The organism is Halomonas terrestris (genome assembly GCF_049166755.1).
In the GTDB taxonomy this organism is placed as follows: domain Bacteria; phylum Pseudomonadota; class Gammaproteobacteria; order Pseudomonadales; family Halomonadaceae; genus Halomonas.
This window is the reverse complement of sequence record NZ_JBMHFZ010000004.1, coordinates 1-56,611: the sequence shown is the minus strand read 5'-3', so window position 1 is coordinate 56,611 and position 56,611 is coordinate 1. Positions and strand designations below refer to the sequence as shown.

Annotated in this window: 49 protein-coding genes and 2 tRNA genes (1 of these 51 cut by a window edge); 34 read left to right on the top strand and 17 right to left on the bottom strand. The window is 67.9% G+C overall.

From position 1 onward, the window contains the following. The 4 genes in view from ACOMD9_RS05770 to ACOMD9_RS05755 are tightly spaced (at most 33 nt apart) and all read right to left on the bottom strand, a layout consistent with a single transcriptional unit that may run on beyond the window. Nucleotides 1–538, bottom strand: partial view of a response regulator transcription factor gene (locus ACOMD9_RS05770; protein ID WP_421412728.1) — the 5' portion only. Its footprint begins 122 nt before the window's first position; 538 of the gene's 660 nt are visible here — the first part of the coding sequence; its start codon is at nt 536–538; the stop codon falls past the left edge of the window. A 17-nt stretch (nt 539–555) separates the two neighbouring features. Beyond that, the gene (locus ACOMD9_RS05765) at nt 556–2,136 is read right to left on the bottom strand and encodes a PAS domain-containing sensor histidine kinase (RefSeq protein ID WP_421412726.1); all 1,581 of its coding nucleotides are present in this window, start codon (nt 2,134–2,136) and stop codon (nt 556–558) included. After that, nucleotides 2,136–2,798, bottom strand: a complete 663-nt coding sequence (locus ACOMD9_RS05760) for a 2OG-Fe(II) oxygenase (protein ID WP_421412968.1) — start codon at nt 2,796–2,798, stop codon at nt 2,136–2,138. Before ACOMD9_RS05760 ends, ACOMD9_RS05765 begins: the two co-directional genes overlap by 1 nt. A gap of 33 nt (nt 2,799–2,831) precedes the next feature. After that, entirely contained in the window at nt 2,832–3,476 is a 645-nt protein-coding gene (locus ACOMD9_RS05755; RefSeq protein ID WP_421412724.1) for a CoA pyrophosphatase, read from the bottom strand. A 104-nt stretch (nt 3,477–3,580) separates the two neighbouring features. Here ACOMD9_RS05755 and ACOMD9_RS05750 point away from each other — a divergent pair, with 104 nt between their 5' ends. The 13 genes from ACOMD9_RS05750 to ACOMD9_RS05690 all read left to right on the top strand — a co-directional run bounded on the left by ACOMD9_RS05750 (nt 3,581) and on the right by ACOMD9_RS05690 (nt 17,661). Further along, nucleotides 3,581–4,138, top strand: a complete 558-nt coding sequence (locus ACOMD9_RS05750; protein ID WP_421412722.1) for an NUDIX hydrolase — start codon at nt 3,581–3,583, stop codon at nt 4,136–4,138. Nucleotides 4,139–4,181: 43 nt separating this feature from the next. After that, the gene (locus ACOMD9_RS05745; protein WP_421412720.1) at nt 4,182–5,135 is read left to right on the top strand and encodes a sugar-binding transcriptional regulator; all 954 of its coding nucleotides are present in this window, start codon (nt 4,182–4,184) and stop codon (nt 5,133–5,135) included. Nucleotides 5,136–5,286: 151 nt separating this feature from the next. Further along, the gene (locus ACOMD9_RS05740; RefSeq protein WP_421412719.1) at nt 5,287–6,609 is read left to right on the top strand and encodes an ABC transporter substrate-binding protein; all 1,323 of its coding nucleotides are present in this window, start codon (nt 5,287–5,289) and stop codon (nt 6,607–6,609) included. Nucleotides 6,610–6,677: 68 nt separating this feature from the next. Continuing rightward, nucleotides 6,678–7,565 carry a carbohydrate ABC transporter permease gene (locus ACOMD9_RS05735; RefSeq protein ID WP_421412717.1) on the top strand — a complete coding sequence of 296 codons (888 nt, stop codon included), beginning with the start codon at nt 6,678–6,680 and terminating at the stop codon, nt 7,563–7,565. 74 nt (nt 7,566–7,639) lie between these two features. Continuing rightward, entirely contained in the window at nt 7,640–8,500 is an 861-nt protein-coding gene (locus ACOMD9_RS05730; protein ID WP_421412966.1) for a carbohydrate ABC transporter permease, read from the top strand. A 184-nt stretch (nt 8,501–8,684) separates the two neighbouring features. Continuing rightward, a complete protein-coding gene (locus tag ACOMD9_RS05725) occupies nt 8,685–9,830 on the top strand; it encodes an ABC transporter ATP-binding protein (protein ID WP_421412716.1) in 1,146 nt (381 codons plus the stop codon). A gap of 10 nt (nt 9,831–9,840) precedes the next feature. Further along, a complete protein-coding gene (locus ACOMD9_RS05720; RefSeq protein ID WP_421412715.1) occupies nt 9,841–10,518 on the top strand; it encodes an HAD family hydrolase in 678 nt (225 codons plus the stop codon). Between the two features lie 38 nt (nt 10,519–10,556). Next, the gene (locus ACOMD9_RS05715) at nt 10,557–11,345 is read left to right on the top strand and encodes an L-iditol 2-dehydrogenase (RefSeq protein WP_421412714.1); all 789 of its coding nucleotides are present in this window, start codon (nt 10,557–10,559) and stop codon (nt 11,343–11,345) included. Nucleotides 11,346–11,420: 75 nt separating this feature from the next. After that, nucleotides 11,421–12,059, top strand: a complete 639-nt coding sequence (locus tag ACOMD9_RS05710; RefSeq protein ID WP_421412713.1) for a nucleoside triphosphate hydrolase — start codon at nt 11,421–11,423, stop codon at nt 12,057–12,059. A gap of 50 nt (nt 12,060–12,109) precedes the next feature. Beyond that, on the top strand, nt 12,110–13,597 hold the full coding sequence (locus tag ACOMD9_RS05705) for a mannitol dehydrogenase family protein (RefSeq protein ID WP_421412712.1): 1,488 nt from the start codon (nt 12,110–12,112) through the stop codon (nt 13,595–13,597). Next, a complete protein-coding gene (gene xylB / locus ACOMD9_RS05700) occupies nt 13,597–15,087 on the top strand; it encodes a xylulokinase (RefSeq protein ID WP_421412711.1) in 1,491 nt (496 codons plus the stop codon). The genes ACOMD9_RS05705 and xylB overlap by 1 nt, the downstream gene beginning before the upstream one ends. 42 nt (nt 15,088–15,129) lie before the next feature. Continuing rightward, on the top strand, nt 15,130–16,083 hold the full coding sequence (tal, locus tag ACOMD9_RS05695; RefSeq protein ID WP_421412710.1) for a transaldolase: 954 nt from the start codon (nt 15,130–15,132) through the stop codon (nt 16,081–16,083). Between the two features lie 105 nt (nt 16,084–16,188). Next, entirely contained in the window at nt 16,189–17,661 is a 1,473-nt protein-coding gene (locus ACOMD9_RS05690; RefSeq protein WP_421412709.1) for a mannitol dehydrogenase family protein, read from the top strand. A gap of 111 nt (nt 17,662–17,772) precedes the next feature. On the opposite strand, the gene ACOMD9_RS05685 is transcribed toward ACOMD9_RS05690, so the two are convergent. Continuing rightward, a complete protein-coding gene (locus tag ACOMD9_RS05685; RefSeq protein WP_421412708.1) occupies nt 17,773–18,084 on the bottom strand; it encodes a YqfO family protein in 312 nt (103 codons plus the stop codon). Nucleotides 18,085–18,306: 222 nt separating this feature from the next. Here ACOMD9_RS05685 and ACOMD9_RS05680 point away from each other — a divergent pair, with 222 nt between their 5' ends. Beyond that, nucleotides 18,307–18,813, top strand: a complete 507-nt coding sequence (locus tag ACOMD9_RS05680; RefSeq protein ID WP_465249803.1) for a fasciclin domain-containing protein — start codon at nt 18,307–18,309, stop codon at nt 18,811–18,813. Between the two features lie 93 nt (nt 18,814–18,906). Here ACOMD9_RS05680 and ACOMD9_RS05675 read toward each other — a convergent pair whose 3' ends face one another. Beyond that, nucleotides 18,907–21,723: an AMP-binding protein gene (locus ACOMD9_RS05675; RefSeq protein WP_421412707.1), complete on the bottom strand. Its 2,817-nt coding sequence runs from the start codon at nt 21,721–21,723 to the stop codon at nt 18,907–18,909. 187 nt (nt 21,724–21,910) lie between these two features. Here ACOMD9_RS05675 and ACOMD9_RS05670 point away from each other — a divergent pair, with 187 nt between their 5' ends. Next, on the top strand, nt 21,911–22,750 hold the full coding sequence (locus ACOMD9_RS05670; protein ID WP_421412706.1) for a fructosamine kinase family protein: 840 nt from the start codon (nt 21,911–21,913) through the stop codon (nt 22,748–22,750). Here the strand turns inward: ACOMD9_RS05670 and ACOMD9_RS05665 are convergent, their stop codons facing one another. Continuing rightward, nucleotides 22,751–23,677, bottom strand: coding sequence for an alpha/beta fold hydrolase (locus tag ACOMD9_RS05665; protein WP_421412705.1), 927 nt, complete (start codon nt 23,675–23,677; stop codon nt 22,751–22,753). It abuts the gene before it with no gap. 262 nt (nt 23,678–23,939) lie between these two features. Here ACOMD9_RS05665 and ACOMD9_RS05660 point away from each other — a divergent pair, with 262 nt between their 5' ends. From ACOMD9_RS05660 to ACOMD9_RS05645, 4 genes are all read left to right on the top strand, one after another. Beyond that, the gene (locus ACOMD9_RS05660; protein ID WP_421412704.1) at nt 23,940–25,166 is read left to right on the top strand and encodes an efflux RND transporter periplasmic adaptor subunit; all 1,227 of its coding nucleotides are present in this window, start codon (nt 23,940–23,942) and stop codon (nt 25,164–25,166) included. Beyond that, the gene (locus ACOMD9_RS05655) at nt 25,163–28,309 is read left to right on the top strand and encodes an efflux RND transporter permease subunit (protein WP_421412703.1); all 3,147 of its coding nucleotides are present in this window, start codon (nt 25,163–25,165) and stop codon (nt 28,307–28,309) included. Before ACOMD9_RS05660 ends, ACOMD9_RS05655 begins: the two co-directional genes overlap by 4 nt. Then, nucleotides 28,302–29,711, top strand: a complete 1,410-nt coding sequence (locus ACOMD9_RS05650; protein ID WP_421412702.1) for an efflux transporter outer membrane subunit — start codon at nt 28,302–28,304, stop codon at nt 29,709–29,711. The genes ACOMD9_RS05655 and ACOMD9_RS05650 overlap by 8 nt, the downstream gene beginning before the upstream one ends. Before the next feature lie 122 nt (nt 29,712–29,833). Next, nucleotides 29,834–30,589 (top strand): enoyl-CoA hydratase-related protein, encoded by a 756-nt coding sequence (locus ACOMD9_RS05645; RefSeq protein ID WP_421412701.1) that lies wholly within the window; start codon nt 29,834–29,836, stop codon nt 30,587–30,589. Between the two features lie 37 nt (nt 30,590–30,626). Here the strand turns inward: ACOMD9_RS05645 and ACOMD9_RS05640 are convergent, their stop codons facing one another. Next, nucleotides 30,627–31,256, bottom strand: coding sequence for a TetR family transcriptional regulator (locus ACOMD9_RS05640; RefSeq protein WP_421412699.1), 630 nt, complete (start codon nt 31,254–31,256; stop codon nt 30,627–30,629). Nucleotides 31,257–31,416: 160 nt separating this feature from the next. Between ACOMD9_RS05640 and ACOMD9_RS05635 the strand changes: the two genes are divergently transcribed. Beyond that, nucleotides 31,417–32,448, top strand: a complete 1,032-nt coding sequence (locus ACOMD9_RS05635; RefSeq protein WP_421412698.1) for a succinylglutamate desuccinylase/aspartoacylase family protein — start codon at nt 31,417–31,419, stop codon at nt 32,446–32,448. A 24-nt stretch (nt 32,449–32,472) separates the two neighbouring features. Here the strand turns inward: ACOMD9_RS05635 and dusA are convergent, their stop codons facing one another. The 5 genes from dusA to ACOMD9_RS05610 form a co-directional block, all read right to left on the bottom strand. Beyond that, complete coding sequence (dusA, locus tag ACOMD9_RS05630) at nt 32,473–33,468, bottom strand: tRNA dihydrouridine(20/20a) synthase DusA (RefSeq protein WP_421412697.1); 996 nt, start codon at nt 33,466–33,468, stop codon at nt 32,473–32,475. 110 nt (nt 33,469–33,578) lie between these two features. Further along, complete coding sequence (locus ACOMD9_RS05625) at nt 33,579–34,859, bottom strand: Y-family DNA polymerase (RefSeq protein ID WP_421412695.1); 1,281 nt, start codon at nt 34,857–34,859, stop codon at nt 33,579–33,581. After that, nucleotides 34,856–35,296 carry a LexA family protein gene (locus ACOMD9_RS05620; protein WP_421412694.1) on the bottom strand — a complete coding sequence of 147 codons (441 nt, stop codon included), beginning with the start codon at nt 35,294–35,296 and terminating at the stop codon, nt 34,856–34,858. The genes ACOMD9_RS05625 and ACOMD9_RS05620 overlap by 4 nt, the downstream gene beginning before the upstream one ends. Before the next feature lie 432 nt (nt 35,297–35,728). Then, nucleotides 35,729–35,932: a cold-shock protein gene (locus tag ACOMD9_RS05615; protein ID WP_310705824.1), complete on the bottom strand. Its 204-nt coding sequence runs from the start codon at nt 35,930–35,932 to the stop codon at nt 35,729–35,731. Between the two features lie 291 nt (nt 35,933–36,223). Next, the gene (locus ACOMD9_RS05610) at nt 36,224–36,874 is read right to left on the bottom strand and encodes a peroxiredoxin (protein ID WP_421412692.1); all 651 of its coding nucleotides are present in this window, start codon (nt 36,872–36,874) and stop codon (nt 36,224–36,226) included. A 263-nt stretch (nt 36,875–37,137) separates the two neighbouring features. Between ACOMD9_RS05610 and ACOMD9_RS05605 the strand changes: the two genes are divergently transcribed. Together ACOMD9_RS05605 and ACOMD9_RS05600 are read left to right on the top strand one after the other, a co-directional pair. Beyond that, on the top strand, nt 37,138–37,461 hold the full coding sequence (locus tag ACOMD9_RS05605) for a TraR/DksA family transcriptional regulator (RefSeq protein ID WP_421412691.1): 324 nt from the start codon (nt 37,138–37,140) through the stop codon (nt 37,459–37,461). Between the two features lie 168 nt (nt 37,462–37,629). Next, the gene (locus ACOMD9_RS05600) at nt 37,630–38,217 is read left to right on the top strand and encodes a hypothetical protein (protein WP_421412689.1); all 588 of its coding nucleotides are present in this window, start codon (nt 37,630–37,632) and stop codon (nt 38,215–38,217) included. An 11-nt stretch (nt 38,218–38,228) separates the two neighbouring features. Here ACOMD9_RS05600 and ACOMD9_RS05595 read toward each other — a convergent pair whose 3' ends face one another. Then, complete coding sequence (locus tag ACOMD9_RS05595; protein WP_421412688.1) at nt 38,229–38,819, bottom strand: helix-turn-helix domain-containing protein; 591 nt, start codon at nt 38,817–38,819, stop codon at nt 38,229–38,231. A gap of 129 nt (nt 38,820–38,948) precedes the next feature. Next, a complete protein-coding gene (locus ACOMD9_RS05590; RefSeq protein ID WP_421412686.1) occupies nt 38,949–39,689 on the bottom strand; it encodes an SDR family NAD(P)-dependent oxidoreductase in 741 nt (246 codons plus the stop codon). Between the two features lie 174 nt (nt 39,690–39,863). Here ACOMD9_RS05590 and gltX point away from each other — a divergent pair, with 174 nt between their 5' ends. The 3 genes from gltX to ACOMD9_RS05575 all read left to right on the top strand — a co-directional run bounded on the left by gltX (nt 39,864) and on the right by ACOMD9_RS05575 (nt 41,744). Then, on the top strand, nt 39,864–41,345 hold the full coding sequence (gltX, locus tag ACOMD9_RS05585; RefSeq protein WP_421412685.1) for a glutamate--tRNA ligase: 1,482 nt from the start codon (nt 39,864–39,866) through the stop codon (nt 41,343–41,345). A gap of 222 nt (nt 41,346–41,567) precedes the next feature. Then, a tRNA-Ala gene (locus ACOMD9_RS05580) sits at nt 41,568–41,643 on the top strand. Nucleotides 41,644–41,668: 25 nt separating this feature from the next. Then, nucleotides 41,669–41,744, top strand: a tRNA-Glu gene (locus tag ACOMD9_RS05575). A 529-nt stretch (nt 41,745–42,273) separates the two neighbouring features. Here the strand turns inward: ACOMD9_RS05575 and ACOMD9_RS05570 are convergent. Next, on the bottom strand, nt 42,274–43,164 hold the full coding sequence (locus tag ACOMD9_RS05570) for an NAD(P)-dependent oxidoreductase (protein WP_421412684.1): 891 nt from the start codon (nt 43,162–43,164) through the stop codon (nt 42,274–42,276). Nucleotides 43,165–43,297: 133 nt separating this feature from the next. Further along, entirely contained in the window at nt 43,298–44,584 is a 1,287-nt protein-coding gene (gltA, locus tag ACOMD9_RS05565; protein WP_421412683.1) for a citrate synthase, read from the bottom strand. A 436-nt stretch (nt 44,585–45,020) separates the two neighbouring features. Between gltA and sdhC the strand changes: the two genes are divergently transcribed. From sdhC to sucD, 9 genes are all read left to right on the top strand, one after another. Beyond that, on the top strand, nt 45,021–45,398 hold the full coding sequence (sdhC, locus tag ACOMD9_RS05560; RefSeq protein ID WP_421412682.1) for a succinate dehydrogenase, cytochrome b556 subunit: 378 nt from the start codon (nt 45,021–45,023) through the stop codon (nt 45,396–45,398). After that, nucleotides 45,392–45,739: a succinate dehydrogenase, hydrophobic membrane anchor protein gene (gene sdhD, locus ACOMD9_RS05555; RefSeq protein WP_421412681.1), complete on the top strand. Its 348-nt coding sequence runs from the start codon at nt 45,392–45,394 to the stop codon at nt 45,737–45,739. The genes sdhC and sdhD overlap by 7 nt, the downstream gene beginning before the upstream one ends. Before the next feature lie 3 nt (nt 45,740–45,742). Next, nucleotides 45,743–47,515, top strand: coding sequence for a succinate dehydrogenase flavoprotein subunit (gene sdhA / locus ACOMD9_RS05550; RefSeq protein ID WP_421412679.1), 1,773 nt, complete (start codon nt 45,743–45,745; stop codon nt 47,513–47,515). Nucleotides 47,516–47,527: 12 nt separating this feature from the next. Then, a complete protein-coding gene (locus tag ACOMD9_RS05545; protein WP_421412678.1) occupies nt 47,528–48,238 on the top strand; it encodes a succinate dehydrogenase iron-sulfur subunit in 711 nt (236 codons plus the stop codon). Nucleotides 48,239–48,490: 252 nt separating this feature from the next. Continuing rightward, the gene (locus ACOMD9_RS05540) at nt 48,491–51,319 is read left to right on the top strand and encodes a 2-oxoglutarate dehydrogenase E1 component (RefSeq protein WP_421412677.1); all 2,829 of its coding nucleotides are present in this window, start codon (nt 48,491–48,493) and stop codon (nt 51,317–51,319) included. Between the two features lie 41 nt (nt 51,320–51,360). Then, entirely contained in the window at nt 51,361–52,899 is a 1,539-nt protein-coding gene (gene odhB, locus ACOMD9_RS05535; RefSeq protein WP_421412676.1) for a 2-oxoglutarate dehydrogenase complex dihydrolipoyllysine-residue succinyltransferase, read from the top strand. Nucleotides 52,900–52,949: 50 nt separating this feature from the next. Continuing rightward, nucleotides 52,950–54,389: a dihydrolipoyl dehydrogenase gene (lpdA, locus tag ACOMD9_RS05530; protein WP_421412675.1), complete on the top strand. Its 1,440-nt coding sequence runs from the start codon at nt 52,950–52,952 to the stop codon at nt 54,387–54,389. A 139-nt stretch (nt 54,390–54,528) separates the two neighbouring features. Then, entirely contained in the window at nt 54,529–55,695 is a 1,167-nt protein-coding gene (gene sucC, locus ACOMD9_RS05525) for an ADP-forming succinate--CoA ligase subunit beta (protein WP_421412674.1), read from the top strand. Beyond that, a complete protein-coding gene (gene sucD / locus ACOMD9_RS05520) occupies nt 55,695–56,567 on the top strand; it encodes a succinate--CoA ligase subunit alpha (RefSeq protein ID WP_421412672.1) in 873 nt (290 codons plus the stop codon). Before sucC ends, sucD begins: the two co-directional genes overlap by 1 nt. Nucleotides 56,568–56,611 lie beyond the last annotated feature (44 nt).

Here is a 56,611-nt window from a genome sequence, read left to right as displayed (position 1 = left end):
CGGTCTTGGCGCTCACGCCGAGGTGGTCGGCGATCTCGCGGCTGGTCATGCCCTCCGCCACGTGCACCAGGATCCGCTGCTCCTTGGGCCGCAGGGTGGCGTATCGCGCCTGCAGGGCCTCGAGGCGCGAACGGGCCCGGCGTTCCCGCTGGTGCTCGGCCAGCGCCTGCTGCACGCAGTCGATCAGCTGCTGGTGGTTGAAGGGCTTCTCGATGAAGTCGAAGGCGCCGGCCTTGAGCGCGGCCACGGCCATGGGCACGTCGCCATGGCCGGTCATGAAGATCACCGGAACGCTGTCGCCACGCTCGTTCAGCTGCTGCTGTACCTGCAGGCCGCTCAGCCCCGGCATGCGCACGTCGAGCAGCACGGCGTCATGGGCCTCCGGATCGGCGGCGAGAAAGGCCTCGCCATCGGCGTAGGCGCGGGTGGCGAGGCCCACCGAGTCGAGCAGCCAGGCCAGCGACTCCCGGAGTGCCTCGTCATCGTCCACGATGGCGAGGCAGGGGGGGGCGTCGAGGGGGCGGTCGATGTCGTTCACCGGGGGCTCCTGGGCAATCACTGCGGGCGGGCCGTGGCCAGCGGCCCGGGCTCGGCAAGCAGTGTACCGGTAAAGGTGGCACCGTCGGAACCGTCGCCCGGGGCCAGCGCCAGGCGCCCCCCCATGGCTTCCATCAGCGAGTGGCTGATGGCCAGCCCCATGCCCAGGCCGTCGGGTCGGCTGGAGTGGAAGGGGGCGAAGATGCGTTCGGCCTCGTCCGCCGCGACGCCGGGACCCTGGTCGCTGACCGTGAAGGTGACCTCGCGGCGGCCGGAGCGCCGGGCACGGAGCGTTACCCGATCGGCGCCGGGCTGCTCGCGGCTCGCCTCCAGGGCGTTGAGCAGCAGGTTCACCACGACCTGCTCGAGTGCCACGGGGTCGGCCTGCACCCGAGGCAGGGCGGCGGGAAGCTCATGCGCCAGCGCCACGCCGGCCTGCCGATACTGCCACTCACAGAGCCGACAGGCCGCCTCCACGACCTCCCGCAGAACCACGGGCCTCGGCCGCGTCTGGCCCTTGCGCACGAAGGTGCGGATATGGCGCAGGCGCTCGGCCAGTCGCTGGATCTGCTCGCTGATACGCGACAATGGCAGTTCCAGGTCGCCGGCGGGGCGCTGCGGATTCGCCTGCAGCTGCATGAGGGCGCCGCTGGCATAGTTGGCGATGGCCCCCAGAGGCTGGTTGAGCTCGTGGGCGATGTTGGAGGCCAGCTCGCCCGTGGTGGCCAGTCGGTTGGCGTGGGCGATCTGCTCCTGGTGGCGTCGGGCCTGGGCCTCGGCGGCCTTGCGCAGGCCGATGTCGCGATTGAGCAGCGAGAGGTGGTCCGGTTCGGCACCGGGGCCGCGGTGAGCCAGCACCACGCTGAGCACCGGCACCGGGCCGCGTGGGCCGAGCATCTCGAGCTCACCGCTCCAGGAGCCGTAGCGGGCCACGGCGGGCAGTACGATCTCGCGCAGCACCTCGAGTGATTCCGGCGTATAGGCGTGTTCGAGGCGTGCATCGTCGCCCTCCCGGGGCGGTTGCGCGGGGCGCGAGAGCAGGCGCCGGGCGGCCTCGTTGGAGTAGAAGAGCCGCTCCTCGCCGTCGACGAAGAGCACGTAGTCGGTGGTCGATTCGACCACCCGGGCGAGGCGCTCGCGGTTGGCCTCGGCGCGGATGCGCCGGCCCACGTCGCGGGAGACGCAGAGGATATCGAGCAACTCCCCGGTGACCGGGTCGCGCCGGGTGCGGCTGGTGGTCTCGAACCAGACATAGTGGCCGTCCCTGGCGCGGAAGCGGTAGGTCTGCTGGTAGAAGCCGTCGTGGTAGTAGACCCGCGGCGACTTGTTGAGCAGGTCGCTCAGGTCCGCCGGGTGGAAGAGGTCGTAGGCGGAGACGCCGATCAGCGCTTCGGGCTCATAGCCGAGCAGCTCGCGGGCGGCCCGCGAGGCATAGAGGAAGGTGCCGTCGCGGGCATGGCGCGAGATCAGGTCGGTGGTGCTGTCCGCCAGCCACTGGTAGTGGCGCTTCTCGTCCCGGAGAGCCGCGTTGCGGGCCTCCAGCTCGGCGCAGCGGGCCTCGAGCGCGGCCAGCCGGCGGGTGTCGTCGCCACCAGCCATCAGCGCGCCGGGTCCACTCGGCCACCCAGTGAGGCGTTGCGCCGGAACCAGCCGGCGATGCTGGCTCGGGGCAGGCGGGTGGGCAGCACCTCGTGGGGCACGGTTTCGGAGAGGAAGCAGGCGAAGGTGCCCGCGGTGGGGCGCACCCGCGCCACCTCTCGCTCGGGATCCATGGCATCGAAGAGCACCATCTCGCCGCCGCCATCGGCGGGCCACCCCGGGTTGAGGTAGCTCACGGTGGAGATGATCCGGTTGGCGCGGCCCCGAAAGCTGTCCAGATGCTTCCGGTAGAAGGCGCCGGGCGGGTAAAGGGCGAAGTGCGCCTCGTACTCGAAGAGCCCCAGGAAGAGGGCCTGGTTGAGTTCGTTCTGCAGTTCGCCCATGGCCTCGAGGTAGCGGCGCTGGGCCAGGCTCTCGCGGTCGAGCCAGCGGATGGCGTCGCCGCGGATGTCGCGGCGCAGGGCATGCGCCCGGCCACGGCCTATGCCGGCGACGTCCAGGGCATCGTGGTCGGCGAGGCCGATCAGCTCCCGGTGGAGCTCGATGCACAACTCGCCATCGATGACGTCCTCGCCGACGTACCAGCCCTGTTCCACCAGGGCGTCGACCAGGCGGGGCAGGGCAGCCGTGTCCAGGGCGGGGTTTGCGAGTCGTGGAATCAGTGGTGTATCCCCATGCGGCAGCGGAGATGGGTGTCAGGGCGTCCGGACCAGGCCGTCCCGGGTCCGCAGCAGTCGCTCGGGAAAATAGCACAGTCGACTGTCGGCTGGCTCGCGGTGCAGGCTGATCTCCCGGCCGAAGCCCTCGGCCAGCAGTTCCACCAGCATCATCGCCGAGAGCCCCCAGATGACCTGGCCACCCACATGGTAGTTGGGCACATAGTGCAGCACGCCATCGTGTGGGATGACGTCGGTGTGGTGGCGACGGTCCTCGAGGAACAGCGACAGTGGCACCTCGAAGATGGCATCCAGCTCGCCGAGGTCGGGAACCAGCGGCAGGTCCGGTGGAATCAGGCCCACATAGGGGGTGACGCGGATGCCGTGCAGCGAGAGGACGTCCGATAGCCGGCCGAGCAACTCGACTCGCTCGCGGGGCAGGGCGATCTCCTCGTGGGACTCCCGCAGTGCCGTGGCCAGCAGGTCCGGGTCGTGCGCCTCGCGCTTTCCTCCGGGAAAGGCCACCTGCCCGCTGTGGGTAGTGAGGTGATCGGCGCGGCGAGTGAACAGCAGGGTCGGCTCGGGGCGGTCGATGATCGGCATCAGTACCGCGGCCTCGGGCAGGTCGAGCTTCAAACGCCGGGGGCGGTGGGCTTGCAGCCGTTCGCGAAGATTCTCTAACATGGGGTTTCCATCGGGTTTGATCCCTTCTACCCGGCCGCCGTCGCCGGCGTCAAGCCCGGAGTCGGGCGGCTACCGGGCCGCTCGCCAGCCTGCCAGGGAGCGCCATGAACTTCTGCAGCCACTGCGGCCATACCGTGCGTTTCGCCATTCCGGACGGGGATGACCGTCCGCGCTACCTGTGCGACGACTGCGGTACCATCCACTACCAGAATCCCCGTATCGTTGCCGGCACCCTGCCGGTGAGTGGCTCGCGGGTGCTGCTGTGTCGTCGCGCCATCGCGCCGCGCAAGGGCTTCTGGACCCTGCCGGCGGGTTTCATGGAGAACGCCGAGACCACCGTCGAGGCGGCCGCCCGGGAGACCCTGGAGGAGGCCTGCGCCGAGGTCAGCATTCATGGACTCTATACCCTGATCAACCTGCCGCACATCAACCAGGTCTACATGATCTTCCGGGCGGACCTGGCGGGTGGCTTCGACGCCGGTCCGGAGAGCCTCGAGGTGGCACTGTTCGAGGAGCACGAGATCCCCTGGGACGAGCTCGCCTTTCCCACCATCGAGCGCACCCTGCGCCACTTCTACGCCGACCGCGGCGAGGCGCATTTCCCGCTGCATATCAGCGACATCACCGCTGCGGACCGCGAGCGCTACTTCGGTTCGGCATGATGGGGGCTCGGTCTGAGGGGATGGTCTGCATAAGGAAACACCCGTGGACAAGTTCGAGGTAAAGCTGGATCAGGCGGCACGGGCCGCCTGGATGTCCTTCGTGGGCGGCATGACCCAGGACGAGATCGCCCATCAGCTGGGGGTGTCGCGTCCCGGCGTGCAGCGGTTGCTGGCTCTGGCACGACAGGAGGGGCTGATCAAGGTGCATATCGATCACCCGGTGGCGGCGTGCATGGCCATGTCCAGCGCCATTCGCCAGCACTTTGGCCTGGATTTCTGCGACGTGGTGCCCGCCGAGCCTGAGGCCGCGGATGGGGCGGCCCACTACCTGGCCGTGGCCGGCGCCGAGCGCATCTCCCGGCTGGTGGAGCGCAGCAAGCCTTTGACCCTGGCACTGGGCACCGGGCGCTCGGTGCGAGCGACCGTGGAGGCACTCAGCCGGGTGGAGCGCCCCCAGCATCGCTTCGTCTCCCTGGTGGGCAACGTGGCCCGTGACGGCTCCTCCAACCGCTACGATGGGGTCATGGTGCTGGCCGACAAGACCGGCGGCGAGCGCTTCCTGCTGCCGGCGCCGGTGGTGGCGAGCACGGTGGAGGAGAAGGAGGCCATGCAGCAGCAGCGGCTGTTCCAGTCTGTCGCCGCCGTGGCATGCCAGGCCGAGACCGCCTATATCGGCATCGGCAAGATCGACCGTGAGGCCACCCTGTTCCAGGATCACTTCATCTCCGAAGGAGAGCTGGACGAACTGCTGGACCTCGAGGCGGTGGGGGAACTGCTGGGCTGGCCGATGAATGCCCGGGGCGAGGTGATCGACTGCTCGACCAGTCGACGCATCACCAGCCTGCCGCTGGAGCGGCTCACCGGCCAGCCGCTGGTGGCCCTGGCCGGAGGGAGTGACAAGGCGCCCGCCATTCTTGCCGCCCTGCGCGGCGGCTGGCTCAAGGGGCTGGTGACCGATGAGGTGGCGGCCCGGTTCATCACCGAACGGGCGGAGTGACCCCCGGCCCGCCTCTCCTCTCTCCGACCAAAGTCTACCGATCCCGGCTTTGCTTTTTTTCGGGCCCTGTTCGATCATTTGATTGAAGGTTGATCAATTTGATCAAATCGCGACAACAGATAACAACGCGAGACCCGCAAAGGAGCCCCTCATGAAGCCCACCCGAGCCCTGCCGCTGGCCGCCCTGGCAGCCGCCATCGCCGCTGCCTCCCAGGCCCAGGCCGAGACCGAGACCATTCGCGTCGCCACCGTCAACAACAACGACATGGTGATCATGCAGAGCCTGACCAGCGAGTTCGAACAGGCGCATCCCGGTATCGAGGTCGACTGGGTCATCCTGGAAGAGAACGTGCTGCGTCAGCGTCTGACCACGGATATCGCCACGGGGGGTGGTCAGTTCGACGTCATGACCATCGGCACCTACGAGGTACCCATCTGGGGCGAGCGGGACTGGCTGGTGCCCCTCACCGACCTGCCCGACGACTATGACGTCGACGACCTGCTGACCTCGGTGCGCGACGGCCTCTCCCATGACGGCACGCTCCATGCGCTGCCTTTCTACGGCGAGAGCTCGATGCTCTTCTATCGCACGGACCTGTTCGAGCAGCACGACATCGAGATGCCGGAGCAGCCCACCTGGGAAGAGGCCCATGAGTGGGCCAGCCGGATCCACGATCCCGACAACGGTGTCTATGGCATCTGCCTGCGTGGCAAGCCGGGCTGGGGCGAGAACATGGCCTTCGTCTCGACCCTGGTGAACACCTTCGGCGGACGCTGGTTCGACGAGGAGTGGCAGCCGCAGATCAACTCGCCCGAGTGGCAGGAGGCGATCTCCTTCTATGTCGATCTGCTGGGCAACTACGGTCCGCCCGGCGCCAGCTCCAACGGCTTCAACGAGAACCAGGCGCTGTTCTCCAGCGGCCGCTGCGCGATGTGGGTCGACGCCACCTCGGCGGCGGGGCGCATCTACGATGCCCGCGAGTCCGACGTCGCCGATGTGCTGGGCTTCTCCCAGGCGCCGGTAGCCGTGACCCCCAAGGGCTCCCACTGGCTGTGGTCCTGGTCGCTGGCCATCCCGGCCTCGTCCGAGCGGCAGGATGCGGCCAGGCAGTTCATCACCTGGGCCACCTCTCGTGACTATATCGAGCTGGTAGGCGAGCGTGAGGGCTGGACCAGCGTGCCGCCGGGAACCCGCGCCTCCACCTACGAGGACGAGCGCTATATCGAGGCGGCGCCCTTCGCCAGCTTCGTGCTCGAGGCGATGCAGAACGCCGATCCCACCGACTCCACCCTCGAGCCCAGCCCCTATGTGGGCGTGCAGTTCGCCGGCATCCCGGAGTTCCAGGCCATCGGTACCCAGGTGGGGCAGATGGTGGCCGCGGCGCTGACCGGCCAGATGCCGGTACAGCAGGCGCTCGACAACGCCCAGCGCAGCGCCGAGAGGGCCATGCGCCAGGCGGGCTACTACGACTGAGCCGAGCGACAGGGCCAGCCGGCGTTGCCGACTGGCCCTTCCTTTCCTGATTTCAAGCGGAAACTCCCATGACGACTCGAGCCTCCGGACGTACCGTCGGCGGCCTGCGCTCTCTCTCGCTGCAGGCACCGGCCGTCACACTACTCCTGATCTGGATGTTGATTCCCCTGGGGATGACCGTCTGGTTCTCCTTCCAGCGTTACAACCTGCTGATGCCCGGCATGGAGCAGTTCGCCGGCCTGGAAAACTACCGGTACCTGCTGACCGACCCGGCGCTCTGGTCGGCCATGGGCACGACACTGGTGCTGGTGGGCTCGGTGCTGGCAATCTCGGTGATCGGTGGCACCCTGCTGGCGGTGCTCTACCAGCAGGAGTTCTTCGGCCGCGGCATCGCCCGAGTGCTGGCCATCTCGCCCTTCTTCATCATGCCCACCGTCAGCGCCCTGGTGTGGAAGAACATGATGATGCACCCGGTCAACGGCGTGCTGGCCTGGTTCACCGGCCTGTTCGGCCTGCCCGCCATCGACTGGTTCTCCTCCTACCCGCTGCTGTCGATCATCATCATCGTCGCCTGGCAGTGGCTGCCCTTTGCCCTGCTGATCCTGCTCACCGCGCTGCAGTCCCTGGACGAAGACCAGGTCGAGGCGGCACGCATGGATGGGGCAGGCCCCATCGCGGTGTTCTTCTTCATCACCCTGCCGCACCTGAAGCGGGCGATCAGCGTGGTGATCATGATCCAGATGATCTTCCTGCTGACCATCTTCGCCGAGATCTTCGTCACCACCTCGGGCGGCCCCGGCCTGGCCACCACCAACCTGGCCTACCTGATCTACATCCGCGCGCTGCTGGAATTCGACGTGGGCGGCGCCTCCGCCGGTGGCGTCATCGCCATCATCCTGGCCAACATCGTGGCGATCTTCCTGATCCGCATGGTGGCCAGGAACCTGGAAGACTGATGCCGGCACGACACACGCAACGAGGTCACGAGATGTTCAACAAGACACCCACCAGCGGCCCAGCAACGGCCACGATGCCTCCGGCCCAGCAGGCGATGGGCGCTCAGGGCATCGGCGCCGTGCTGGCGCGCCACCGGCGCCTCTGGCTGGCGCTGCTGGCCTGGACGATCACCTTCGTCATCTTCTTCCCGATCTTCTGGATGATCCTGACCGGCTTCAAGACCGAGGCCCAGGCCATCGCCACGCCGTCGCTCCTCTTCACGCCGACCCTGGAGAGCTATGAGGCGGTGCATGCGCGCGCCGACTACCTCAAGTTCGCCTGGAACAGTGTCTACGTCTCCGTGGGGTCGACCCTGCTGGCGCTGCTGATCGGCATCCCGGCGGCCTATTCCATGGCCTTCCTGCCCACCAAGCGTACCAAGGGCACCCTGCTGTGGATGCTCTCCACCAAGATGCTGCCGCCGGTGGGCGTGCTGGTGCCGATCTACCTGATCTTTCGCGATCTGGGCATGCTGGACACCCGCCTCGGGCTGACGATCGTCTACACCCTGATGAACCTGCCGATCGTCATCTGGATGCTCTACACCTTCTTCAAGGACCTGCCCAGGGACATCCTCGAGGCCGGGCGCATGGATGGCGCCAGCACCCTGCAGGAGGTGGGGTACCTGCTGATTCCGCTGACGCTGCCGGGCATCGCCTCCACCGGCCTGCTGTCGGTGATCCTGAGCTGGAACGAGGCCTTCTGGAGCCTCAACCTCACGTCCTCCCAGGCCGCCCCGCTGACCGCCTATATCGCATCGTTCTCCAGCCCCGAAGGGCTCTTCTGGGCCAAGCTCTCGGCCGCCTCGACCATGGCCGTTGCGCCCATCCTCATCTTCGGTTGGTTGACCCAGAAACAGATGGTGCGCGGCCTGACCTTCGGCGCGGTGAAATAAGTTTTCGACGACGCCGAGGGCGGATCTTCGGCTGGTGCTCTCGCCAACGACAGAAGCAGATGGTCCGCGGCCTGACCTTCGACGACGCCGAAGACGAGTCTTCGGCTGGTGCTCTCGCCAACGACAGAAGCAGATGGTCCGCGGCCTCACCTTCGGCGCCGTCAAGTCATCAAGGAGCCTTTCCATGGCAACGCTACAACTCAAGCAGGTCACCAAGAGCTTCGGCGACACCGACGTCATCAAGGGCATCGACCTGGAAGTCAATGACAAGGAGTTCGTGGTCTTCGTCGGCCCCTCCGGCTGCGGCAAGTCGACCCTGCTGCGCATCATCGCCGGGCTGGAGAGCGCCACCTCCGGCGACCTGGTCATCGATGGCCAGCGCATCAACGAGGTGGGGCCGGCCGACCGCGGCCTGGCCATGGTGTTCCAGAGCTATGCCCTCTACCCGCACATGACCGTCGAGGACAACATGGGCTTCAGCCTGCGCCTGGCCGGGGTCGGCAAGGAGGCGCGCCGCGAGAAGGTGCGCGAGGCGGCGCGGATCCTCCAGCTCGAGCCGCTGCTCGACCGCAAGCCCAAGGCACTCTCGGGCGGCCAGCGCCAGCGCGTTGCCATCGGCCGGGCCATCGTGCGGAACCCCAGCATCTTCCTGTTCGACGAGCCCCTCTCCAATCTCGATGCGGCCCTGCGGGTGCAGATGCGCATCGAGCTGGCGCGTCTCCACGAGGAACTCGACGCCACCATGATCTACGTCACCCACGACCAGATCGAGGCCATGACCATGGCCGACAAGATCGTCGTGCTGCAGGGCGGCGTGGTGGAGCAGGTGGGCTCGCCCATGGAGCTCTACCACCATCCCCGCAACCGCTTCGTGGCCGGCTTCATCGGCTCTCCGAAGATGAACTTCCTGCCGGTATCGCTGAGCGACGCGAACGACCAGGGCGTCGAGGTGACGCTACCCGGAGGGAGGCGCTGCCGGGTGCCGGTGGATGGCGCCGGGCTTGCCAGCGACTCCTCCCTGGAACTGGGCGTCCGTCCCGAGCACCTGGTGCTCGACGAGTCGGGTCCGCTGGAGGGGGAGATCCAGGTGCTCGAGCGCCTCGGCGGCCAGACCTCCCTCTACCTCAAGATGGGCGACGACCTGATCACCCTGATGGCCGACGGTGACGTGACTCACCGGGTTCACGAGACGGTGCGCTTCGGCTTCGAGCCACATCGTGCCCATCTCTTCGACGGCCGTGGGCTGGCGCTGCCAAGCCTGAATCGCCACCCTCTGGCCGGCCTGCGCCGTCAGGACAACCGTGCTGTGTCCGACGCCGATGGCGCCTGAGGGGGGAGTCATGGAAACCCTGATCTTCGACTGCGATGGCGTACTGGTCGACAGTGAGGCGATCGCCGAGGCGACCCTGGTGGAACTGCTTTCCGAGTGGCTGCCTGATCTCGACGCGGACACCGTGCTGCGCCAGGCCCTGGGGATGACCACCGCCCATATCCTGGCACACCTGGAAGGCCTGAGCGCTCACCGTCTGCCTGCCCAGGCTGCCGAGCGGGTGGATGACTCCATCGAGGCGCGGCTGGCCCGCGAGCTGCGGGCCATGCCGGGGGTAGCCGAGGCGATCGCGGCCATCGACCTGCCCAAGGCGGTGGTCTCCAACAGCCGCCGGCAGCGGGTGCTGGCCTCCCTGGCGACCACCGGGCTGGATCGGTTGCTGGGAGAGTCGCCGGTGTTCACGGCAGACCGGGTGGCCCGTCCCAAGCCCGCCCCCGACCTCTACCGTCTGGCGGCCAGTGAGCTGGCACGCTTTCCCGGGGACTGCCTGGTGGTGGAGGACAGCGTCTCGGGCGTCACCGCGGCCCACGGCGCCGGGATGACGGTCATCGGCTTCACCGGGGCCAGCCACGTCGAACAGGGGCAGGATTGCCGACTGATGGCCGCGGGTGCCTGGCGGATTCTCGAGCACATGCACGGGCTGGCGTCGCTGGTCGATGACTGGCGGCACAGCCGCCTGACCCGATGAAAAGAGTGGTAAATCGGACAGAACAACAGGAAGACAAGATGAAACTCGACAACAAGACCAGCGTCATCACCGGCGGGGCCCGAGGCATCGGCCTGGCCATCGCCCAGCGCTACCTGGCCGAAGGTGCCAATGTCGTGGTCGCCGATATCGACCAGGGCGCCATCGACGAGGCCCTGACCACCCTGCAGGGCGAGGGGCACGCCGCCGAGCGGCTGATGGGCGTACGCCTGGACGTCTGCGACCTCCAGGCCATCGACGCCATGGTGCAAAGCGTCAGCGAGCGCTTCGGCGGCATCGACATCCTGGTCAACAACGCTGCCGTCTTCGACATGGCCCCGGTACTGGAGGTGACCGAGGCGAGCTACGACAGGCAGTTCGCCGTCAACGTCAAGGGCCTGTTCTTCACCCTCCAGGCGGTGGCCGGGGCGATGGTGGCGCGTGGCCAGGGGGGCAAGATCATCAACATGGCCTCCCAGGCGGGGCGCCGTGGCGAGGCACTGGTGAGCATGTACTGTGCCACCAAGGCGGCGGTAATCAGCCTGACCCAATCCTGCGCCCTGGATCTGGTCCGGCACGGCATCAACGTCAACGGCATCGCCCCCGGGGTGGTGGACACCCCGATGTGGGAGGAGGTGGATGCGCTCTTCGCCCGTTACGAGAAACGCCCCCTCGGCGAGAAGAAGCGCCTGGTGGGCGAGGCGGTGCCGGCCGGGCGCATGGGCCGGCCTGACGACTACGGCGGCGCCGCGGTCTTCCTGGCCAGCGACGACAGCGACTACGTGGTCGCCCAGACCCTCAACGTCGACGGCGGCAACTGGATGAGCTGAACCCTGTGCGATATCGCGACCCGTGGCGCTCAGCGCCGAGCCGTGTGACTGATGCGACAGACGAGAATTGATGCCATGACATCCACTCCCCATGCCGACTCCCTCTCCGAGGTAACCCGGCGGATCCTCGCCGTTGCCGAGGGTCGCCAGCGCCTGCTGGTGGCCCTGGCCGGGCCGCCTGGTGCCGGCAAGTCCTATCGCTCGGAGCAGCTCCGGCAGGCCATCGGCGAAGCACTCCCGGGGCAGGTGGTGGTAGTCCCCATGGACGGCTACCACCTCGACAATGCCGTGCTCGAGCCCCGGGGGCTGCTGCCCGTCAAGGGGGCGCCCGAGACCTTCGATTGCGACGGGCTCAGGCATGACCTCGAGCGCATCCGGCGCTCCGATGGCAGTGTCGCCGTGCCGGTGTTCGATCGCCCCCTGGACCTGGCCCGTGCCGGGGGCCGGCTGGTCACCCGCGAGCACCGCATCGTCATCGTCGAGGGCAACTACCTGCTGCTCGACCAGGGGCCCTGGCGCGCCCTGCATGGCCTCTTCGACCTGAGCGTGATGCTCGAGGTGGACGACGCGACCCTGGAGCAGCGCCTGATCGAGCGCTGGCTGGCCATGGGCCGCGACGCCGATGCCGCTCGTCGCAAGGCCCTGGGCAAGGACATGCCCAACGCCCGACTGATCAAGACCGCATCCATCCCGCCTGACCTGGAGTGGCGCTGACGCCGTGCCGTGGTCGTTAGCGCCGAGCACGACTCGACTGGAGATCCCGCATGATCCGACTCAACAACGACAATCTTGCCAGGCTCCTCGCGGAGGTCCCCACGCCATGTCTGGACCGCGGGAAGATCACTCCCGGTATCGTCCACTTCGGTGTCGGCGGCTTCCATCGCGCTCATCAGGCCATGTATATCGATGAGCTGATGAATCGTGGCGAGGCCCTGGACTGGGGCATCGTCGGTGTCGGCGTGATGTCGGGTGATCGCCGCATGCGCGACGCCCTGGCCGCCCAGGACCACCTCTACACCCTGGTGGTCAAGCACCCCGACGGCCGCCGCGAGCCTCGCGTCATCGGCAGCCTGGTGGACTACCTGTTCGCCCCCGACGACCCGGCGGCGGTGGTGGAGCGCCTCGCCGACCCGGCGATCCGCATCGTCTCGCTGACCGTCACCGAGGGTGGCTACAACTTCCACCCGGTGAGCGGGGAGTTCGACCTCGACCACTCCGACATCCGCCACGACCTGGCCCACCCCGAGGCGCCGCGCACCACCTTCGGGCTGATCGTCGAGGGCCTGGCCCGGCGCCGCGAGCGTGGCATCGCACCCTTCACCTTGATGTCCTGCGACAACATCCAGGGTAACGGCGACGTGGCCAGGGAGACCTTCACCGCCTACGCCCGCGCCCGGGACCCGGCGCTTGCCGAGTGGATCGAGGCCTCGGTGGCCTTCCCCAACGCCATGGTGGACCGCATCACACCGGTCACCAGCGAGGCCGACATCGCCGAGCTGGGCGAACGCTTCGGCGTCGAGGACGCCTGGCCGGTGGTCTGCGAGCCCTTCACCCAGTGGGTGCTGGAGGACCGCTTCGTCGCCGGTCGCCCACCGCTGGAGCGAGTCGGCGTGCAGCTGGTGGATGACGTGGAGCCCTACGAGCTGATGAAGCTGCGCCTGCTCAACGCCAGCCACCAGGCGCTGGCCTACCTCGGCACCCTGGCCGGCTACCGCTACGCCCATGAGGTGTGCCAGGATCCGCTGTTCGTCGACTTCCTGCTCGGTTACATGCGCCACGAGGCCTCGCCGACCCTGGCCCCGGTGCCGGGTATCGACCTCGAGGATTACCGCCGGACCCTGATCGAGCGCTTCGCCAACCCTGAGGTCAGGGACACCCTGGCGCGGCTGTGTGCCGAGAGCTCGGATCGCATCCCCAAGTGGCTGGTGCCGGTGATCCGCGAGCAGATCGCACGCGGCGGCGAGCTGCATCGCAGCGCCGCGGTGGTGGCCAGCTGGGCACGCTACGCCGAAGGTGTCGACGAGCAGGGCGAGCCCATCAAGGTGGTGGATCGTCTCAGGGAGGAGCTAATGGCGTTGGCGAAACGCAACCACGAACAGCCCACGGCCTTTATCGAGAATCGCGAGCTGTTCGGCGACCTGGCCGAGCAGGTGCGCTTCCGCGAGGCCTACGTCGCAGCCCTGACCTCGTTGCACGAGCAGGGCGCGCGCGCCACCCTGGAGCACCTGGCATCGACAGGAGGAGCGTCCTGATGTATGTCGGCGTGGACTGCGGGACCCAGAGCACCAAGGTAGTGGTGCTGGATCCCGAAGGCGAGCGGATCCTCGGGGAGGCGAGTCGTCCCCATCACCTGGACGAGGGGGAGGGCGGGCGCCGCGAGCAGGCGCCCGCCGACTGGGTCACGGCCTTTCGCGGTGCGTTCAGGGAGGCCGTGGCGCGGTCCGGCGTCGACGCCGGGGCGATCCGGGCCCTGGGCGTCTCCGGGCAGCAGCACGGCCTGGTGGCGCTTGACGCCGCTGGCGAGCCGGTGCACCCGGCCAAGCTGTGGTGCGACACCGAGACCGCGCCCTGGAACGCCGCCCTTGTCGAGCGCCTGGGCGGCGAGGCGGGCTGCCTCGACAGGCTGGGCCTGGTGCTGCAGACCGGCTACACCGCCTCCAAGCTCGCCTGGCTGCGGGAGGTGCACCCCGAGGCCTATGCGCGCATCGCCACCCTGATGCTGCCCCATGACTACCTCAACTTCTGGCTCACCGGCGAGCGGGTGGCCGAGGCCGGTGACGCCTCCGGCACCGGCTACTTCGATACCCGCACCCGGTGCTGGCGGCACGACGTCCTGGCCGAGATCGCCCCGGAGCTCGATCCCGAACGGGTGCTGCCGCGGCTGATCGCCTCCCGGGAGCCGGCCGGCACGGTGCGCCCCGCGTTGGCCCGCGAGCTGGGGCTGGCCGACGACGTCCTGGTGGCCAGCGGCGGGGGCGACAACATGCTCGGCGCCATCGGCACCGGCAACATCCGCCCGGGGCTGGTGACCCTGAGCCTCGGCACCTCGGGCACCATCTGCGCCCATTCCCCCGAACCCGTGGTGGCCGACAGCGCCATGGTGGCCAACTTCTGCGCCAGCCATGGCGGCTGGCTGCCGCTGGTCTGCACCATGAACGTCACCTCGGCCACCACCCGCATCCGCGAGTTGCTCGGCCTCGACCTCGCCAGCTTCGGCGAGCGGGTGGCGGCCGCCCCCCTCGGCGCCGAGGGGGTAACGATGCTGCCCTTCTTCAACGGCGAACGGGTGCCCATGCTGCCCGAGGCCACTGCCAGCCTGGACGGCCTCACCAGCGTCAACACCACCCCGGCCAACCTCTGCCGGGCGGTGGTGGAGGGCGCCACCCTGGGCCTGCGCTATGGCCTCGAGCAGTTCGGCCAGCTGGCCGAGGGGGTGAGCGAGATTCGCCTGATCGGTGGCGGCTCGCGCAGCCCGGTGTGGCGCCAGATGCTGGCCGACATCACCGCCAGCCGGGTGGTGTGTCCCGAGGTCACCGATGCCGCGGCCCTGGGCGCCGCCCTGCAGGCGGCCTGGTGCCATCGCGCGGGCGCCGGAGACGGCGAGCTGGCCGAGCTCTGCACGCGCCTGGTGCATCTCGACGAGAGCTCGCGGGCCGAGCCCGACCCGGCCAGTGTCGCCGCCTACGACGAGGTCCATGCCCGCTATCGCCGGTGCCTGGCCGATCGTCACTCCATTACCTGATCCCATTGCATGATGCATTGCACCACAAGCGAGGAGCCCCCCATGACGACCCGACTCGACAGCCTCAAGAGCCACTCCCTGGTGGTCGCCGACACCGGCGACCTGGACGCCATCAAGCGTTACCGGCCCCACGACGCCACCACCAATCCCTCGCTGCTGCTCAAGGCCTTCGACCTGCCCGGCTACCGGGCGCTGATCGACGAGGAACTCGCCGCGGTGAAGGCCGAGTTCCAGGACCACCAGGCACGGGTGGAGCACGCCGTGGATCGCCTCGCCGTGGCCAAGGGCACCGAGATCGCCCGGCACATTCCCGGGCGGATCTCCACCGAGGTGGCCGCGCGCCTCTCCTTCGACGAGGAGGCCAGCGTGCGCAAGGCCCATGAGCTGGTCGAGCGTTACGACCGTCGCGGCGTGGGCCGCGATCGCGTGCTGATCAAGCTGGCCTCCACCTGGGAGGGCATCCGCGCCGCCGAGCGTCTCGAGCGCGAGGGCATCCAGTGCAACCTGACCCTGCTGTTCAGCGAGGCCCAGGCCCAGGCCTGCTTCGACGCCGGGGTCTTCCTGGTCTCGCCCTTCGTGGGTCGTGTCACCGACTGGTACAAGAAGGAGACCGGCAAGGAGTATGCGCCCGACGAGGACCCGGGCGTGCGCTTCGTACGTGGCGTCTGCGAGCGGGCCGGCCGCGGCGGCTATGACACCGTGGTGATGGGGGCGAGCTTCCGCACTGTCGGCCAGGTGCTGGCACTGGCCGGCTGCCCGCGGCTGACCATCTCGCCGGCGCTGCTCGAGGAGCTGGCGGCAGAGGAGGGCGAGGTGGCCCCTGCGGTAGCGATTCCCGCCGCCGCCGGGGAGCGGCCGTTGCCGCTCAGCGAGTCCGCCTTCCGCTGGGGCCACAACCAGGACGCCATGGCCAACGACAAGCTCGCCGAAGGCATCCGCCGCTTCGACGAGGACCAGCGTACCCTGGAGGCGCGCCTCGCCGAGCGGCTGGGCTGATCGCGGAAGGGCGAGCCATGAGCCTGGGTGCGCCATCGGCCTGATGAGCGGATAATGACGAGGAGCGACGTCGCCCGGACCGCTGCAGGGCCAGAAGGAGACCTGATGGGGCTGCCACTCTCTCAGCAGACACTTGCCGCCCTCGGCCAGGAAGTCCGTGTACCGGCCTATGATCGTCGGCGATTGCGCCCGGGGGTCCTGCATATCGGACTGGGCAACTTTCACCGTTCGCACATGGCGGTTTACCTGGACCGGCTTTTCGAGCGAGGCGAGGCCCATGACTGGGGCGTCGTCGGGTCAGGTGTCATGCCGGCGGATATCCGGATGCGCAGGCGCCTGCAGAAGCAGGACTGGCTCTCCACCGTGGTCGACCTCCACCCTGATGGGAGCTCGGCGCGGGTAGTGGGTGCCATGGTCGACTTCGTTCCCGTCGAATCAGCGCCCATCGTCAAGGCGCTATCCGACCCCCGCATCCGTATCGTCTCCCTGACCATCACCGAGGGAGGCTACTTCCTCGATGCGGCAACCGGTCGGTTCGATGCGAGCCACCCGCGGATTCTGGCCGACGCGGCCGACCCGCGCCGTCCGGGCACCCTCTTCGGGATGCTGGTCAAGGCCCTGGCCGAGCGCCGGGCGAAGGGCCGGCCACCCTTCACCGTGCTCTCCTGCGACAACCTCCCCGGCAATGGCGAGGTGACGCGGAGCGTCGTCGTCGGCCTGGCCGAGCGCATCGACCCTGAGCTGGCCGCCTGGATCCGGCGGGAGGTGACGTTTCCCAACTCGATGGTCGACTGCATCACGCCGCGCACCACCGCCCGCGAGCGCGAGCTGGTCAGCCGCCGCTTCGGCATCGAGGATGCCGCTCCGGTGGTCTGTGAGCCTTTCCGGCAGTGGGTGGTCGAGGATCGCTTCTGCGCCGGACGCCCCCCGATGGAGAGGGTCGGCGTCCAGTTCGTGGACGACGTGTCTCGCTACGAGACGATGAAGCTGAGGATGCTCAATGCCGGGCATGCCAGCATCGCCTATGTGGCGGCCCTGCTGGGGTACCAACAGGTGCACGATGCCGTGGCGGACCCGGATATCCAAGCCTGGCTGCTCGCCCTGCAGAAGCGGGAGGTCATCCCCCTCCTGAAGGAGATCGAAGGGGTGGATTACCGGGCCTATCTGGACAGTGTCGTCGAACGCTTCGGCAATGCCGAGATCGGTGACACCGTTGCCCGGCTCTGCGCCAATGGGTCGACACGACAGCCGAAGTTCATCCTGCCGGCGATCCGGGATGCCCTCAGGCGTGGTCTGCCCATCGAGGGGCTGGCACTCGAGCTGGCGCTCTGGTGTCACTACTGCCGCTCGGACGGCGGGGAGTCGCAGGTGCCGCCGCTCGCCGATCCCCTGTCGGCACGGCTTAAGGAGGGGGCTCGGCATACCGGTGGCGATCCGCGGGCCTTCCTGGCGATCCGCGAGGTATTCGATGACCTCGCCGAGGCGGAATATCTCGTGAGGGCATTCGCCCGGTGGCTAGGCATCATCGATGATCGAGGCGTGCGTGCGGCCATCAGGTGCTATGTTCGCGAGGCGTGAGCCACGATTCGCTTGCGGAGTGGGTCCCGGGGGGCAAGGCTCGTCCCGAGAGATGGCGCCCTCGCGAAGGCGGGGCCCGCCATTGAGTGACAAGGCCCCTCCCGGGGGGGCTCAGAGAGTCTCGAGCCGCCACACGTCGAACGCCGGCTCCTCGTAGGGATGGGCGGCCTTGAGTGCCGCCACCGCCTCGCGGATCAGCGCGTCCTCGCAGACCAGTTCCACCTTGAGCTCCTCCACGCGTTCCAGATCGCCGACCCGCCCGATGTGCGGGTCGGCGCCTTCCAGCGGGCGGAATTGCCCGGTACCCCGGGTCTGGAAACAGCAGGCCTCGTAGTCGCCGATACGCCCCGCACCGGAGGCGAAGACGGCTTCCTTGACCGACTCGGCGTCTTCCAGCGGGACATAGAAGGCAAGCTTGTACATGGTCGCGACTCCTGTGCTGTGTGCTTTCGACCCCGTTGTGCCATATCGGCGCGCTGGCGTCAGCCATCTCGCGCTTCGGTGGCGGCCAGGAAAATAATACTTGTCCAAAAGCTATACACATAATAACCTGTGTACAGGTTGAGGCCGAGACGGCTCCCGACCCTGACAGGCAGGTAACTTCCCGGGCGCGCCGCGCTCGAGTTCCCTACAGGAGAGACTCCAATGAAGACCTTCACCACCCCAGCACCCCATTGGCTCGGCGCCGGTATGCTGGGTCTGATGCTCGCCGGAAGCGTTCAGGCTGATAACCACGGCATGGCCAAGGACATCGTCGATACCGCGGCCGGTGCCGGGCAGTTCGAGACCCTGGTGGCCGCGGTCGAGGCTGCCGGTCTGGTCGAGACGCTCAAGGGGGACGGGCCCTTCACCGTCTTTGCCCCCACCGACGAGGCCTTCGCCGCCCTGCCGGAAGGCACCGTCGAGTCCCTGCTCGAGCCCGAGAACCAGGAGCAGCTCCAAGCGATCCTCACCTACCATGTGGTGCCCGGCAAGATCATGGCCGAGGACGCCATGGCCGCCGACAGCGCCACCACCGTGCAGGGCCAGGACATCACCATCACCACCATGGACGGCAGCGTGATGATCGATGATGCCACCGTGGTCCAGGCCGACATCGAGGCCAGCAATGGTGTGATTCATGTGATCGACAGCGTGCTGCTGCCCGAGTGAGGCGTTCCGCCGCACGCGTCGAGTGAGCTGTGCAAGTGGTTCCCGTGTCGTGCCGATGTCCCTGTTGCCGCCCCTCGTGGGCGGCTTTCTTGTTCAGGGGGCGCGCAGGTCGGGTTCCCCGCTCTCGGCGATGATGAACGACCGGGTGGCGTCGCGCAGCCTGACGGCCTCGGCCCAGCCGCTGGTTGTCGGCAGGATCGCCTCGCCGACGCTGACCTTCACCTTGCCGGGGCGGGGCAGCCACTCCCTGCCGCGCAGCACCGCCCGGGTCCCCTGCAGGGCCACCGGTACCACGGGGACCCCGGACTGAGCGGCGATGACGAAGGCCCCCATGTGGAAGTCATCGATGCCGGCCACCGAGTGGAAGGTGCCCTCGGGAAAGAATGCCAGGGAGTCTCCGCCCTCGAGGGCGGTGAAGACCCGTTGCGAGTCCCGGGTGGCCTGACGGGGGTCGAAGCGCTCCACGAACAGCGCCCCCATGCGTGTCAGCATCAACCGGGGGAGCAGGCGGCGCTGGAGCTCGGCCTTGGCCAGGTAGCGAAATCCCCGAGGCAGCGTCGCTGTCAGGACCAGGGCATCCAGGTAGCTGGAGTGATTGGCCACCAGCACGCAGGGAGCCCGCAGGGGGAGGCGCTCGACGCCGCGTCGTTCGAGGCGAATGCCGGCGAGCCACGCGGCTAGGCGGGCGACGTGATGCGCGACACGCCAGCGCCAGGTGAGCCGTGGCAGGGGCAGCGCCAGCAGGCACAGCAGGGCGGCCCCCAGGCCGCAGACACCCCAGGCGTAGGCGGCATAGAGGTGCTCGCCGAGCCACCTCAGGTACTGCCGAGCACGCTGCGTGCCGGCCTTCGTGGCCAGGCCGAGTGCCTGACGCCAGACGGGGGCAGCGCCCTGGCCGAGGCGACCGCTGCGGTAGAGTTCGGCGGTGGCCGCACGGCGGATCTTGCCGCTGGAGGTCTTCAGCACGCTGTGGGGCGGGACCAGGCGGATGGCATCGGCCGGGATATTGACGATGTCGACCGTGACGTCGCGGATCGCCTGGACGATGGTGTCGCGCCGTGCCGGGTCGTCGATGCTGGTCTCCGCCGCCACGATCAGCTCCTCGACACCGCTCTCGGGGTCGAGGTGGCCGAACACCGCCACGCAACCCTTCCTGACTCCCTCGATCCGGCCGATGGCCTCTTCGAGGTCGTAGGGGTAGAGGTTGCGCCCGCCACGCACCAGCACATCCTTGACCCGGCCGCTGATGTAGAGGTCGCCGTCGACGATGTAGCCACGGTCGCCGGTGCGCAGCCATTCGCCATCGAAGAGCTCGCGGGTCGCCGTGGGGTTGTCGAAATAGCCCGCCGTGGACGAGGGGCCGCGGAACTCGATGTCGCCTTCGTGCCGCTCGGGCAGTTCACTGCCGTCACGAGCGACGATGCGGAGCGCGTAGCCCGGCAGCGGCGGCCCGCAGTTGACGAAGGTCAGGGCCGGCTCCCGGCCGTGTACCGGACGCGCCTCCTGCCGCGCCATGAAGGCCTCGCGCTCGACCCGGTCGAGCGCGAGGCCGCGGCCGGGTCGAGCGATGCACAGCCCCACTGCTGCCTCGGCCAGGCCGTACACGGGCATCGGGGTGCCCGGCTGCAGCCCGCAGTGGGCCAGGCCCTCGGCGAAGCGCTGCATGGTGCGAGGACTGACGGGCTCGGCGCCGTTGAAGGCGATTCGCCAGCAGCTCAGGTCCAGCCCCTGGACGCCCTGGCGGTCCAGGGCCCGCAGGCAGAGCTCGTAGCCGAAGTTGGGGCCGCCGGAGATGGTGGCCCGGTGGTGGTGGATCAGCTCGAGCCAGCGCCGGGGGCGGGCGAGGAAGGTGAGCGGTGACATCACCACCAGCGGGACGGCGTAGTAGAGGCTGCCCAGCCAGGCGCCGATCAGGCCCATGTCGTGATAGAGCGGCAACCAGCTGACGAAGACGTCCCGTGATGTCACCTCGAGTCGTTCGCCCATGGCGCGGATATTCGCCAGCAACTGGCCATGGGTCAGCATGACGCCCTTGGGATCCCCGGTGCTGCCCGAGGTGTACTGCAGCAGCGCAAGGCTCGACGCCCCGGGTGGCTCGGCATCCCCGGTGTCGCTCGGCTCTCCGAGGTCCGCCACCGTGACGATGGTGGCCAGCCGCGGCGCCTCGGCTCGCAGCAGGCGAGCGACCCGTCGGGCCTCGGGCACCGTGATCAGGAGCTCCGAGCCGGCATTGGTCAGGATGCGGCCGTGGCGCCGCAGGTGCTCCTCCAGCTGGGCCGGCCGCGCCGGAGGATAGATAGGCACCGGCACCGCGGCGGCGCGCAGGATGCCGAAGAAGGCGACGAAGTAGTCCGGCTCGGTGGGCAGCATCAGGGCGACCCGATCGCCGGGGGACACCCCACGCCGGCGCAGTGCCGAGGCGATGACACGGGCGCCGCGCTCGAGCTCGGCATAGCTCAGCGTCTGCGGGGTGCTGTCGCTGCCGTAGACGTGCAGGTGGATACGGTCCGGATGACGTGCCAGGTGCCAGTCCAATACCGCATTGAGGCTGTCGGCGGCATCGGGAGCGCCCTCCACCGACGCGAGGTCCGGCGGGGGCGCGACCGACGGGGCCTCCGGGACGGCACCCCGGACGCTCATCAGGATCTCCAGCAGCTCTCCCGGGGTGTCCGCCATCAGCACGCTCTCGGGGAGCTGGACGGCGAAGGCGTCCTCGAGGCGCAGCAGCAGCTCGGAGCGCGCCATGCTGTCGAGGCCGAGGTCGCGGTCCAGGCGGGCGTCGAGCGTCGGCCGGCCATCCGCACCACGCCGGGGTTGCGTCTCGCGCACCAGGGTGTCGATCACGTCCAGCAGCCGGTGCTTCAGCGCTTCGGCTTCCTGGGTGTGCCGGGTCTCGTCGCATCGGGCCATCGGACACCTCGCGGCTGGCCAGCCTCTCCCCCGGAACATTCCGGGTATGTGGTGACGACTCCGGGAGCTGGCCGGAGTTCAGGTGGGGTTCACCCCTGGCAGCCTGTCGCGGGTCTCCATGCCAGCGTCGCTTGATCGTGACTCCAGTAGTGGCGAGTCTATGGCAGTCGAGTCAAGGAGAATATGCATGCAGGCCGATCTCCTGGAACTGCTGGAGCACTGCGGACTGAGGCCGAGCGGTGAGCTGCTCCCGCTGGGTGGCGGCGATATCGCCGCGGTCTATCGCCTCGCCACCGACCAGGGGCCGGTGGTGGTCAAGTGCGACGATGCCGATCGCCTGGCCGGCGAGGCGGATGGCCTTCGGGCGCTCGCCGCGGCAGACAGCGGGCTGGTGGTGCCCGAGGTGCTGGGCGGACGCGACGGTTGGCTGGTGATGGAGGCGCTGGAGGTGGCGTCCCGCTCCGCCACCGGTGAGGCGGCATTGGGCAAGGGGCTGCGTGAGCTGCATGCCGGGGTCGCCGACGAACATGGCTGGCCCCGGGACAACGCCTGCGGCAGCACGCCCCAGCCCAATGCGCCGCTGGCCGACGGTCGGGCCTTCCAGCGCGAGCGACGGCTGCTGCCCCTGGCGGCGGCCTGCCAGGCGCGAGGCCTGATGGATCATCGGCTGCGCGCTCGTGTGGAGGCCATCGCCCACGGCCTGGACGCCTGGTTGCCGGATGCCCCGGCGAGCCTGATCCATGGGGATCTGTGGTCGGGCAACGTGCTCTTCACCCCACGGGGACCGGCGATCATCGACCCGGCGGTCTATCGCCACTATCCGGAGGTGGACCTGGCGATGCTGACGCTGTTCGGCTCACCGGGCGCCGCCTTCTTCGAGGCCTACTGGGACGGCTGCGTCCCGAGCGACTGGCCGAGGCGGGAAGCCCTGTTCCAGCTCTATCCGCTGCTCAACCACCTGCTGCTGTTCGGCGGCGGTTACCGCGGCGCCGTCGAGCGCGCGGTGGCGCGGCTTGAGGCGGCCTGATCAGTCGGCGCGACGCCCCTTCAGCCAGGCGAGCCCCCGCTTCCACCAGGACAGGTGGTCTCCGCGGTTGCCTGCCGGCAGCAGGGTGCCCCGGGGACGGACGAGAAAGTCGGCAATGGGGGCGACCTGGCTTGCCCGGTCGAGCATGGGAGCGTGGCCGCAGCCCGGCACCTCGAGGCTGACCAGGTGGGGATGGACCTCGGCCATGCGGTCGACGCTGCGGGCGTGCAGCAACGGCGAATGCTCGCCACGGACCACCATCAGCGGGCAGCGCAGGGTCAACCAGTCGGCCCAGGTGTCCCGGGGCGTGTCGTGGACGAATTGCTCGCCGATGCGCGGATCGTAGTGGTAGGTCCAGCTGCCGTCGGGCAGTCGGCGCGCGCTGCCCAGGGCCAGCCGTCGCCAGGCATCGTCGCTGTCGATGCCGAAGCCGGCATAGTGGCGTCGCAGTTCCGCCTCCAGTTCACCGAAGCGAGAGAAACGGTGGGGCACGCCGAAATAGGTGGCCAGCGCGGCCAGGCCGTCCGGGGCAAGCTCGGGGCCCACGTCGTTGAGCACCAGTCGCTCGATGCGTCCGGCGGTGTCGGCCTCGGCGGCCAGCAGCATCCCGAGCAGTCCGCCCATGGAGGTGCCCACCCAGGGGACCTGTTCCAGGTCGAAATGGTCGAGCACGGCCACGGCCACCGTCATGTAATGGGAGTAGAGATAGTCGTGAGCGGGGTAGAGCGACCAGCTCGACAACCCGCGGCCGGGCGTGTCCGGGGCCAGTACCCGCCATTCGGGACCGAGCTCCCTGGCCAGGTCGGCGAAGTCGCCGCCGTGGCGGGCCAGGCCGTGCCAGGCGATCAGGGTCCTGGGCGCCTCGGGGTGCCAGACACGCACGGCCACCTCGAGTTCGCGGACTCGCACCAGTTCCAGGGCATCCATGAGGTCGGGCTCCAGGTCGAGGGTCTTTGCTGCGTAGCAGCATAGCCGACCCGTGTCGTCAATTCGAGGCCGCCGGCGAGGCGGCTATGCTGCAATGCACTGGTCCGGCGCGTTCGGCGCCGACAGCAAGTGGGAAAGGTTCTCGGGTGGCTAGTATACATACATGAATGTAGCTATAATCCTCCCGCTGTGCTCGAACCCCGCAAGGGTACGCCCGAGCGGTGACCGCGCCCCGACGACACGACCCCGAGTGGAGGCATTCATGCGATTGGTACCCCCGGTGGGGCAGACGCCCCTGAGAACCCTGGTGCTGGTGGGCCTGATGGCCGTTGGCCTGGCTGCCTGCGGGCAGGACAACGGCGAGCAGGCCGGCGGTCCCATGGGTGGCGGTGACCGTCCGCCGCCACCCGTGGTGGTGGTGGGCGTGGAACCGCAGGGCGTGGAGGTGATCGAGGAGTATGCCGGGCGGGCCCGGGGCTCCCGCGAGGTCGAGGTGCGCGCCCGGGTCGATGGCATCCTCGAGGAGCGCCTCTACACCGAGGGCCAGGTGGTCGAGGAGGGCGCGGCGCTGTTCCGCATCGATCGCGAGCCCTACGAGATCGCGCTCAAGCGCGCCGAGGCCGAGCGGGCCAACGCCCAGGCCGAGCTGAACCAGGCCAACCGCGAGTGGCAGCGGATCTCGACCCTGTTCAACCAGAATGCGGTCAGCGAGCGCGAGCGCGACAGCGCCCTCTCCGCCCGCGAACTGGCCCAGGCGCGCCTGGCGCTGACCGAGGCCGGCGTGGCCAATGCCGAGCTCAACCTCAGCTACACCGAGGTGCGCGCACCGCTGGCCGGCCTGACCGGCCTCGAGAGTTTCCCCGAGGGCAGCCTGATCGAGCGCGGCACCCTGCTGACCAGCGTGACCCAGCAGGATCCCATCCACGTGCGCTTCTCGCTGCCGGAGCGCGACGCCGCCCTGCAGCGGGCCGCTCGCCGGGCCATGAGCAACGCCGAGGCGGAGGCACCCCGCGAGGCCTGGCTGACCCTGCCCGACGGCAGCGAGTACGCCGAGCCCGGCCTGCTCGACTTCACCGACAGCACCATCGACCCGCGCACCGGCAGCGTCTCGGCGCGGGCCGTGTTCCCCAATCCGGAGGGCATGGTGGTGCCCGGCCAGTTCGTGCGCGTGCGGGTCCTGGTGCAGGAGCTCGACGAGGTCTTCCTGGTGCCCCAGGAGGGGGTCGGCCAGGGCCCCGAGGGGCCGCGCCTCTTCGTGGTCGAGGAGGACACCGCCCGGGCGCGCAACGTCGAGCTGGGCCCCATCGTCGACGGCCGCCAGGTGGTGCTGTCGGGCCTCGAGGCCGGCGATCGTATCGTGGTCAGTGGCCTGGTGACCCTCCAGGACGGCATGGCCGTGCAGGCCAGCGAGGCGCAGTCCGCCGATGAGGCCGATGGCACCGAGACGGCCGCCGAGGCGCTGCCGGAAGCCGCCGACGAGGAGGCATGATGCTCAGGTTCTTCATCGATCGGCCGATCTTCGCCTCGGTCATCTCCGTCATCATCATGCTGGCCGGCCTGGCGGCGCTGCGCGCCCTGCCGGTGGAGCAGTATCCCGACGTGGTGCCGCCCCAGGTGGTGGTCCAGGCCGCCTACCCCGGGGCCAGCGCCGAGGTGATCGCCGAGGCGGTGGCCGCGCCGCTGGAGCAGGAGATCAACGGCGTCGACAACATGCTCTACATGGAGTCGACCTCCACCGACTCCGGCAGCCTGCAGATCACCGTCTCCTTCGAGATGGGCACCGACCCGGACCAGGCCGCCATCAACGTCAACAACCGCGTGCAGGCCGCCACCGCGCGGCTGCCCCAGCAGGTGCGCGACCAGGGCGTGCGGGTCGAGGCGCGCTCCAGCAACATCCTGATGGTGCCGGTGCTGTTCTCCCCGGACGGCAGCCGCGACGTGCTGTTCATGTCCAACTACGCGCTGCTCAACGTGCTCGACGAGCTGGTGCGCATTCCCGGAGTCGGCGACGCCTCGCTGTTCGGTGCCCAGGACTACTCCATGCGCGTCTGGCTGTCGCCGGACAAGCTGGCCCAGTATGACCTGACGCCCAACGACGTGGCCGCGGCGATCCGCGAACAGAACGCCCAGTTCGCCGCCGGCAGCCTCGGCGCCGAGCCGTCGCCGCCGGGGCAGGCCTTCACCTTCTCGGTGACCACCCGCGGCCAGCTCTCCGACCCCGCCGAGTTCGAGTCGATCATCCTGCGCGCCGAGCAGGACGGCAGCACCCTGCGGCTGGGGGACGTGGCCCGCGCCGAGCTGGGCTCCCAGAACTACGCCTTCTCGGCCACCTACAACGGCCGGAACGCCGTGCCCATGGGCGTCTACCTGCAGCCGGGGGCCAATGCCCTGGAGACCGCCGAGGCGGTGCACGAGACCCTGGCGGGCATGGCCGACCGCTTCCCGGAGGGGCTCACCTACACGGTGCCCTACGACACCACCGAGTTCGTCGAGATCTCCATCCGCGAGGTGTTCATCACCCTGCTGATGGCGGTGGGGCTGGTGGTGGTCGTCACCTTCCTGTTCCTCCAGCACTGGCGGGCCACCCTGATCCCGGTGGCGGCCATACCGGTGTCGCTGATCGGCACCTTCGCCGGCATGCTGGCCTTCGGCTTCTCGGTCAACCTGCTGACGCTGTTCGGCCTGGTGCTGGCCATCGGCATCGTGGTGGACAACGCCATCATCGTGCTGGAGAACGTCGACCGGCTGATCAACGAGAAGGGCATGAGGGCCCGCGAGGCCTCCATCGAGACCATGAAGCAGGTCGCCGGCGCGGTGGTCGCCTCGACCCTGGTGCTGGTGGCGGTGTTCGCACCGGTGACCTTCCTGGGCGGCCTGACCGGCGAGCTCTATCGCCAGTTCGCGGTGACCATCGCGGTCTCCGTGGTGGTCTCCGGCGTGGTGGCGCTGACCCTGACCCCGGCCATGTGTGCGCTGCTGCTGGACAAGCAGTCGCACAGCGTGGCGAAGCCCTTCCAGTGGTTCAATGCCGGGTTCGACCGGCTCACCGCGGGCTTCGGCTGGCTGGTCGGCAAGCTGCTGCGCCATGCGCTGATCGGCATCCTGCTGTTCGTCGGGGTGATCGCCGCCACGCTGTTCGCCATGTCGCGCCTGCCGCCCGGCCTGGTGCCCCAGGAGGACCAGGGCGTGGCGCTGGTGGTCTACCAGCTGCCCCAGGTCTCGGCGCTGCCGCGCACCGAGGCGGTGCGCGACCAGGTCTCGGCGATGCTGCTGGAGATGGACGAGGTCGACGAGTTCACCTCCTTCGCCGGCTTCGACATCATCGCCGGTGCGCTGCGCACCAACGTCGGCGTGGGCTTCGCCAACCTGGCCGACTGGAGCGAGCGCGAGGGCCCCGGCCAGGACGCCCAGTCGCTGACCGGGCGGATCATGGGCATGGGCGGCGGCCTCCCCGAGGCGCTGGTGATCTCCTTCGCCCCGCCGCCGATCATGGGCCTGTCGCTGACCGGCGGGGTGGAGGGCTACCTGCAGGTGCGCGGCGAGACCACTCCCCAGGAGATGGCCGAGCTGGCCGGCCGGCTGGCCGTCGCCGCCAACGAGCGCCCCGAGCTGACCAACGCCCGCACCACCCTGGACACCTCGATCCCGCGCTACCGTGCCGAGCTGGACCGCGAGAAGGCGCGCGCCATGGGCGTGCCGGTCAACGAGGTGTTCGCCAGCATGCAGAGCACCTTCGGCTCGCTCTACGTGAACGACTTCACCCTGGCGGGGCGCAACTGGCAGGTGAACCTGCAGTCCGAGGGCGAGTTCCGCAGCCGGCCGGAGGATCTCAACAAGGTCTTCGTGCGCTCGGAGACCGGCGAGATGATCCCGCTCTCCTCGTTGGTGACCCTGACCCGCGAGTCCGGCGCGGACATCCTCAACCGCTACAACGTCTACTCGGCCGCCAAGTTCCTGGCCGATGCGGCGCCCGGCTTCACCACCGGCCAGGCCAAGGCGGCCATGGAGGAGGTGGCCGCCGAGGTGCTGACGAGCGGCAACGTGATGCTGGGCTGGACCGGCGAGGCCTACCAGCTCGATGCGGCGGCCGGCGCCGGCGGCCTGGCCTTCGGCCTGGGCCTGCTGATGGTGTTCCTGATCCTGGCCGCCCAGTACGAGCGCTGGTCGCTGCCGCTGGCGGTGGCCACGGCGGTGCCCTTCGGGGTGCTGGGGGCGGCACTGGCGGCGATGCTGCGCGGCTTCCCCAACGACATCTACTTCCAGGTGGGCCTGCTGGTGCTGATCGGCCTGGCGGCCAAGAACGCCATCCTGATCGTGGAGTTCGCCGCCCAGAACCGCCGCGAGGGGAAAAGCGCCAGCGAGGCCGCCCTGGCCGCGGCCCGGCAGCGCTTCCGCGCCATCCTGATGACGGCCCTGACCTTCATCATCGGCACCCTGCCGCTGGTGTTCGCCAGCGGCGCCGGCGCCAACAGTCGCCAGGAGATCGGCACCGTGGTGGTGGGCGGCATGATCCTGGCCAGTTCCCTGGCGCTGATCTTCGTGCCGCTGGCCTACAAGGTGATGGAGGACCTGGCCGGCTGGCGCCGTGAGCGCCAGGCGGCCAGGCGTCAGAAGGAGGCGACCCATGCGTAAGGCGCTGCCAGCCCTGCTGCTCTCCACCGCCCTGCTGGCCGGCTGTGCCGTGGGGCCCGACTACCGCTCACCCGCCCTCGACCTGCCGGAGCAGTGGCCCGAGCACGTGCTGCTCGGCGATGAGGTCCGCGCCGACTGGCAGCAGTGGTGGCGCCAGTTCGAGGATCCGCACCTGGACGCCCTGGTGGCGCGGGCGGTGGACGACAACCTCGAGCTGCGCCTGCAGCTGGCACGGATCCAGGAGGCCCGGGCGCGGCTCGGGCTGGCCCGCGCCGAGCAGCTGCCCACGGTCAATGCCCAGGCGGAGGCGTCCCGGGAGCGCACCCCGGGGACCCTGTCCCCCTTCGGGGAGAGCACCGACACCACCTTCTCACTGGCCGGCATGCTCGACTACGAGCTCGACCTCTGGGGGCGCATGGCCCGCGAGCGCGAGGCCGCCGAGGCACAGCTCGAGCAGAGCGCCTTCGCCCACGATGCGGTGCGCCTCAACGTCATCGCCGACGTGGTGGCCACCTACTTCGACCTGCGCAGCGCCCAGCGCCAGCTGCGCATCACCGAGGCCACGGCGGAATCCCGCGAGGAGACCTACCGCCTGGAGCAGCTGCGCTTCGATGTCGGCGAGAGCGACGAGCTCGCGCTGCGCCAGGCCCAGTCGGAGCTGGAGTCGACCCTGGCCCAGTTGCCCTCCCAGCGCGAGCGGGTGAGGGTGCTGGAGGGGACGCTGGGGCTGCTGGTGGGGATGACGCCCGCCGAGCTGATGGCCGAACTGGACTATGGCGAGACCCGCCTGGAGGCGATCGCCCTGCCCGACGGCGTGCCGGCGGTGCTGCCCTCGGCGCTGCTGGCTCGCCGCCCCGATATCCGCTCCGCCGAGGCGGGGCTGATCGCCGCCAATGCCGGCATCGGGGTGGCCGAGGCGAGCCGCCTGCCGCGCTTCAACCTGGGCGGGCTGCTCGGCACGGCGGCCGGCGACGCCGGCGACCTCTTCGCCTCGGCGGCCGGCACCTGGGGGCTCTCCGCCACGGTGATGGGGCCGCTGTTCGACTTCGGGCGCAGCGCCTCGCGCATCGACACCGCCGAGGCCCTGGCCGAGCAGGCGGAGATCCAGTATCGCGCCACCGTGGCCCAGGCCTTCAACGAGGTGCGCAACGCCCTGGTCACCTATGAGACCAGCGGCGAGCGGGTCGAGGCGACGCGTCGCCAGGTGGCGGCCTTCGAGCGGACCCTGGAACTCGCCGAGGTGCGCTACCGGGAGGGCTTCGTGGGCTTCATCGAGCTGCTCGATGCCCAGCGCGCGCTGCTCGCCGCGGAGCTTGCGCTCTCCGAGGCGATGCGCGACCGCCTGACCGCCACCGCCACGCTGTTCAAGGCGCTGGGCGGCGGCTGGCAGGTCGACGGCTGAGCCGAAAGGGCAGGTCACCTCGTCCGCGGGCGCACCACGCCCGGGGATGACTATCCTGCTGAAAGGGGAATGGATGGCCTGGCGATGGGGTTAGGCCGCGGGATCACAAGGGAGAGACTGTCATGGCGACCCGAATCACCTCCACCCGGCGGGACGACGGCATCCAGGTGCTGCAGATCAGCTGCCCCGAGCGCCGCAACATCCTCGACGAGGCGAGCTACGCGCAGCTGATCGAGGGGATCGAGGCGGCCGAGGCGGACGACGGGGTCAAGGTGCTGATCATCACCGGCACCGAGAACTGCTTCACCGCCGGCAACGACCTGGCCAACTACCGGGCCCTGGCCCAGGCCGACCGCGTGCCGGCCATCACCTTCCTGCGCCGCCTGCATGCCTTTCCCAAGCCGGCCATCGCCGCCGCGGAGGGCATCGCCCTGGGGCTCGGCATCTCGATCCTGCTGCACTGCGACTTCGCCTACGCGGGCAACGCCACCCGGTTCTCCCTGCCCTTCACGAGCTTTGCCCTGACCCCCCTGGGGGGCACCACCTGGCTGCTGCCCCGGCTGGCCGGCGGCAAGGCGGCCAGCCAGATGCTGCTGCTGGGACAGCCCTTCAGCGCCCACCAGGCCTGCGATATCGGCCTGCTGACCGATACCGCGCCCGATGGTCGCGCGCTGGAACAGGCCTTCGACTGTGCCGCGCGGCTGCTGGCCAAGCCCTTCGATGCGCTGCTGGCCACCAAGGCGTTGATGCGGGAAGGGCAGGCCGGGGCGATCGGCGAGGCGCTGGACCGGGAGGAGCAGGCGCTGCTGGCACGTTGCCGCTCTCCCGAGGCCCAGGGCGCCATCGATGCCTTCTTTGCCACCCGACACGGGCACTGAGGGAGGGCGGCGTGGGCGGGCCACGGCGCCGCCCGCGTCACTCCTCGACGGCAGGGGGGCGGGCGCAGAGCCTGAGCTGGGTCTCCACCAGCACCATGCCCTCTTCCGCGATGGAGAACTGCTCGTGGTTGCGCAGCCAGTCGTGGAACAGGCCCCCCAGCATGGACTGCATCAGCCTGGCGGCCAGCTCCGGCGAGAGGTCCTCGCGCAGCTGGCCCAGGCGGGCAGCGCAGGCGAAGTAGTCGCGCAGGGCACCGCAGGCCTCCTCGGCCATCTCGTTCTGCATGGCCAGCGGGTCGATGTCGCCGAACACCTCGCAGTGGTGGATCAGGATGGCATGCACGCGTCGGTAGCGCGGCTGCTCGAGGCGCTCGAAGCCCTTCCGGATGGCCAGGCGGATCGCCTCCAGGGGGCGTTCGGCGAGGCCCGGGTCGCCGATCTCCTCCACCAGCTCGCGGAAGGGCATGCGCACCCGCTGCAGCATGGCCTGGAAGAGGTCGGCCTTGTTGCGGAAGTGCCAGTAGACGGCGCCCCGGGTCATGCCGGCGTGGCGGGCGATCTCTTCCAGGGAGGTGCGGGCCACGCCCTTCAGGAGGAATATTTCCTCGGCGGCATCGAGCAGGGCCTCACGGGTGGCGGCAGCCTCCGCCTTGGTCTTTCGCGCCATGCCGGGCGGTCTCCATCGAACGCTAGTGGCCCCAGTCTACCCGATCCGCTCGGGTTTTACATTCGTGGGTGTATGGTTGACAGGGCGGGGGCTTGCCCTCGCCACGTCCGGTCGCCACGAGTATAAAGGGGACCACGCCCCGTCACAGGACGACACCCCAATGGCCCGTGTTCCCTTCGAACTCGCCGATGTTCGCATCGCCCCCGGCAGCCGAACCCAGATCGACGTGCCGGTGGCACGGCTCTATACCCATGCGCCGCTGTATATCCCGGTGGAGGTGGTCCACGGCCGTCAGGCGGGGCCGACGCTGCTGGTCTGCGGCGGCATCCATGGCGACGAGATCAACAGCGTGGAGATCGTGCGCCGTCTGCTGCGCTCCAAGCAGATCCAGGGCCTGCGCGGCACCCTGATCGCCGCGCCCATCGTCAACGTGTTCGGCTTCGTCCAGCACAGCCGCTACCTGCCGGACCGCCGTGACCTCAACCGCTGCTTCCCGGGCAGCGAGTCCGGCTCGCTGGGCGGCCGGGTGGCGGCGCTGTTCCGCGAGCAGATCGTCGACCACGCCTCCCACATCATCGACCTGCATACCGGGGCGATCCATCGCACCAACCTGCCGCAGATCCGCGCCCAGCTGACCCCGGGGGGCGAGACCGAGCGCATGGCCAACGCCTTCGGGGCGCCGGTGATCCTCAACGCCGAGCTGCGCGAGGGCAGCCTGCGCCACTATGCCCAGAACCGTGGCATCCCGGTGCTCACCTACGAGGCGGGGGAGGCGCTGCGTTTCGACGAATGGGCGATCGCCCCGGGGGTGCGTGGGGTGCTGCGGGTGATGCGTCGGCTGGGGATGTTGACCGGCGAGCACCGCCGTCGCCCGCCGCCGGCGGCGGAGATCGCCAACGGCTCGAGCTGGGCACGGGCACCCATCGACGGCATCCTGCGGCCGCGCGTGCGCCTCGGTGCGCGGGTCGCCAGTGGCGACGTGCTGGGCAAGGTGGCCGACCCCTTCGGCAACGCCGAGGAAGCCGTCCGGGCCATGGCCGACGGCATCGTCATCGGCATGAGCCGGCTGCCGCTGGCCAACGAGGGGGAGGCGCTCTTCCACATCGCCCGCTTCGATGCCATCGAGGAGGCCGAGAGCGCCATCGAGGATTTCCACTCCAGCCTCGAGCCGCCGCCCGACGCGCTCTATTGATCCAGCGGCCTGTCGGGGGCGTCGTCAGGCCGCGTCGGCGGGTTCGCGCTCGGGCACCAGGCTCAGGGCATCGTCGAAGACGCGCAGGCAGGCGCCGTCGAGGTGGCCGTTCTCGGAGAGGTGGCGGCGGAAGCGACGCCCCCCCGGCTGGCCCTGGAAGAGCCCCAGCAGGTGACGGGTGATGTGGTTGAGCCTGGCGCCCTCCTCGAGGCGCCGGGCGATGTAGGGGCGAAAGGCCCTCGCCGCGGCGTGGCGGCTGGCCGCCGGCCCCGGCTCGCCGTAGAGCGCCTGGTCCACGCCGGCCAGCAGCCAGGGGTTCTGGTAGGCTTCGCGGCCCACCATCACGCTGTCCACGTGGGCGAGCTGCTCGCGGCACGCCGCGAGGCTCTTCACGCCACCGTTGATGCCGATATGCAGCTCGGGGCGGCTCGCCTTGAGGCGGTGCACCCGGGGGTAGTTGAGCGGTGGGATGTCGCGGTTCTCCTTGGGGGAGAGCCCCTGCAGCCACGCCTTGCGGGCGTGCACGATAAAGACGTTACACCCCGCGTCAGCCACTCTAGCGATAAAGCGCTCGAGGTCGGCATCCTCGTCCTGGTCGTCGATGCCGATGCGGCACTTCACGGTGACCGGGATCGACACCGCGTCGCGCATGGCGCGCACCCCGGCGGCCACCTTCTCGGGGTGGCCCATCAGGCAGGCGCCGATCAGGTTGTTCTGCACCCGGTCGCTCGGGCAGCCCACGTTGAGGTTGACCTCGTCGTAGCCCCAGGCCTCGGCGATGGCCGCGCACTCGGCGAGCTCGCCCGGGTCGCTGCCGCCCAGCTGCAGGGCGAGCGGGTGCTCCACCGCGTCGAAGCCCAGGAAGCGCTCCCGCGGGCTGCCGTGCAGGATGGCGCCGGTGGTGACCATCTCGGTATACAGTAGGGCGCGACGGGTCAGGGTACGGGCGAACGCGCGGTAGTCGCGGGTCGTCCAATCCATCATCGGCGCGACGGAGAAGGTACGGTCGAGCTGGGGCATCGGGCATCACGGGGTTGTGCGAGGAGGCCTGCATTCTACCAGCCCCGCGCCTTCGCTGCCCATCGTCCCGGAGCCGGGCTTCGGTATCGTCCAGAGTGCCCTGGTAGCGGTCATCGGGTATCGGCGCAGGGCAGCTCGTCCCACCGCGTCGTCCACCGCGGCGTACGATTGGCACAGCGCAGGTGCCAGGCAGCGCCTGGGGTGGCCCTGCCGAGGGTGACGGTACCGCGCCCCATCTTGCGGTTCAGGTCGTCCAGCGCGGCCATCAGGCGCTCGCTGCGCTCGCGTTCGGCCCGGCGTTGCGGGGTATCCAGCAGCGAGAGTTGCTGGCGGTTGGCGTCCACCAGGTCGATCAGCATCACGCCGCCCTTCATGAACAGGTACCGCGGCCGGTAGATGGCCTGCAGGGCTCGACCGGCGGCGTGGAGGATCGCGCGGCTGTCGTCGGTGGGCTCGGGCAGTTCGACGATGGCGCCGGGCGAATACTGCGGCAGGTCGAGCCGGTGGGGGTTGGTCTTGAGGAAGACGTAGACGGCCCGGGCGTGGCTGTCCTGGGCGCGGAGTTTCTCGGCGCTGCGTTGGGCGTGCTGGCGGATGGCTTCCCGGATCTCGCCCGGGTCGCCGGTGAGGCGGCCGAAGCTGCGCGAGGTCATGATGCGCTGGCGCGCCTCGTGCATATCGTTCATCTCGATGCAGGGGATGCCGCGCAGCTCGAGGGCGGTGCGCTCCAGGGTGACGGAGAAGCGCCGACGGATGGCCTTGGGATCGGTCCGGGCGAGATCCCGGGCGGTGCGGATGCCCATGATGGCCAGGCGCTCGACCAGCCGCCGGCCGACGCCCCACACATCACCCAGTGCGGTGTGCTGGAGCAGGTCCCGGGTTTCCGGGCTACTGTGCCGGAGGACACAGACGCCGGCATGGCTCGGGACCTTCTTGGCCGCGCGGTTGGCCAGCTTGGCCAGGGTGCGGGTGGGGGCGACACCTACGGAAACGGGAATGCCGGTGAACTGGCGGACCTTGTGGCGGAGATCCCGGCAGTGCTCGAGCAGTCGTTCGGGGGAGAAGCCATCGAAGCGCACGAACATCTCGTCGATGGAGTAGGGCTCGACGCCGGCGGAGAACTCCTCGAGGACCTGGTGCACCCGGGCGGACATGTCGCCGTAGAGCTCGTAGTTGGAGGAGAGCAGGCGAACCTGCCCACGGCGCACCAGGTGCTGCAGCTCGAAGGCGGGGGTGCCCATCTCCACGCCCAGGGCCTTGATCTCGTTCGAGCGGGCGATCACGCAGCCGTCGTTGTTGGAGAGCACGCCCACCGGCACGCCCTCGAGCCGCGGCTGGAAGGTCCTTTCGCAGCTCACGTAGAAGTTGTTGCAGTCCACCAGGGCGATCATACCGGGTACTCGTGGATGACCGAGCGCACCACGCCCCATACCTGGCAGTCGACATCGGAGAGCGGAATCGGTGCGTACTGCGGGTTGCCGGAGCAGAGGTAAGGCCGGCGGTCGAGCAGTTCGTAGCGCTTCACGGTGATCTCGCCCTCGACCAGGGCGACCAGGATGTGGCCCGGGCGAGCATCGATGGAGCGATCGACCAGCAGAAGATCACCGTCGTGGATCCCCAGGGCGTCCATGCTGTCGCCGGTGACGGACATGAAGAAGGTGGACGAGGGGCGCTTCACCAGGCGCTCGTTGAGGTCCAGGGTGCGGCCTTCGTAGTCCTGGGCGGGCGAGGGGAAGCCCGAGAGCCCGGCACGGGTGAGCGCTAGGGGGTGCGGCAGGGGTTGCGCGGGCGGTGCCGGGTGGGCCGGGATCATCGGGGCGTGTGGCATGTCGGTGGCCTCTTGTCGAAAACTGGCTGTTTATACAGTATTCTCGACGAAGCCGGCATCAGGCAAATGCTAATGCAAGGTTGAGGTAGGGTGGAGGTATGCCGGGCGCGAATGCAGGCATCGTGCTATGGGCAATGGCTTACATCAGCCACCGGCTGTCGCTGACATCGGTATTTCTGCCGAGGGGGTATGGTGAAGACCAGCCACAACGCTTCATTGGCCTGCGTTGAGTTGTGGCGTTCCCCGTCTAGTGCTATTGCCCGCTGCCCAGCGGGCCTTTTTCTGGGGTCTCCGCAAACTGGCGTGAATCTCGGCTGCGGCTGAACGCTTGTGGTGGGAGCTCCGGGTGACCGATCCAGGAACAGTCGGCACAAAAGATCAAGGCCCGCATCGGCGGGCCTTGATGGGTGGAGCCTGTCGGCTCGCGAACGATCAGATGACTTCGATGTTCGAGGCCTGAAGGCCTTTCTTGCCTTGCACGACATCGAACGAGACCTGCTGGCCGTCCTGCAGGGACTTGAAGCCATCGGCCTTGATCTCGGAGAAGTGGGCAAAGAGGTCATCACCGCCATCGGAGGGGGTAATGAAGCCGAAGCCTTTTGCGTCGTTGAACCACTTGACTGTGCCAGTAGACATTTGATGTCTCCTTTCGCGCTACGCGCTTGATCTGAACTGCCGGGTGTTGCCCCGAGTGATAGTGGGCTGAACAAGGGGGATGGAACCAGACAACCGAAAGGATCTAACGACTACTGACCATGTGCATCTTGCTAACCAACTGGTGCCACGGTGGCATGCTCGGCGTGCGAGGTCAAGGGGTTTCGAGGAGTCGCCCTCGCCTCCGGTGACGCCCGTCGAGGACGCTTCTCAGGCTCGATGCGGACACCCTGCTGCACGGCGCAGGCGCCGTGCAGCAGGCGGGGCTGGCGGTCACCGCAGCCGGGTCTTCCTGAGGTAGGGGAAGATGGTCTCGTACTCGCCGAACTTCGCACTGGCGTCCTCATCCGAGACGCTGGGGGGAATGATGACATCCTGACCCACTGTCCAGTCGGCGGGTGTCGCGATGCCGAACTGGGTGGTGGCCTGCAGTGCATCGAGGGCGCGGAGCACCTCGGCGAAGTTCCGGCCCACCGTCATCGGGTAGGTCATGGAAAGCTTCAACTGCTTGTCCGGGCCGATGATGAACACCGAACGGACGGTCGCGCTGTCTGCCGGGGTACGGCCATCGGGGAGGTAGGCCTCGGCCGGGAGCATGTCGAATGCCTTGGCCACCTTGAGGTCTTCATCGGCAATGATGGGAAAGCCGACATTTGCCCCGGAGTAGCTCTCGATGTCGCCGATCCAGCGCTTGTGGTCTTCCACACCGTCCACCGAGACGCCGATGACCTTGGTGCCGCGCTTCTCCCACTCCTCGGCAAGCTGGGCGACGGCGCCGAACTCGGTGGTGCAGACGGGGGTGAAGTCCTTGGGATGCGAGAACAGGATGGCCCAGCTGTCACCGATCCACTCGTGGAAGCGAATGGGGCCTTGGCTGGTATCCGCCTCGAAATCGGGGACGGTGTCGTTGATGCGTAATCCCATGAGGTACTCCTCGGGTTGGTGGCTGGAGGGTATCGGCCTGGTCGGCCGTGAGCGTCTCTCTGTCGTACGCCCATTTTACGTCAGCGTCCAGTCGATGCGACGGGATCTCCTTTCATGCTCCCGAGTCCCCGTGCCCGATGCAAGGGGCGCGGCCTCGCATTGGCGGCGTCGTCTTCGGGCCCCGTGTGCTATGAAGAGGGGAGGAGGGTGGCCCTGCATCGGTGGGGTCGCTTGTTTATCCGCGACCTGCACGAGGTGATCTCATGGCGGACAGGAAGGTGGAACTGGAAGGGCTGCGTGACGAGCTGATCGACCGGCTGGATCGCTACCGGGCCCACAAGGAGCAGCGCAACGGTCCACTGGACAAGGACATGGAAGAGCAGGCCATCGAGGTGCAGAACGACGACGTGGTCGACTTCCTGGAGAACGAGGCCGAGGACGAGCTGCGGCAGGTGATGCATGCCCTGGCGCGCATCGAGGAGGGACGGGGCGAGGTCTGCGAAGTCTGCGAGGAGCCGATCTCGCCGGCGCGGCTCGAAGCGCTGCCCTTCACCACGCTCTGTCGGGAATGCGCCGAGCCCCGCTGAGCCATCTCCCCCGATTCCATTCCGCAACCCGCTGGCACCGGGGTTCCTGCCCCGGCAGTGGCCAGCCCGTGTCGCCTGTCATGCCGAGGGGGATCTCCGGCCCGGGCAGGACGCGGGCGGAGGCTCGATGGTAGTCTGATGGTCAATCAACTGGGCTGGAGGGCGTGCATGAAGGCATGGTGTCGACTGTCCGGCATGGGGCTGCTGGCCCTGCTGCTGCTGGCGGGTTGCGGAGGCAACGACAACGGGGCAGAGGCGGAAGCGCCACCCGAGGAAGCGGCTGTCGAGGAGACGGCGACCGAGCCCGAGCCCGAACCGGAGGTGGAGCCCTTCAGTGAGCCGGTGGAGATCAGTTTCACGGCCATGCTGCGTAGCGACCGGCGCCTGATGGTGGAGGGCGAGAGCAACCTGCCGGATTCGACCCGCCTGCTTATCGTGGTCGAACGCGAGCTGAGCGGGGTGCGGTGGCAGTCACGCGTCAGCCTGGAGGAGGGGCGCTTCGCCGCGGGTCCCTTCGGTCCCGGCAGTGGCCTGCCGGATGGTGGCTATCGCATCACCGTGAACCTGCCCGAGGCGAGCGTGCAGCCGTTGGCGGTTCGCCAGCGCATCGGCGAGCAGGGCGAGCATCTTGCCGGGCCCCTGGTCGGCAGTTCGCGGCACGGCCTGGGCCAGGTGGCGAGCGACTCGCGTCGTTTCCTGGTCGGCAGCGAGCCGCGTCGCACCACCGATCAAGTCGAGGTGCTGGGCATCGAATGATCCGGGAGGTGTCAGAGCGGGCAGGCCTGCCAGCGAGCCACCAGCTTGCCGAGCAGCCGGCAGTCGGGGGTGTAGGGGGTGATCTCGTCGCTGCCCTGGCGCTCGAACTGCAGCTCGCCGGTGGGGCCCTGGCTCACCCGGCGAATGAACTGCTCGCCGGCCAGTTCGACCAGGTAGAGCCCGGGCTGTCGGAATACCTCGGTGGGGGCGATGGCCACCAGGTCGCCCTGTTCGAGGAAGTCGAAGGGTTCGCCGGGTGCCGGGGTCAGCAGGTAGCAGTCTCCCTCCCAGCGCTGTGCCGGCACCAGTTCGAAGGGCAGTTCGATGGCGCGGGCTCCCGGGTCCTGCCAGGGGGCCGGTGGCAGGCGACGCAGGTAGAGGGGGGAGGCGCGCCCCCGCTCCTCGCTCTCGATCAGCCGGGAGAGGGGGCAGCCCAGTGCCTGGGCCAGGGCGACCAGCCGCTCGTGGCCGATCTGCTTGATGGCGCCGGACTCCCAGTAGGAGATGGTGACGTCGGAAACACCGACCCTGCGAGCCAGGGCCGCCTTGTTGAGGTTGGCCTCCAGCCGGAGTTCCTTGATACGCGGGCCTAGTGAATCCATTTCTCCATCCTGTCGATGATTTACGGGCTGAGCGATCATCTGCGATCGCTCAATACTGTGCAATACCGCGCATCAACGTTAGTGCGGCATCAGGAAGCTGACCCTGCCCGGCGTGGCCGGGGAGTGCGCTTACCAGGCAACCGGCTCGCCGGCCCAGTCGAGAAAGCTTCCGCTCTGTTCGGTGTCCTGTGCTCCCAGTACCGCCAGCAGCCGCCTGGCGACGAAGGCCGGCGTGAAGAGTTTCCCATCGGGCACCCTCGACTGGTAGGGCTGCGACAGCGGGGTATCGGTGGTGCCGGGGTGGAGGCAGATGATGGCTGCCTCGGGGTTGAGGCGCCTGAGCTCTACCGCCGCTGTCTTCATCAGCATGTTGTGGGCCGCCTTGCTGGCGCGATAGGCGTACCAGCCGCCGAGCCGGTTGTCACCGATGGAGCCGACCCGGGCCGACAGGCTGGCGAAGAGGGCCGGGTGCCGCCCCTTGAGGTTGCCCTGTACCGCCTTGAGCAGCAAGGCGGGGGTGATGGCATTCACGTGGAAGAGCCGAGCCATGCCCTCGGCGTCGAGGTCGTCGAGCCGCTTCTCCGGGACGATACCCCGCCCCCGGTCATGGAGCATGCCGGTGGCGTTGAAGACAAGGTGCAAGGGCGTGTCACCGAGGTGCCGCTCGAGGGTGGCCAGCCCGGCTTCCTGGCTGATGTCCAGGGCAAGGGGCTCGAAGCGGGCATCGTCGCGGGTGAGCTCGTGACGGCTGGCGGCCAGCACCCGCCCCGGGCGCTCGCTCGCCAGCAGGGTGTCGACCACGGCACTGCCGATGCCGCCGGAGGCGCCGGTGACCAGGGCGGTGAAGCCATCGGGAAGCTGGGGCAGCATGGCGCTCCTTGATGCGGGACGAGGGGGTGCGCTACGACGAGAGACTCTGGCATGGACCGCGCCGGGACGAAATGATTCCCGCGACTCACGGCTGCCGGCCGCGGGCCAGGTGCGTATAATGCGGCCATTGCCCTGTACGCAGGGGTCATTTCCATTGCCAGGACCAAGGACGACATGACCGTACGCACTCGTATCGCGCCGTCACCGACCGGCGATCCCCATGTGGGCACCGCCTATATCGCCCTGTTCAACCTCTGCTTCGCCCGCCAGCATGGCGGCCAGTTCATCCTGCGCATCGAGGACACGGACCGGGTGCGCTCCACCGCCGAGTCCGAGCAGATGATCCTCGACTCGCTGCGCTGGCTGGGCCTGGAGTGGGACGAGGGCCCCGATGTGGGAGGGGCCCATGGCCCCTACCGGCAGAGCGAGCGGGGTGATATCTACGGCGAGTATGCGCGCCAGCTGATCGAGTCGGGCCACGCCTTCAAGTGCTATCGCACCGCGGAGGAGCTGGACCAGCTGCGCGAGGCGCGCAAGGCGGCCGGCATGCAGCTGGCGCTCAAGCCCGCCGACCTGGCACTGCCGGCCGAGGAGCAGGCGCGCCGCGAGCAGGAGGGCTGGCCCCATGTGGTGCGCATGAAGGTGCCCAGCGAGGGCACCTGCGTGATCGATGACATGCTGCGCGGCACCATCGAGGTGGACTGGGCCCAGGTCGATGCCCAGGTGCTGCTCAAGTCCGATGGCATGCCCACCTACCACCTGGCCAACGTGGTCGATGATCACCTGATGGGCATCACCCATGTGCTGCGCGGCGAGGAGTGGATCAACTCGGCGCCCAAGCACCAGCTGCTCTATGAGTACTTCGGCTGGGAGATGCCGGTGCTCTGCCACATGCCGTTGCTGCGCAACCCCGACAAGTCGAAGCTCTCCAAGCGCAAGAACCCGACCTCCATCAACTACTACCGGCGCATGGGCTTCCTGCCCCAGGCGGTGACCAACTACCTGGGGCGCATGGGCTGGTCGATGCCGGACGAGCGGGAGAAGTTCAGCCTCGACGAGATGATGGCGCACTTCGATATCCGGCGGGTATCGCTGGGCGGCCCGGTCTTCGACCTGGAGAAGCTCACCTGGCTCAACGGCGTCTACATCCGCGAGGAACTCGACGACAAGGCGTTCCTCAAGGCACTCATGGAGTGGGCCTTCAACGAGGAGTACGTCAGCGAGATCCTGCCCCAGGTGCGCCCGCGGGTGGAGACGCTCTCCCAGGTGGTGCCCCTGGCCGGCCACTTCTTCTCGGGCCTGCCGGCGATCGACGAGGAGAGCTTCGATGACGTCAAGCTCAGCCGCGAGACACTGCTCAGGCTGCTGCAGTTCCTGGTGTGGCGCTTCGAGACCGTGCCGGCCTGGCACAAGGAGGCGCTGCTGGCCGAGGTGAAGGTGCTGGCCGATCACTTCGAGCTGAAGATGAAGGCCTTCCTGGCCCCGGTGTTCATCGCCATCACCGGCTCGTCATCGAGCACCTCGGTGATGGACGCCATGGCGATCCTCGGCTCGGACATGACCCGGGCGCGACTGCGCCACGCCATCGAGGTGCTGGGCGGCGTCTCCAAGAAGCAGGCCAAGCGCTTCGAGAAGGAGTACCGCGAGCTTTCCTGAGTTGCTGGAACCGGCGCTGTGGGAGCTACGCTCTGCGGAGCGATTCGCCGCGAAGCGGCGCTGGGCGGTCATCGGCCAGGTTGGCGGCCACCGCCAAGGCGCCTGGCGGCGCCAATCGCTCGGCGGAGCCACAGGGGACGATAAATCGGTGCTTTTCCTGTTGACGAAGACGAGGCGAATCAGTATTATACGCAGCGTCTTCACGAGACACCGAGCAGTACTGGGGCCTTAGCTCAGCTGGGAGAGCGCAACACTGGCAGTGTTGAGGTCAGCGGTTCGATCCCGCTAGGCTCCACCATCTCTCGATCGATCGGAAGCACAGCGTCCCATTCGTCTAGTGGTCCAGGACACCGCCCTTTCACGGCGGGAACAGGGGTTCGAACCCCCTATGGGACGCCACCTTCCTTACCCCTGTCGCCTGCCTGAGGCGACAAGCGCAGACGCCCAGAGGCGTCTTTTTTTGTCTCCGCCGGCCGGTGGGGGCAAGGCTGCCGTGTCGGCGGTATCAGCTTTTCCAGCGTTGACACCCCGTTACATATTGCGCTAGGAGCCGTGACGCCCTGTTACATGGCGGCGTTCGGGGCTTGACATCGGTCTTGACTTGTCCACTTCGCCGGCTGGCGGCGGATCGACTGTGCACAGGCCGGGCGCACATCCGCGTGGTTGTGGGGCTTTCTTTTATTTCCTTTAGAATCAGCACCTTACAAAAGGTCAAAAATTGATCAATCTGAGAAGGTTGCCCATGTCATGGCGATTCGGCGACCTTTTCTAGTGGTTGTGAACAGGCTTATCCACAGAAAGTGTGGAAAACACTCTCTCGCCACGGTAGGAGAGGGCTGGTTACGGGAGGGGAGGGTGTTCTCAGTCGCCGGTATGAGCTTTCTGATACCCGTGGAGGGCCGGTGGCCGAGGCCACCGGTCGATCGGATCAGGAGCGGCCGACGGCGCGCAGGCGGCGCAGCAGCGAGGAGGTGTCCCAGCGGCCGCCACCCATGACCTGGACGTCGGCATAGAACTGGTCGACCAGCGCGGTGACCGGCAGGCGGGCCTGGAGGCGGCGCGCCTGCTCGAGGCAGATCCCCAGGTCCTTGCGCATCCAGTTCACCGCGAAGCCGTGCTCGTACTGGTCGTCGATCATGGTCTTGTGGCGATTTTCCATCTGCCAGGAGCCGGCGGCGCCCTTGGAGATGACGTCGACCACCCGCTGCTGGTCGAGGCCGGCCTGCTCGGCGAAGTGCAGCCCCTCGGCCAGGCCCTGCACAAGGCCGGCGATGCAGATCTGGTTGACCATCTTGGTCAGCTGGCCGCTGCCGGCCGGGCCCATCAGGGTCACGGCACGGCCATAGTGATCGAGGATGGGGCGGGCGCGTTCGAAGTCGCTCTCGGCACCGCCGCACATGATGGTCAGGGCGCCGTTCTCGGCACCCTGCTGGCCGCCGGAGACGGGGGCGTCGAGGAAGCCGACGCCTCGGCTTCGGCAGGCGGCGTCGAGTTCCTCGGCGAGGTCGGCCGATGCCGTGGTGTGATCCACCAGCAGGCTGCCCTCGGCCATGCCGTGCAGGACGCCATCCTCGCCGGTGGTGACGTGGCGCACGTCGTCATCGTTGCCCACGCAGACCAGCACCAGGTCGGCGCCGCTGGCGGCCTCCCGCGGGGTGGGGTGGTGGCTGCCGCCGTGCTCGGCGACCCAGGCCTCGGCCCTGGCGGCAGTGCGATTGTAGACGCGCACGTCCAGGCCTGCCCGGGCGAGATGCCCGGCCATGGGGTGGCCCATCACGCCCAGGCCGATGAAGGCCGCTGTCGATATCGTCTTGCCCATCCTGCTGCTCCTTCCTTCTTGTGTGCTGTGGAACGTCGTGGTGGCACCCCGGCCCCTTGCCGCTGCCAGGATGCAGAAAGCCGCCCGAGGGCGGCTTTCGATTGCGCTGCGGCCGGAGCCGTTGCCTGCCGACCTACTTGGCAGGATAGTCGCGCTGGTCATGGCCGGTATAGAGCTGGCGCGGGCGACCGATCTTGTAGCTGTCGCTGAGCATCTCGTGCCAGTGGGAGATCCAGCCGATGGTGCGCGACACGGCGAAGATCACCGTGAACATGTTGGTCGGGATGCCCATGGCCTTGAGGATGATGCCGGAGTAGAAGTCGACGTTCGGGTAGAGCTTGCGCTCGATGAAGTACTCGTCCTCCAGGGCGATCTGCTCCAGGCGCTTGGCGATCTTGAGCTGCGGGTCGTCGGCCATGCCGAGCTCGGCCAGGACCTCGTCGCAGGTCTCCTTCATTACCTTGGCGCGGGGATCGAAGTTGCGATAGACGCGGTGACCGAAGCCCATCAGCTTGAACGGGTCGTCCTTGTCCTTGGCGCGGTCGACGAAGCGCTGGATGTTCTCCTCGGACTCGTCGCCGATCTCGTCGAGCATGTTCAGCACCGCCTCGTTGGCGCCGCCGTGGGCGGGGCCCCAGAGGGCTGCGATGCCGGCGCTGATGCAGGCGAAGGGGTTGGCACCGGTGGAGCCGGCCAGTCGCACCGTGGAGGTGGAGGCGTTCTGCTCATGGTCGGCGTGGAGCATGAAGATGCGGTCCATGGCCTTGGCGTAGACCGGATTGATCTTGTACTCCTCGCAGGGGTTGCTGAACATCAGGTAGAGGAAGTTCTCTGCATAGCTCAGGTCGTTGCGCGGGTAGTTGAACGGCTGCCCGACATTGTACTTGTAGGACATGGCCGCGATGGTCGGCATCTTGGCGATCAGGCGGATCGCGCTGATCACGCGATCCTCTTCCTGGGTGATGTCCATGTGGTCGTGGTAGAAGGCCGCCAGGCCGCCGACGACGCCGCAGAGGATGGACATCGGGTGGGCGTCGCGGCGGAAGCCCTTGAAGAAGTTGTTGATCTGGTCATGGACCATGGTGTGGTTGCGGACCCGCGACTCGAAGTCGGCGTACTGCTGCTCGGTGGGCAGCTCGCCGAACAGCAGCAGGTAGCAGAGCTCGACGAAGTTGGATTCCTTGGCCAGCTGGTCGATCGGGTAGCCGCGGTGCAGCAGCACCCCCTTGCCGCCATCGATGTAGGTGATGGCGGACTGGCAGGAGGAGGTGGCCATGAAGCCGGGGTCATAGGTGAAGAGGCCTTCCGCACCCAGTCCGCGGACATCGATCACATCAGGCCCCAGGGTGCCCGAATAGACCGGCAGTTCGATCGTCTTGTCCTGACCGTCTACCGTCAGTGTCGCTTTCCTGTCAGCCATTCTGGCCTCCTCTCGAGTGCAGGGTGGAACGAAATGTCGCTATTTCGCTGAAGTTGCCGGCGAAAAGGTTCGCCCACTATAGAAGCGTCCCAGCGATTGTCAATTAGCCCATGGCGGGACTTAACTTGTACGCTTGTGGTGATATGAATAGGTTTCGTATAATAATTGGTGCTTTGCACCATGCCGGGCCGCACCGCCGCGGGAAAGCCGGCCGGAGCGCTTGGCGAAGCCCCGCGGCAGGCTAGCACCATGGTCTAGTCAGGCCGGTGTTCATTTGTCATGGGACAGCCATGTCCCTATAATCCATCCCGCGCGACTGGCAGGAAAAGGTGGTCTTGCCGCACGAGGCAACGGCCGTGTCCCTTCCCGAAACCACCGCCCGCTCGGGCCACGCCCGACCTGTCGTAGAGCGGGCCAAGAGAGTGTGTATAGAGCCGTGAATAGCAAACGACCCGTAAATCTGGATCTCTCCACGATACAGTTTCCCCTCCCCGCCCTGACGTCGATCGCCCACCGCATCACCGGCGTCATCCTCTTTGTCGGCCTGATCTTTGCCTTCTGGGCACTCGACAAGTCCCTGTCGTCCCCGGCGGGATTCGAGGCGGTGCGTGACGCCCTGGCCAACAACTTCCTGGCCAAGCTGATCGCCTGGGGTCTGCTGTCGGCCCTGGCCTTCCATTTCGTGGCCGGCATCAAGCACCTGCTGATGGATGCCGACATCGGCGTGACCCTCGAGGGTGGCATCAAGAAGGCGCAGATCACCGTGGTGGTGAGCGCCGTGCTGATCATTCTGGCTGGAGTCTGGGTATGGTAACCAACATCACGAACTTCGGACGCAGCGGCCTTTCCGACTGGCTGGTCCAGCGCGTCTCGGCGGTCATTCTCGCGGTCTACACTCTCTTCATCGTCGCCTACCTGCTGTTCAATCCGGGGCTCGATTACGCCACCTGGAGCGCCCTGTTCGCCCAGACCTGGATGCGCATCTTCTCGCTGCTGGCCTTCGTCTCCATTGCCGCCCATGCCTGGATCGGGCTGTGGACCGTGACCACCGATTACCTCAAGCCGACCGGCATCCGCGTCGGCGTCCAGACCTTCGTCATCCTGGCCATCTTCGTGTTCCTGGTCTGGGGCATTCAGATTCTGTGGGGAGCCTGATTCATGTCCAACATGCGTAGCCTGTCTTTCGATGCCATCATCATCGGCGGTGGCGGTTCCGGCCTGCGTGCCGCCCTCGAGCTGGCCAAGTCCGGCAAGAAGACCGCCGTGCTGTCCAAGGTCTTCCCGACCCGCTCGCACACCGTCTCCGCCCAGGGCGGCATCACCTGTGCCATCGCCTCGGCCGACCCCAACGACGATTGGCGCTGGCACATGTACGACACCGTCAAGGGCGGCGATTACATCGCCGACCAGGACGCGGCCGAGTACATGTGCTCCGAGGGCCCCAAGGCGGTCTTCGAGCTCGAGCACATGGGGTTGCCGTTTTCCCGTTTCGACAACGGTCGCATCTACCAGCGCCCGTTCGGCGGCCAGTCCAAGGATTTCGGGGCGGGTGGCCAGGCGGCCCGTACCTGTGCCGCGGCCGACCGCACCGGGCACGCCCTGTTGCATACCCTTTATCAGAACAACCTGAAGAACAACACCACCTTCCTCAACGAGTGGTACGCGGTCGATCTGGTCAAGAATGCCAACGGTGATGTGGTGGGTTGTATCGCCATGGACATCGAGACCGGCGAGGTGGTTCACGTCAAGTCCAAGGCCACCGTGCTGGCCACCGGCGGTGCCGGGCGTATCTATGCCTCCACCACCAACGCCCTGATCAACACCGGCGACGGTATCGGCATGGCGCTGCGCGCCGGCTTCCCGATGCAGGACATGGAGATGTGGCAGTTCCACCCCACCGGTATCTACGGTGCCGGCACCCTGGTGACCGAGGGTTGCCGCGGCGAGGGTGGCTACCTGGTGAACAAGGACGGCGAGCGCTTCATGGAGCGTTATGCGCCCAACGCCAAGGACCTGGCCGGCCGCGACGTGGTCGCGCGCTCCATGGTCATGGAGATCCTCGAGGGGCGCGGCTGCGGCGAGCACGGTGACCACGTCTTCCTCAAGCTCGATCACCTGGGCGAGGAAGTTCTCGGCAAGCGCCTGCCCGGCATCGTCGAGCTCTCCAAGACCTTCGCCCACGTGGATCCGGCCAAGGAGCCGATCCCGGTGGTGCCGACCTGCCACTACATGATGGGCGGGATCCCGACCAACGTGCATGGCCAGGCGATCATGCAGGACGCCGACGGCAACGACCATATCGTCAACGGCCTGTTCGCCTGTGGCGAGGCGGCCTGCGTGTCGGTCCACGGCGCCAACCGCCTGGGCGGCAACTCGCTGCTCGACCTGGTGGTCTTCGGTCGCGCGGCCGGCATGTTCATCGAGGGCGCGCTCAACGAGGGCATCGACTACCTCGAGGCGTCCGAGTCCGACATCGAGTCGGCCATGAAGCGCATGACCCGCTGGAACGAGTCAGGCGAGGGCGAGACCGTGCCCGAGCTCAAGCGCGAGCTGCAGAACATCATGCAGAACTCCTTCGGCGTGTTCCGCGAGGAAGAGAACATGCAGAAGGGCGTCAAGCAGCTGGCAGAGCTGCGCGAGCGTATCGCCAAGGCGCACCTGCCCGACAAGTCCAACGCCTTCAACACCGCGCGTGTCGAGGCCCTGGAGCTGGACAACCTGATGGAAGTGGCCGAGGCCACCGCCATCGCGGCGCTGGAGCGCAAGGAGAGCCGTGGGGCGCACTCCCGTTACGACTACCCGGATCGCGACGACGTCAACTGGCTGAAGCACTCGCTCTACTTCCCGACCGAGAAGCGGGTTGGCAAGCGTGACGTCAACTTCGCGCCCAGGACGGTCGATACCTTCGAGCCGAAAGTCCGCACCTATTAAGAGGGAGTCACGATGTCCACGCTTCAGGTATCCATCTACCGCTACAACCCGGAAACCGACTCCGCACCCTACATGCAGGAGTTCCAGGTCGACACCCAGGGCCGTGACCTGATGGTGCTCGACGTGCTGCACCTGATGAAGGAGCAGGACAACGGCCTGGCGTACCGTCGCAGCTGTCGCGAAGGGGTCTGCGGCTCCGACGGCATGAACATGAACGGCAAGAACGGCCTGGCCTGCATCACCCCGCTCTCCGAGGTGGTCAAGAACAACAAGCTGGCGCTGCGCCCGCTGCCTGGCCTGCCCGTGATCCGCGACCTGGTGGTCGACATGGGGCTGTTCTACAAGCAGTACGAGCGCATCCAGCCGTACCTGCAGAACGACGAGCCGGCGCCGGCCATCGAGCGCCTGCAGTCGCCCGAGGAGCGCGACAAGCTCGACGGCCTCTACGAGTGCATCCTGTGTGCCTGCTGCTCGACCTCCTGCCCGTCCTTCTGGTGGAACCCCGACAAGTTCGTCGGGCCGGCCGGGCTCCTGCAGGCCTACCGCTTCCTGGCGGACTCCCGGGATACCGCGACCCGTGAACGCCTCGGCGAACTGGAGGATCCGTTCAGCGTGTTCCGCTGCCGCGGCATCATGAACTGCGTGGCGGTGTGTCCCAAGGGGCTCAACCCGACGCGGGCGATCGGCAAGATTCGCGACATGCTGCTGGCCAATGCCACTTAAATCGTGGCGTCTGGCTTGTTATCATGTGCCACGCTTTCGGCTGCGACCCGTCGTCGCAGCCGGAGCACGGCACAGTAGTGTGAAGAGCCGGTGCCCTGGGCACCGGCTCTTGACCATCGAAATTCAGGGTTTCCGGCTTCCGGCCGGAACCGCCGGAGACGAAGACGCCCCACCGGCAGGGCATCACCGATGTCGCCATGCCCGATTCCTGGCGACGCCGACAACACCCCATCAGTGCAGGGTGACCGAGAGATGCAACAAGGCATAATGGAGTTGATGTGGCGCTCCTCCCACGTCAGTGGCGGCAATGCCCACTATGTGGAAGCGCTCTACGAGCAGTACCTCGAAGATCCCCAGGCTGTCCCCGACGAATGGCGCAATTACTTCGACCAGTTGCCGCGTCCTGACGGCAGCGCCTCACACGACGTTCCGCTTGCCCCGATCCGCGACCAGTTCTACCAGCTGGGCAGGCAGCGGCGCACCGCCCAGGCCGCTACCGACAGCGGGGAGAACAAGAAGCAGGTCAAGGTTCTCCAGCTGATCAACGCCTACCGCTTCCGTGGGCACCAGAAGGCCGATATCGATCCGCTCGGCCTGCGCAGCCCCACCCCCGTCCCCGACCTCGACCTCTCCTTCCACCAGCTCTCCAAGGCGGACCTGGACACCGAGTTCCAGACCGGTTCCTTCTTCATGGGCCTGGACAAGGCACCGCTGAAGGAGATCGTCGAGGCGCTGGAGCAGACCTACTGCCGCTCCATCGGCTGCGAGATCATGCACATCGTCGATACCGAGGAGAAGCGCTGGCTGCAGCAGCGTTTCGAGTCGGTGCGCTCGGCGCCCAGGTTCAGCGACGAGGTGCGCGAGCATGTGCTCGAGCGTCTGACCGCTGCCGAGGGCCTGGAGAGCTACCTGGCGTCCAAGTACCCGGGCACCAAGCGCTTCGGCCTGGAGGGGGGCGAGGCCTTCATCCCGATGATGGACGAGCTGATCCAGCGTGCCGGGGGCTACGGCACCAAGGAGGTGGTGATCGGCATGGCCCACCGCGGCCGTCTCAACCTGCTGGTCAACATCCTCGGCAAGAATCCCTCCGACCTGATCGACGAGTTCGACGGCAAGAAGGTGATCGAGCGCGGCTCCGGTGACGTCAAGTATCACCAGGGCTTCAGCTCCAACGTCATGACCCCGGGCGGCGAGGTGCACCTGGCGCTGTCGTTCAACCCCTCCCACCTGGAGATCGTCTCCCCGGTGGTCGAGGGCTCCGTGCGTGCCCGCCAGGACCGCCGCGACGACCCCGATGGTACCAAGGTGCTGCCGATCAGCGTGCATGGCGATGCGGCCTTCGCCGGCCAGGGCGTGGTCATGGAGACCTTCCAGATGTCCCAGACCCGTGCCTACAAGACCGGCGGCACGGTGCACATCGTCATCAACAACCAGGTCGGCTTCACCACCTCCAACCCCCAGGACGCGCGCTCCACCGAGTACTGCACCGATATCGCCAAGATGGTCCAGGCGCCCATCTTCCACGTCAACGGCGACGATGCCGATGCCGTGCTGCACGCCACCCAGGTGGCGCTGGACTACCGCCAGCAGTTCAAGCGCGACGTGGTCATCGACCTGGTCTGCTACCGCCGTCGCGGCCACAACGAGGCCGACGAGCCCTCCGGCACCCAGCCGATGATGTACAGCAAGATCAAGCAGCACCCGTCGTCCCGGGCCCTCTACGCCCAGCGCCTGGTGGAGCAGGGCGTGGTCAGCGAGGAGGCGGCCAAGGCGATGATCGAGACCTACCGGGACGACCTGGTGGCGGGCAATCACGTGGCCAATGCCCTGGTCCAGGAGCCCAACACCTCGCTGTTCGTCGACTGGCAGCCCTACCTGGGTCACGAGTGGACGGGCGACGCCGACACCACCTTCGACATGAAGCGCCTGCAGCAGCTGGCGGCCAGGATGTGCGAGATCCCCGACGGGATCACCGTGCAGCGCCAGGTGGCCAAGATCTACGAGGACCGGCGCAAGATGCAGGCCGGCGCCCTGGCGCTGAACTGGGGGTTCGCCGAGACCCTGGCCTACGCCACCCTGCTCGACCAGGGGCACCCGGTGCGCATCACCGGCCAGGACGTGGGGCGGGGGACCTTCTCGCACCGCCATGCGGTGGTGCACAACCAGAGTGACGGCAGTGCCTATGTGCCGCTGCAGCACATGGCCGATGGGCAGCCGCGCTTCACCATCCACGACTCCTTCCTCTCGGAGGAGGCGGTGCTGGCGTTCGAGTACGGCTACGCTACCACGATGCCCAACTCCCTGATCGTCTGGGAAGCCCAGTTCGGTGACTTCTTCAACGGCGCCCAGGTGGTGGTCGACCAGTTCATCTCCTCCGGCGAGACCAAGTGGGGCCGGCTGTGTGGCCTGACCATGCTGCTGCCGCATGGCTACGAGGGGCAGGGGCCCGAGCACTCCTCGGCGCGTCTCGAGCGCTTCCTGCAGATGTGTGCCGAACACAACATGCAGGTCTGCGTGCCGACCACCCCGGCGCAGATCTTCCACCTGCTGCGTCGCCAGGTGATCCGCCCGCTGCGCAAGCCGCTGGTGGTGATGTCGCCCAAGAGCCTGCTGCGCCACAAGGAGGCGATCTCCAGCCTGGAGGAGCTGGCCCACGGCAGGTTCCAGATGGTGCTCCCCGACCAGGGCAAGCACGAGGCCGACAAGGTCGAGCGCATCATCCTGTGCGCCGGCAAGGTCTACTACGACCTGGCCAGCTGGCGCGAGGAGAACGGCCGCGACGACGTCGCCATCCTGCGCCTGGAACAGCTCTACCCCTTCCCCAAGGAGGAGCTGTTCGAGGCGATCAAGGCCTACACCAACGTCACCGACGTGGTGTGGTGCCAGGAGGAGCCGCTCAACCAGGGTGCCTGGTACCCGAGTCAGCACCATATGCGGGCGGTCGCCGACATGCTGCGTGATGGCATGGGGGGCAAGCTGAAGTTTGCCGGCCGTCCGGCATCGGCGGCACCCGCGGCGGGCTACATGTCCGTGCACACCGAACAGCAGCGCCAGTTGGTGGAAGACGCCTTCAACGCCTGAAGCGACCACCGGGACGAGAGAGAACAGACAAGGGATACGACATGGCTACCGAGATCAAGGCACCCACCTTTCCGGAATCCGTTGCCGAGGGCACCGTGGCCGCCTGGCACAAGAAACCGGGCGACAGCGTCGAGCGCGACGAGCTGATCGTGGAGATCGAGACCGACAAGGTGGTGCTCGAGGTGGTGGCGCCGGAGGCGGGCACCCTCTCCGAGGTGCTCGCCGAGGAGGGCGAGGCGGTGGCATCCGAGCAGGTGCTGGGACGCATCGGCGAGGGCGCGGCCAAGGGCGCCGGCAACAAGGACGAGAAGGCCGCTGCCAAGGCCGAGAAGCCGGCCGCTGCCAAGCCCGCCGGCGGCGGCAAGCAGCACGAGGTGAAGGCGCCGACCTTCCCCGAGTCGATCCAGGAGGGCACCGTGGCCTCCTGGCACAAGCAGGTCGGTGAAGCCGTCAAGCGCGACGAGGTGCTGGCCGACATCGAGACCGACAAGGTGGTGCTGGAAGTCGTGGCACCGGCCGACGGTGCACTCACCGAGATCAAGGCGGAGGAGGGCAGCCAGGTCGAATCCGAGGCGGTGCTGGCGCTCTTCGCCGAGGGGGCCGGCGGCGCTGCCACGGCGGCCGACGAGGCGCCTGCCGCTTCCGCCGACGACGGGGCCGGCGACGAGAAGGTGGGCGACAAGATCCTCGCCCCCGCCGCTCGCAAGATGGTGGCGGAGCACGACCTCGACGTCAGCGCCATCGAGGGCACCGGCAAGGGGGGCCGCATCCTCAAGGAGGACGTGCAGAAGGCGGTCAAGGCGGGCACTGCGAAGAAGGCCGCCAAGCCGGTCGGCGGTGCCGCCAAGGCCGCCGCGGCGGCCCCGGCCGTCGAGGGCGAGCGCCCCGAGAAGCGCGTGCCCATGAGCCGCCTGCGCCAGACCATCGCCAAGCGCCTGGTGCAGGCCCAGCAGACCGCCGCCATGCTTACCACCTACAACGAGGTGGACATGGGCGCGGTGATGGACCTGCGGGCCCAGTACAAGGACACCTTCGTCAAGGCCCACGACGTCAAGCTCGGCTTCATGGGCTTCTTCGTCAAGGCGGCCTCCGAGGCGCTCAAGCGCTTCCCCGACGTCAATGCCTCCATCGACGGCACCGACATCGTCTACCACGGCTACCAGGACATCGGCGTGGCGGTCTCCACCGACCGCGGCCTGGTGGTGCCGGTGCTGCGCGACACCGACAGCATGAAGATCGCCGACGTCGAGAAGGGCATCGTCGACTTCGGCAAGCGGGCCCGTGACGGCAAGCTGGGCATCGACGAGATGCAGGGCGGTACCTTCACCATCACCAACGGGGGCATCTTCGGCTCGCTGCTTTCCACGCCGATCCTCAACCCGCCGCAGACCGCCATCCTGGGCATGCACAAGATCCAGGAGCGCCCCATGGCGGTGAACGGCAAGGTCGAGATCCGCCCCATGATGTACCTGGCGCTCTCCTACGACCACCGCATGATCGACGGCAAGGACGCGGTGCAGTTCCTGGTCACCATCAAGGCGCTGCTCGAGGATCCTGCACGCCTGCTGCTGGACATCTGAGCCTGCCGACATCACCGACTCAACGCGAACCGATCAACAGGAAGAACCACATGGCCGATAAATTCGATGTGATCGTCATTGGCGCGGGCCCCGGCGGCTACGTGGCCGCCATCCGTGCCGCCCAGCTGGGCCTCAAGGCCGCCATCGTCGAGAAGTGGCTCAGCGAGGATGGCAAGCCCGTGTTCGGTGGCACCTGCCTCAACGTGGGCTGCATTCCCTCGAAGGCGCTGCTCGAGGCCTCCCACAAGTTCGTCGAGGCCAAGCACGACTTCGACGACATGGGCATCCAGGCAGGCGACGTCCAGATGGACGTCAAGAAGATGATGGCCCGCAAGGACACGATCGTTAAGAACCTGACCGGTGGCGTGGCCGGCCTGCTCAAGGGCAACGGCGTGACCGCCATCCAGGGTACCGGCAAGGTGACCGGCGGCAAGCAGGTCGAGGTCACCGACAAGGATGGCAAGGCGACCACCTACGAGGCCGAGAACATCATCATCGCCGCCGGCTCCGTGCCGGTGGAGATTCCGCCGACGCCGCTGGTCGAGGGCATGGTGGTCGATTCCACCGGTGCCCTGGAATTCCAGGAGACGCCCAAGCGCCTCGGCGTGATCGGCGCCGGCATCATCGGCCTGGAGCTGGGCAGCGTGTGGAGCCGCCTGGGCGCCGAGGTCACCGTGCTCGAGGCCATGGACAGCTTCCTGCCGATGGTGGATACCGCCATCGCCAAGGAGACCCAGAAGCTGCTCAAGAAGCAGGGCCTGGACATCAGGCTGGGCGCCCGGGTCACCGGCTCCGAGGTCAAGGACAACGAGGTCGTGGTCAAGTACAGCGACGGCAGCGGCGAGCAGGAGATGACCTTCGACAAGCTGATCGTCTGCGTCGGCCGCAAGCCCTACACCAAGGGTGTCGTCGCCGAGGGCGTCGGTATCAGCCTCGACGAGCGCGGCTTCATCCACGTCGACGACCAGTGCCGCACCAGCGTGCCCAGCGTCTACGCCATCGGTGACTGCGTGCGTGGTCAGATGCTGGCCCACAAGGCCTCCGAAGAGGGCGTGATGGTCGCCGACATCATCGCCGGCCACAAGGCCGAGATGAACTACGACGCCATCCCCAGCGTCATCTACACCTTCCCCGAGGTGGCCTGGGTCGGCATGACCGAGCAGGACGCCAAGGCGGCCGGCATCGAGGTCAAGACCGGCAGCTTCCCGTTCGCCGCCAGCGGCCGTGCCATGGCCAACAATGCCACCGAGGGCCAGGCCAAGATCATCGCCGATGCCGAGACCGACCGCGTGCTGGGCATGCATATCGTCGGCCAGCATGCCGGCGAGATGATCGCCCAGGGCGTCATCGCCCTGGAGTTCGGCTCCAGCGCCGAGGACCTGGCGCTGACCTGCTACGCCCACCCGACCATGTCGGAGGCGGTGCACGAGGCGGCGCTGGCCGTGGACGGCCATGCCATCCACATGGTCAACCGCAAGAAGCGCAAGTAGGACAAGAAGCGCCGCCCTTCGGGCGGCGCGTCCCTTCCGGCCATGTACCGGAAGGGGTCGGTGGTAGCCGTGTACGCCACGCCGCTCGGGCGTCGGCCCGGCTGCCGTTCGAGTCACATGCAACCAATGGCATGAATCGATGAACCTTCACGAGTATCAGGGCAAACAGCTGTTTGCCGACTATGGTCTGCCGGTGTCCAAGGGCTTCGCCGTGGACTCTCCCGAGGAAGCCGGAGAGGCCTGCAAGAAGATCGGCGGCGAGATGTGGGTCGTCAAGGCCCAGGTCCATGCCGGTGGTCGCGGCAAGGCCGGCGGTGTCAAGCTGATCAAGAGCCCGGAGGAGGCCCAGGCCTTCGCCGAGCAGTGGCTGGGCAAGAACCTGGTGACCTACCAGACCGACGAGAACGGTCAGCCGGTCGCCAAGATCCTGGTCGAGAACTGCACCGACATCGCCGAGGAGCTCTACCTGGGCGCCGTGGTCGATCGCGCCACCCGCCGCGTGGTCTTCATGGCCTCCACCGAGGGCGGTGTCGAGATCGAGAAGGTCGCCGAGGAGACCCCTGAGAAGATCCTCAAGGCCGAGATCGACCCGCTGGTCGGGGCCCAGCCCTACCAGGCGCGTGAGCTGGCCTTTGCCCTGGGCCTCGAGGGCGCCCAGGTGAAGCAGTTCACCAAGATCTTCCTGGGCCTCTCCAAGCTGTTCCACGACAAGGATCTGGCGCTGCTCGAGATCAACCCGCTGGTGATCACCGACGAAGGCAACCTCCACTGCCTCGACGCCAAGATCAACCTGGACAGCAATGCCCTGTACCGTCATCCGGACCTGCAGGCCATGCGCGACCCGTCCCAGGAGGACGAGCGCGAGGCCGAGGCGGCCGCGTGGGAGCTCAACTACGTGGCACTGGACGGCAACATCGGCTGCATGGTCAACGGCGCCGGCCTGGCCATGGGCACCATGGACATCGTCAACCTCCACGGCGGCTCCCCGGCCAACTTCCTGGACGTGGGCGGCGGTGCCACCAAGGAGCGCGTGGCCGAGGCGTTCAAGCTGATCCTCTCCGACGACAACGTCAAGGCCGTGCTGGTCAACATCTTCGGCGGCATCGTGCGCTGCGACATGATCGCCGAGGGCATCATCGGTGCCGTCGAGCAGGTCGGCGTCAACGTGCCGGTCGTGGTGCGCCTGGAAGGTACCAACGCCGAGCTGGGTGCCGAGAAGCTGGCCTCCAGTGGTCTGAACATCATCGCTGCTACCAGCCTGACCGATGCGGCTCAGCAGGTCGTCAAGGCAGCGGAGGGCAAGTAATGAGTATCCTGATCGACAAGAACACCAAAGTCATCTGCCAGGGCTTCACTGGCGGCCAGGGGACCTTCCACTCCGAGCAGGCGATCGCCTACGGCACCCAGATGGTCGGCGGCGTGACCCCGGGCAAGGGCGGCCAGGAGCACCTGGGCCTGCCGGTGTTCAACACCGTCAAGGAAGCCGTGGAAAAGACCGGCGCCGAGGCCAGCGTGATCTACGTGCCGGCCCCGTTCTGCAAGGACTCCATCCTCGAGGCCGCCAACGCCGGCATCAAGCTGATCGTGTGCATCACCGAGGGCATCCCGACGCTGGACATGCTCGACGTCAAGGTGAAGTGCGACGAGCTGGGCGTGCGCCTGATCGGCCCGAACTGCCCGGGCGTGATCACTCCCGGCGAGAGCAAGATCGGCATCATGCCGGGCCACATCCACAAGCCGGGCAAGGTCGGTATCGTGTCGCGCTCCGGCACCCTGACCTACGAGGCGGTCAAGCAGACCACCGACCACGGCTTCGGCCAGTCCACCTGCGTGGGCATCGGCGGCGACCCGATCCCGGGCTCCAACTTCATCGACATCCTCGAGATGTTCGAGAAGGACCCGGCCACCGAGGCGATCGTGATGATCGGCGAGATCGGCGGCACCGCCGAGGAAGAGGCGGCGGCCTACATCAAGGCTAACGTCTCCAAGCCGGTAGTCTCCTACATCGCCGGCGTCACCGCCCCTCCGGGCAAGCGCATGGGCCATGCAGGCGCCATCATCTCCGGCGGCAAGGGCACCGCGGACGAGAAGTTCGCCGCCCTCGAGGACGCCGGCGTGAAGACGGTGCGTTCGCTGGCCGAGATCGGCGATGCGCTGAAGGCAGTGACCGGCTGGTAAGCCGCTCGTTTCCGCCAAGGCAGCGTGAAAGGGCACCCCCGGGT

Bases quoted from the DNA above. Each gene is read 5' to 3' on its own strand.
- ACOMD9_RS05765 (WP_421412726.1), bottom strand. From the start codon at position 2,136: ATGGCTGGTGGCGACGACACCCGCCGGCTGGCCGCGCTCGAGGCCCGC.
- ACOMD9_RS05755 (WP_421412724.1), bottom strand. From the start codon at position 3,476: ATGTTAGAGAATCTTCGCGAACGGCTGCAAGCCCACCGCCCCCGGCGT.
- ACOMD9_RS05750 (WP_421412722.1), top strand. From the start codon at position 3,581: ATGAACTTCTGCAGCCACTGCGGCCATACCGTGCGTTTCGCCATTCCG.
- ACOMD9_RS05740 (WP_421412719.1), top strand. From the start codon at position 5,287: ATGAAGCCCACCCGAGCCCTGCCGCTGGCCGCCCTGGCAGCCGCCATC.
- ACOMD9_RS05735 (WP_421412717.1), top strand. From the start codon at position 6,678: ATGACGACTCGAGCCTCCGGACGTACCGTCGGCGGCCTGCGCTCTCTC.
- ACOMD9_RS05730 (WP_421412966.1), top strand. From the start codon at position 7,640: ATGCCTCCGGCCCAGCAGGCGATGGGCGCTCAGGGCATCGGCGCCGTG.
- ACOMD9_RS05725 (WP_421412716.1), top strand. From the start codon at position 8,685: ATGGCAACGCTACAACTCAAGCAGGTCACCAAGAGCTTCGGCGACACC.
- ACOMD9_RS05720 (WP_421412715.1), top strand. From the start codon at position 9,841: ATGGAAACCCTGATCTTCGACTGCGATGGCGTACTGGTCGACAGTGAG.
- ACOMD9_RS05715 (WP_421412714.1), top strand. From the start codon at position 10,557: ATGAAACTCGACAACAAGACCAGCGTCATCACCGGCGGGGCCCGAGGC.
- ACOMD9_RS05710 (WP_421412713.1), top strand. From the start codon at position 11,421: ATGACATCCACTCCCCATGCCGACTCCCTCTCCGAGGTAACCCGGCGG.
- ACOMD9_RS05705 (WP_421412712.1), top strand. From the start codon at position 12,110: ATGATCCGACTCAACAACGACAATCTTGCCAGGCTCCTCGCGGAGGTC.
- xylB (WP_421412711.1), top strand. From the start codon at position 13,597: ATGTATGTCGGCGTGGACTGCGGGACCCAGAGCACCAAGGTAGTGGTG.
- tal (WP_421412710.1), top strand. From the start codon at position 15,130: ATGACGACCCGACTCGACAGCCTCAAGAGCCACTCCCTGGTGGTCGCC.
- ACOMD9_RS05690 (WP_421412709.1), top strand. From the start codon at position 16,189: ATGGGGCTGCCACTCTCTCAGCAGACACTTGCCGCCCTCGGCCAGGAA.
- ACOMD9_RS05685 (WP_421412708.1), bottom strand. From the start codon at position 18,084: ATGTACAAGCTTGCCTTCTATGTCCCGCTGGAAGACGCCGAGTCGGTC.
- ACOMD9_RS05680 (WP_465249803.1), top strand. From the start codon at position 18,307: ATGAAGACCTTCACCACCCCAGCACCCCATTGGCTCGGCGCCGGTATG.
- ACOMD9_RS05675 (WP_421412707.1), bottom strand. From the start codon at position 21,723: ATGGCCCGATGCGACGAGACCCGGCACACCCAGGAAGCCGAAGCGCTG.
- ACOMD9_RS05670 (WP_421412706.1), top strand. From the start codon at position 21,911: ATGCAGGCCGATCTCCTGGAACTGCTGGAGCACTGCGGACTGAGGCCG.
- ACOMD9_RS05665 (WP_421412705.1), bottom strand. From the start codon at position 23,677: ATGGATGCCCTGGAACTGGTGCGAGTCCGCGAACTCGAGGTGGCCGTG.
- ACOMD9_RS05660 (WP_421412704.1), top strand. From the start codon at position 23,940: ATGCGATTGGTACCCCCGGTGGGGCAGACGCCCCTGAGAACCCTGGTG.
- ACOMD9_RS05655 (WP_421412703.1), top strand. From the start codon at position 25,163: ATGATGCTCAGGTTCTTCATCGATCGGCCGATCTTCGCCTCGGTCATC.
- ACOMD9_RS05650 (WP_421412702.1), top strand. From the start codon at position 28,302: ATGCGTAAGGCGCTGCCAGCCCTGCTGCTCTCCACCGCCCTGCTGGCC.
- ACOMD9_RS05645 (WP_421412701.1), top strand. From the start codon at position 29,834: ATGGCGACCCGAATCACCTCCACCCGGCGGGACGACGGCATCCAGGTG.
- ACOMD9_RS05640 (WP_421412699.1), bottom strand. From the start codon at position 31,256: ATGGCGCGAAAGACCAAGGCGGAGGCTGCCGCCACCCGTGAGGCCCTG.
- ACOMD9_RS05635 (WP_421412698.1), top strand. From the start codon at position 31,417: ATGGCCCGTGTTCCCTTCGAACTCGCCGATGTTCGCATCGCCCCCGGC.
- dusA (WP_421412697.1), bottom strand. From the start codon at position 33,468: ATGCCCCAGCTCGACCGTACCTTCTCCGTCGCGCCGATGATGGATTGG.
- ACOMD9_RS05625 (WP_421412695.1), bottom strand. From the start codon at position 34,859: ATGATCGCCCTGGTGGACTGCAACAACTTCTACGTGAGCTGCGAAAGG.
- ACOMD9_RS05620 (WP_421412694.1), bottom strand. From the start codon at position 35,296: ATGCCACACGCCCCGATGATCCCGGCCCACCCGGCACCGCCCGCGCAA.
- ACOMD9_RS05615 (WP_310705824.1), bottom strand. From the start codon at position 35,932: ATGTCTACTGGCACAGTCAAGTGGTTCAACGACGCAAAAGGCTTCGGC.
- ACOMD9_RS05610 (WP_421412692.1), bottom strand. From the start codon at position 36,874: ATGGGATTACGCATCAACGACACCGTCCCCGATTTCGAGGCGGATACC.
- ACOMD9_RS05605 (WP_421412691.1), top strand. From the start codon at position 37,138: ATGGCGGACAGGAAGGTGGAACTGGAAGGGCTGCGTGACGAGCTGATC.
- ACOMD9_RS05600 (WP_421412689.1), top strand. From the start codon at position 37,630: ATGAAGGCATGGTGTCGACTGTCCGGCATGGGGCTGCTGGCCCTGCTG.
- ACOMD9_RS05595 (WP_421412688.1), bottom strand. From the start codon at position 38,819: ATGGATTCACTAGGCCCGCGTATCAAGGAACTCCGGCTGGAGGCCAAC.
- ACOMD9_RS05590 (WP_421412686.1), bottom strand. From the start codon at position 39,689: ATGCTGCCCCAGCTTCCCGATGGCTTCACCGCCCTGGTCACCGGCGCC.
- gltX (WP_421412685.1), top strand. From the start codon at position 39,864: ATGACCGTACGCACTCGTATCGCGCCGTCACCGACCGGCGATCCCCAT.
- ACOMD9_RS05570 (WP_421412684.1), bottom strand. From the start codon at position 43,164: ATGGGCAAGACGATATCGACAGCGGCCTTCATCGGCCTGGGCGTGATG.
- gltA (WP_421412683.1), bottom strand. From the start codon at position 44,584: ATGGCTGACAGGAAAGCGACACTGACGGTAGACGGTCAGGACAAGACG.
- sdhD (WP_421412681.1), top strand. From the start codon at position 45,392: ATGGTAACCAACATCACGAACTTCGGACGCAGCGGCCTTTCCGACTGG.
- sdhA (WP_421412679.1), top strand. From the start codon at position 45,743: ATGTCCAACATGCGTAGCCTGTCTTTCGATGCCATCATCATCGGCGGT.
- ACOMD9_RS05545 (WP_421412678.1), top strand. From the start codon at position 47,528: ATGTCCACGCTTCAGGTATCCATCTACCGCTACAACCCGGAAACCGAC.
- ACOMD9_RS05540 (WP_421412677.1), top strand. From the start codon at position 48,491: ATGCAACAAGGCATAATGGAGTTGATGTGGCGCTCCTCCCACGTCAGT.
- odhB (WP_421412676.1), top strand. From the start codon at position 51,361: ATGGCTACCGAGATCAAGGCACCCACCTTTCCGGAATCCGTTGCCGAG.
- lpdA (WP_421412675.1), top strand. From the start codon at position 52,950: ATGGCCGATAAATTCGATGTGATCGTCATTGGCGCGGGCCCCGGCGGC.
- sucC (WP_421412674.1), top strand. From the start codon at position 54,529: ATGAACCTTCACGAGTATCAGGGCAAACAGCTGTTTGCCGACTATGGT.
- sucD (WP_421412672.1), top strand. From the start codon at position 55,695: ATGAGTATCCTGATCGACAAGAACACCAAAGTCATCTGCCAGGGCTTC.